Annotated in this window: 54 protein-coding genes, 1 pseudogene and 1 riboswitch (1 of these 56 cut by a window edge); of the genes and pseudogenes, 35 read left to right on the top strand and 20 right to left on the bottom strand. The window is 72.3% G+C overall.

Features of this window, described 5'->3' with window-relative positions; translation table 11 throughout:
* From VO99_RS21385 to VO99_RS29150, 4 genes are all read left to right on the top strand, one after another.
* A protein-coding gene (locus VO99_RS21385; protein ID WP_046114954.1) for a high-potential iron-sulfur protein crosses the window boundary here: on the top strand, positions 1-206 show its 3' portion. The gene continues 109 nt to the left of window position 1, outside the view; only the last 206 of its 315 coding nucleotides appear in the window; its start codon lies beyond the left edge, outside the window; it ends in the stop codon at positions 204-206.
* A gap of 10 nt (positions 207-216) precedes the next feature.
* Entirely contained in the window at positions 217-1,242 is a 1,026-nt protein-coding gene (gene bchI / locus VO99_RS21380; RefSeq protein WP_046114953.1) for a magnesium chelatase ATPase subunit I, read from the top strand.
* A gap of 39 nt (positions 1,243-1,281) precedes the next feature.
* Positions 1,282-3,147, top strand: coding sequence for a magnesium chelatase subunit D (locus tag VO99_RS21375; protein WP_046115008.1), 1,866 nt, complete (start codon positions 1,282-1,284; stop codon positions 3,145-3,147).
* 128 nt (positions 3,148-3,275) lie between these two features.
* Entirely contained in the window at positions 3,276-4,202 is a 927-nt protein-coding gene (locus VO99_RS29150; RefSeq protein ID WP_052736519.1) for a PRC-barrel domain-containing protein, read from the top strand.
* Positions 4,203-4,214: 12 nt separating this feature from the next.
* On the opposite strand, the gene VO99_RS21365 is transcribed toward VO99_RS29150, so the two are convergent.
* From VO99_RS21365 to VO99_RS21345, 6 genes are all read right to left on the bottom strand, one after another.
* Positions 4,215-5,129 carry an RNA polymerase sigma-70 factor gene (locus tag VO99_RS21365; protein ID WP_046114952.1) on the bottom strand — a complete coding sequence of 305 codons (915 nt, stop codon included), beginning with the start codon at positions 5,127-5,129 and terminating at the stop codon, positions 4,215-4,217.
* Positions 5,130-5,173: 44 nt separating this feature from the next.
* The gene (gene bchO, locus VO99_RS21360; protein ID WP_046114951.1) at positions 5,174-6,064 is read right to left on the bottom strand and encodes an alpha/beta fold hydrolase BchO; all 891 of its coding nucleotides are present in this window, start codon (positions 6,062-6,064) and stop codon (positions 5,174-5,176) included.
* A gap of 16 nt (positions 6,065-6,080) precedes the next feature.
* Entirely contained in the window at positions 6,081-8,297 is a 2,217-nt protein-coding gene (locus VO99_RS21355) for a GAF domain-containing protein (RefSeq protein WP_046114950.1), read from the bottom strand.
* Between the two features lie 25 nt (positions 8,298-8,322).
* Positions 8,323-9,678, bottom strand: a complete 1,356-nt coding sequence (locus tag VO99_RS29145) for a PAS domain-containing protein (RefSeq protein ID WP_052736518.1) — start codon at positions 9,676-9,678, stop codon at positions 8,323-8,325.
* A gap of 108 nt (positions 9,679-9,786) precedes the next feature.
* Entirely contained in the window at positions 9,787-9,924 is a 138-nt protein-coding gene (locus VO99_RS30435) for a hypothetical protein (RefSeq protein WP_157039689.1), read from the bottom strand.
* Entirely contained in the window at positions 9,924-10,670 is a 747-nt protein-coding gene (locus VO99_RS21345) for a hypothetical protein (protein ID WP_157039688.1), read from the bottom strand. Before VO99_RS21345 ends, VO99_RS30435 begins: the two co-directional genes overlap by 1 nt.
* Positions 10,671-10,750: 80 nt before the next feature.
* Between VO99_RS21345 and VO99_RS21340 the strand changes: the two genes are divergently transcribed.
* The 5 genes from VO99_RS21340 (at position 10,751) to VO99_RS21320 (ending at position 15,948) form a co-directional block, all read left to right on the top strand.
* Positions 10,751-12,316: a phytoene desaturase gene (locus VO99_RS21340; protein WP_083440807.1), complete on the top strand. Its 1,566-nt coding sequence runs from the start codon at positions 10,751-10,753 to the stop codon at positions 12,314-12,316.
* On the top strand, positions 12,285-13,322 hold the full coding sequence (locus tag VO99_RS21335; RefSeq protein WP_046114948.1) for a phytoene/squalene synthase family protein: 1,038 nt from the start codon (positions 12,285-12,287) through the stop codon (positions 13,320-13,322). Before VO99_RS21340 ends, VO99_RS21335 begins: the two co-directional genes overlap by 32 nt.
* A gap of 4 nt (positions 13,323-13,326) precedes the next feature.
* Entirely contained in the window at positions 13,327-14,583 is a 1,257-nt protein-coding gene (gene hemA / locus VO99_RS21330) for a glutamyl-tRNA reductase (protein WP_046114947.1), read from the top strand.
* A complete protein-coding gene (locus tag VO99_RS21325; RefSeq protein WP_046114946.1) occupies positions 14,580-14,780 on the top strand; it encodes a hypothetical protein in 201 nt (66 codons plus the stop codon). The genes hemA and VO99_RS21325 overlap by 4 nt, the downstream gene beginning before the upstream one ends.
* 70 nt (positions 14,781-14,850) lie before the next feature.
* Complete coding sequence (locus VO99_RS21320) at positions 14,851-15,948, top strand: acyltransferase family protein (RefSeq protein WP_046114945.1); 1,098 nt, start codon at positions 14,851-14,853, stop codon at positions 15,946-15,948.
* A gap of 21 nt (positions 15,949-15,969) precedes the next feature.
* Here the strand turns inward: VO99_RS21320 and VO99_RS29140 are convergent, their stop codons facing one another.
* The 5 genes from VO99_RS29140 to crtD all read right to left on the bottom strand — a co-directional run bounded on the left by VO99_RS29140 (position 15,970) and on the right by crtD (position 21,295).
* Positions 15,970-16,605 (bottom strand): exopolysaccharide biosynthesis protein, encoded by a 636-nt coding sequence (locus VO99_RS29140; protein ID WP_198157008.1) that lies wholly within the window; start codon positions 16,603-16,605, stop codon positions 15,970-15,972.
* Entirely contained in the window at positions 16,602-17,042 is a 441-nt protein-coding gene (locus tag VO99_RS21310) for a hypothetical protein (protein ID WP_046114944.1), read from the bottom strand. The genes VO99_RS29140 and VO99_RS21310 overlap by 4 nt, the downstream gene beginning before the upstream one ends.
* Before the next feature lie 115 nt (positions 17,043-17,157).
* The gene (locus VO99_RS31895) at positions 17,158-18,735 is read right to left on the bottom strand and encodes a methyl-accepting chemotaxis protein (RefSeq protein WP_046114943.1); all 1,578 of its coding nucleotides are present in this window, start codon (positions 18,733-18,735) and stop codon (positions 17,158-17,160) included.
* A 164-nt stretch (positions 18,736-18,899) separates the two neighbouring features.
* Positions 18,900-19,718 carry a carotenoid 1,2-hydratase family protein gene (locus tag VO99_RS21300; protein ID WP_198157007.1) on the bottom strand — a complete coding sequence of 273 codons (819 nt, stop codon included), beginning with the start codon at positions 19,716-19,718 and terminating at the stop codon, positions 18,900-18,902.
* A gap of 38 nt (positions 19,719-19,756) precedes the next feature.
* Positions 19,757-21,295: a 1-hydroxycarotenoid 3,4-desaturase CrtD gene (crtD, locus tag VO99_RS21295; RefSeq protein WP_046114942.1), complete on the bottom strand. Its 1,539-nt coding sequence runs from the start codon at positions 21,293-21,295 to the stop codon at positions 19,757-19,759.
* Positions 21,296-21,381: 86 nt separating this feature from the next.
* Here crtD and VO99_RS21290 point away from each other — a divergent pair, with 86 nt between their 5' ends.
* The 14 genes from VO99_RS21290 to VO99_RS21230 all read left to right on the top strand — a co-directional run bounded on the left by VO99_RS21290 (position 21,382) and on the right by VO99_RS21230 (position 35,773).
* Complete coding sequence (locus tag VO99_RS21290; protein WP_198157006.1) at positions 21,382-22,263, top strand: polyprenyl synthetase family protein; 882 nt, start codon at positions 21,382-21,384, stop codon at positions 22,261-22,263.
* Between the two features lie 178 nt (positions 22,264-22,441).
* Positions 22,442-23,602, top strand: coding sequence for a methyltransferase (locus tag VO99_RS21285; protein ID WP_157039686.1), 1,161 nt, complete (start codon positions 22,442-22,444; stop codon positions 23,600-23,602).
* Positions 23,603-23,637: 35 nt separating this feature from the next.
* A complete protein-coding gene (gene bchC, locus VO99_RS21280; RefSeq protein WP_198157005.1) occupies positions 23,638-24,627 on the top strand; it encodes a chlorophyll synthesis pathway protein BchC in 990 nt (329 codons plus the stop codon).
* On the top strand, positions 24,624-25,619 hold the full coding sequence (locus tag VO99_RS21275; protein ID WP_046114940.1) for a chlorophyllide a reductase iron protein subunit X: 996 nt from the start codon (positions 24,624-24,626) through the stop codon (positions 25,617-25,619). The genes bchC and VO99_RS21275 overlap by 4 nt, the downstream gene beginning before the upstream one ends.
* A gap of 4 nt (positions 25,620-25,623) precedes the next feature.
* On the top strand, positions 25,624-27,102 hold the full coding sequence (gene bchY / locus VO99_RS21270) for a chlorophyllide a reductase subunit Y (protein WP_232315447.1): 1,479 nt from the start codon (positions 25,624-25,626) through the stop codon (positions 27,100-27,102).
* Positions 27,099-28,577, top strand: a complete 1,479-nt coding sequence (bchZ, locus tag VO99_RS21265; RefSeq protein WP_046114939.1) for a chlorophyllide a reductase subunit Z — start codon at positions 27,099-27,101, stop codon at positions 28,575-28,577. The genes bchY and bchZ overlap by 4 nt, the downstream gene beginning before the upstream one ends.
* A 117-nt stretch (positions 28,578-28,694) precedes the next feature.
* The gene (gene pufB / locus VO99_RS21260) at positions 28,695-28,844 is read left to right on the top strand and encodes a light-harvesting antenna LH1, beta subunit (protein WP_046114938.1); all 150 of its coding nucleotides are present in this window, start codon (positions 28,695-28,697) and stop codon (positions 28,842-28,844) included.
* A 21-nt stretch (positions 28,845-28,865) separates the two neighbouring features.
* Positions 28,866-29,093, top strand: a complete 228-nt coding sequence (locus VO99_RS21255) for a hypothetical protein (protein WP_046114937.1) — start codon at positions 28,866-28,868, stop codon at positions 29,091-29,093.
* 12 nt (positions 29,094-29,105) lie between these two features.
* The gene (gene pufA, locus VO99_RS21250; RefSeq protein WP_046114936.1) at positions 29,106-29,291 is read left to right on the top strand and encodes a light-harvesting antenna LH1, alpha subunit; all 186 of its coding nucleotides are present in this window, start codon (positions 29,106-29,108) and stop codon (positions 29,289-29,291) included.
* Between the two features lie 90 nt (positions 29,292-29,381).
* Entirely contained in the window at positions 29,382-30,206 is an 825-nt protein-coding gene (pufL, locus tag VO99_RS21245) for a photosynthetic reaction center subunit L (RefSeq protein ID WP_046114935.1), read from the top strand.
* A 12-nt stretch (positions 30,207-30,218) separates the two neighbouring features.
* The gene (gene pufM / locus VO99_RS21240; RefSeq protein ID WP_046114934.1) at positions 30,219-31,196 is read left to right on the top strand and encodes a photosynthetic reaction center subunit M; all 978 of its coding nucleotides are present in this window, start codon (positions 30,219-30,221) and stop codon (positions 31,194-31,196) included.
* On the top strand, positions 31,193-32,305 hold the full coding sequence (gene pufC / locus VO99_RS21235; protein ID WP_083440805.1) for a photosynthetic reaction center cytochrome PufC: 1,113 nt from the start codon (positions 31,193-31,195) through the stop codon (positions 32,303-32,305). The genes pufM and pufC overlap by 4 nt, the downstream gene beginning before the upstream one ends.
* A 311-nt stretch (positions 32,306-32,616) precedes the next feature.
* On the top strand, positions 32,617-33,459 hold the full coding sequence (locus tag VO99_RS29715; protein ID WP_083440815.1) for a trypsin-like peptidase domain-containing protein: 843 nt from the start codon (positions 32,617-32,619) through the stop codon (positions 33,457-33,459).
* A 520-nt stretch (positions 33,460-33,979) separates the two neighbouring features.
* Positions 33,980-35,773 carry an ATP-dependent nuclease gene (locus tag VO99_RS21230; RefSeq protein ID WP_083440804.1) on the top strand — a complete coding sequence of 598 codons (1,794 nt, stop codon included), beginning with the start codon at positions 33,980-33,982 and terminating at the stop codon, positions 35,771-35,773.
* A gap of 332 nt (positions 35,774-36,105) precedes the next feature.
* Here VO99_RS21230 and VO99_RS30430 read toward each other — a convergent pair whose 3' ends face one another.
* Positions 36,106-36,252: a hypothetical protein gene (locus VO99_RS30430; RefSeq protein ID WP_157039685.1), complete on the bottom strand. Its 147-nt coding sequence runs from the start codon at positions 36,250-36,252 to the stop codon at positions 36,106-36,108.
* Between the two features lie 89 nt (positions 36,253-36,341).
* Here VO99_RS30430 and VO99_RS21225 point away from each other — a divergent pair, with 89 nt between their 5' ends.
* From VO99_RS21225 to VO99_RS21205, 5 genes are all read left to right on the top strand, one after another.
* The gene (locus tag VO99_RS21225; protein WP_046114932.1) at positions 36,342-37,118 is read left to right on the top strand and encodes an enoyl-CoA hydratase/isomerase family protein; all 777 of its coding nucleotides are present in this window, start codon (positions 36,342-36,344) and stop codon (positions 37,116-37,118) included.
* Positions 37,119-37,125: 7 nt separating this feature from the next.
* Complete coding sequence (locus VO99_RS21220) at positions 37,126-38,388, top strand: CaiB/BaiF CoA transferase family protein (RefSeq protein WP_046114931.1); 1,263 nt, start codon at positions 37,126-37,128, stop codon at positions 38,386-38,388.
* An 8-nt stretch (positions 38,389-38,396) separates the two neighbouring features.
* Complete coding sequence (locus VO99_RS21215; RefSeq protein WP_232315441.1) at positions 38,397-39,014, top strand: glutathione S-transferase family protein; 618 nt, start codon at positions 38,397-38,399, stop codon at positions 39,012-39,014.
* Positions 39,015-39,091: 77 nt separating this feature from the next.
* Positions 39,092-39,178, top strand: a riboswitch (cyclic di-GMP riboswitch).
* 68 nt (positions 39,179-39,246) lie between these two features.
* Positions 39,247-41,427 (top strand): S8 family peptidase, encoded by a 2,181-nt coding sequence (locus tag VO99_RS29135; protein ID WP_052736516.1) that lies wholly within the window; start codon positions 39,247-39,249, stop codon positions 41,425-41,427.
* Positions 41,428-41,520: 93 nt separating this feature from the next.
* Positions 41,521-42,501 (top strand): NAD(P)H-binding protein, encoded by a 981-nt coding sequence (locus VO99_RS21205; RefSeq protein WP_232315438.1) that lies wholly within the window; start codon positions 41,521-41,523, stop codon positions 42,499-42,501.
* On the opposite strand, the gene VO99_RS21200 is transcribed toward VO99_RS21205, so the two are convergent.
* From VO99_RS21200 to VO99_RS21180, 5 genes are all read right to left on the bottom strand, one after another.
* Complete coding sequence (locus tag VO99_RS21200; RefSeq protein WP_046114928.1) at positions 42,502-43,317, bottom strand: amidohydrolase family protein; 816 nt, start codon at positions 43,315-43,317, stop codon at positions 42,502-42,504.
* Positions 43,314-43,889, bottom strand: a complete 576-nt coding sequence (locus VO99_RS21195) for a carboxymuconolactone decarboxylase family protein (protein WP_046114927.1) — start codon at positions 43,887-43,889, stop codon at positions 43,314-43,316. The genes VO99_RS21200 and VO99_RS21195 overlap by 4 nt, the downstream gene beginning before the upstream one ends.
* 67 nt (positions 43,890-43,956) lie before the next feature.
* Complete coding sequence (locus VO99_RS21190) at positions 43,957-44,955, bottom strand: LysR substrate-binding domain-containing protein (RefSeq protein ID WP_052736515.1); 999 nt, start codon at positions 44,953-44,955, stop codon at positions 43,957-43,959.
* Positions 44,956-45,012: 57 nt separating this feature from the next.
* Positions 45,013-46,026 carry a Bug family tripartite tricarboxylate transporter substrate binding protein gene (locus tag VO99_RS21185; protein ID WP_052736514.1) on the bottom strand — a complete coding sequence of 338 codons (1,014 nt, stop codon included), beginning with the start codon at positions 46,024-46,026 and terminating at the stop codon, positions 45,013-45,015.
* Positions 46,016-47,128 carry a porin gene (locus VO99_RS21180; RefSeq protein WP_046114926.1) on the bottom strand — a complete coding sequence of 371 codons (1,113 nt, stop codon included), beginning with the start codon at positions 47,126-47,128 and terminating at the stop codon, positions 46,016-46,018. The genes VO99_RS21185 and VO99_RS21180 overlap by 11 nt, the downstream gene beginning before the upstream one ends.
* A 180-nt stretch (positions 47,129-47,308) precedes the next feature.
* On the opposite strand from VO99_RS21180, the gene VO99_RS21175 reads away from it, so the two are divergent.
* Both VO99_RS21175 and VO99_RS21170 read left to right on the top strand, forming a co-directional pair.
* Positions 47,309-48,289: a Bug family tripartite tricarboxylate transporter substrate binding protein gene (locus VO99_RS21175; protein WP_046114925.1), complete on the top strand. Its 981-nt coding sequence runs from the start codon at positions 47,309-47,311 to the stop codon at positions 48,287-48,289.
* 10 nt (positions 48,290-48,299) lie between these two features.
* Positions 48,300-49,370 carry a mandelate racemase/muconate lactonizing enzyme family protein gene (locus VO99_RS21170; protein WP_052736513.1) on the top strand — a complete coding sequence of 357 codons (1,071 nt, stop codon included), beginning with the start codon at positions 48,300-48,302 and terminating at the stop codon, positions 49,368-49,370.
* A gap of 13 nt (positions 49,371-49,383) precedes the next feature.
* Here VO99_RS21170 and VO99_RS21165 read toward each other — a convergent pair whose 3' ends face one another.
* Both VO99_RS21165 and VO99_RS21160 read right to left on the bottom strand, forming a co-directional pair.
* A complete protein-coding gene (locus VO99_RS21165) occupies positions 49,384-50,199 on the bottom strand; it encodes an alpha/beta fold hydrolase (protein WP_052736512.1) in 816 nt (271 codons plus the stop codon).
* Entirely contained in the window at positions 50,196-51,179 is a 984-nt protein-coding gene (locus tag VO99_RS21160) for a Bug family tripartite tricarboxylate transporter substrate binding protein (protein ID WP_046114924.1), read from the bottom strand. Before VO99_RS21160 ends, VO99_RS21165 begins: the two co-directional genes overlap by 4 nt.
* Positions 51,180-51,305: 126 nt before the next feature.
* Here VO99_RS21160 and VO99_RS21155 point away from each other — a divergent pair, with 126 nt between their 5' ends.
* Together VO99_RS21155 and VO99_RS21150 are read left to right on the top strand one after the other, a co-directional pair.
* Positions 51,306-52,145 (top strand): PPK2 family polyphosphate kinase, encoded by an 840-nt coding sequence (locus tag VO99_RS21155; protein WP_052736511.1) that lies wholly within the window; start codon positions 51,306-51,308, stop codon positions 52,143-52,145.
* Between the two features lie 21 nt (positions 52,146-52,166).
* Entirely contained in the window at positions 52,167-52,535 is a 369-nt protein-coding gene (locus tag VO99_RS21150; protein WP_052736528.1) for a DUF2845 domain-containing protein, read from the top strand.
* A 21-nt stretch (positions 52,536-52,556) separates the two neighbouring features.
* Here the strand turns inward: VO99_RS21150 and VO99_RS21145 are convergent, their stop codons facing one another.
* The gene (locus VO99_RS21145; protein WP_046114923.1) at positions 52,557-53,348 is read right to left on the bottom strand and encodes a transglutaminase domain-containing protein; all 792 of its coding nucleotides are present in this window, start codon (positions 53,346-53,348) and stop codon (positions 52,557-52,559) included.
* Between the two features lie 236 nt (positions 53,349-53,584).
* Here VO99_RS21145 and VO99_RS21140 point away from each other — a divergent pair, with 236 nt between their 5' ends.
* From VO99_RS21140 to VO99_RS31435, 3 genes and pseudogenes are all read left to right on the top strand, one after another.
* Positions 53,585-54,229: a PEP-CTERM sorting domain-containing protein gene (locus VO99_RS21140; RefSeq protein ID WP_046114922.1), complete on the top strand. Its 645-nt coding sequence runs from the start codon at positions 53,585-53,587 to the stop codon at positions 54,227-54,229.
* 108 nt (positions 54,230-54,337) lie between these two features.
* Positions 54,338-54,643 (top strand): annotated as a pseudogene (locus VO99_RS31440) (nucleotide pyrophosphohydrolase); the annotation flags it as partial.
* The coding region (locus tag VO99_RS31435) for a PIN domain-containing protein (RefSeq protein ID WP_232315459.1) at positions 54,620-55,111 on the top strand (492 nt) is incomplete at its 3' end. The pseudogene VO99_RS31440 and the gene VO99_RS31435, both read left to right, overlap by 24 nt.

The raw sequence follows: 55,111 nt of genomic DNA, 5'->3' as shown, positions 1-55,111 counted from the left end.
CGCAGGCCGCCGCGCTGGGTTATGTGGTCGACACCACCAAGGTCGACAAGGCCAAGTTCCCCAAGCACACCAACGACCAGCATTGCGGCAATTGCCAGCTGTACCAGGGCGCGGCCACCGCCGAGAAGGCGCCTTGCACCTTGTTCCAGGGCAAGCAGGTGCTGAACAAGGCCTGGTGCTCGGCCTGGGTCAAGAAGGCTGGCTGAGCCAAGCGCCATGGCATTCCCTTTTTCCGCCATCGTCGGCCAGGAGGAGATGAGGCTCGCCATCCTGGTCGCGGCGGTGGAACCCGCCATCGGCGGCGTGCTGGTGTTCGGCGACCGCGGCACCGGCAAGAGCACGGCCGTGCGGTCGCTGGCCGCGCTGCTGCCGCCGATGACGGTGGTGGCCGGTTGCCGCTACGGCTGCGATCCGGCCACGCTGGCGCTGCACGGCGGCTGCGACGACTGCCGCGCGTTGCGCACCGCGCCACGCACGCAGAAGGTGCCGGTGCCGGTCGTCGACCTGCCGCTGGGCGCCACCGAGGACCGCGTGGTGGGTGCGCTCGATCTGGAAAAGGCCCTGACCCTGGGCGTGCGTGCCTTCGAGCCCGGCCTGCTGGCCCGCGCCCACCGCGGCTTCCTGTACATCGACGAGGTGAACCTGCTGGAAGACCACCTGGTCGACCTGCTGATCGACGTTGCCGCCTCCGGCGAGAACGTGGTGGAGCGCGAGGGCCTGAGCGTGCGCCATCCCGCGCGCTTCGTGCTGGTGGGCAGCGGCAACCCGGAAGAGGGCGAGCTGCGGCCTCAGCTGCTCGACCGCTTCGGCCTGTCGGTGGAGGTGCGCACGCCGATGGACGTGGCTTCGCGGGTGGAGGTGGTCAAGCGCCGCGACGCCTATGAGCGCGACCCGATCGGCTTCGCCGAGCACTGGAAGAAGGAGGATGCCAAGGTGCGCCGCCGCGTCGCGGCGGCGCGCGAGCGCATCGCCACCACCGCCGTGCCCGACGCCACGCTGGAGGCCGCCGCCCGCCTGGCGATGGCCCTGGGCACCGACGGCCTGCGCGGTGAACTCACGCTCACCCGAGGCGCCCGCGCGCTGGCCGCGCTCGAAGGCGACGACGTCGCCGGCGTCAGCCACCTCCGCCGCGTGGCCCCGGCCGCGCTGCGCCACCGCCTGCGGCGCGACCCGCTGGACGAATCGGGCAGCACCGAGCGCGTGGAACGTGCGCTGGCGGAGCTGTTCGACGCGGTGGCCTGAGGCCGCTCAGTCCTCATGGCTGCCCCCATGGCCGCCCCCATGGCCGCCCCAGCCGCCACCCCCCTCGCCACCGACCGCGCCGCCGCCGATGCCCGGCTGGCCATCGCGCTGCTGGCGGTGGACCCGGCCGGCCTGGGCGGCGTGTGGCTGCGCGCCCCGGCCGGCCCGGTGCGCGATGCCTGGCTGGCCCTGCTGCGTGGCCTGCTGCCCGAGGGCACGCCGCTGCGCCGCATGCCGTCCCACATCGGCGACGACCGGCTGCTGGGCGGCCTGGACCTGGGCGCCACGCTGCAGGCCCGCCGCCCGGTGCGCCAGGCCGGCCTGCTGCAAGAAGCGGCCGGCGGCCTCGTGCTGCTGGCGCTGGCCGAACGCCTGCCGGCGGCCACCGCGGGCCGCATCGCGGCGGTGCTGGACGCATCGTCCGGCCGCGATGCGGCGGCAGCCGTCGGCGTGGTGGCGCTGGACGAAGGCGAGGCCGACGAGGCACCGCCGGCCGCGCTCACCGAACGGCTGGCGCTGCACCTGGTGCTGCGCACGGTGCAGGCGCAGCCGCTGGACCCGCAGCGCCTGCAGGCCGCCCGCGCCGCCTTGCCGCGGCTGCCGTTCGACGAGGACGTAGCCACCGCCCTGGGTGCGGCCGCCGTGGCGCTGGGCATCCGCTCGGCCCGGGTGGGCTGGCTGGCCTGGCGGGCCGCCTGCGCGGCCGCCGCCTGGGCCGGCCATGCCGAGGTGTCGACAGAGGACGCGGCGTTGGCGGCCCGGCTGGTGCTGGGACCGCGGGCCAGGCAGCAGCCCGCCGGCCCGCCGCCCGACGAGGCGGATGCGCCGCAGCACGACGGCGATGCCTTGCCCGCCGACGCCCCGCCACCCGCCGGCCGCGCAGATGCGCCCGAGCACGCGCCCGACGCCGCCGCCCGCCCGCCCTCCGGCAGCCCCGGCGCCCCGCCGCCGGCTGCGCCGGAAGGTGGCGATGCGTCTTCCGGCCCCGCGGCACCACCGTCCGCCGGCACGCCCTTGCACCAGCAGGTGCTGGCCGCCGCCGCCACCGCCTTGCCGCCCGGCCTGCTGATCGGCCTGGCCGCCCGCGCCGGCCAGCGACCGCCCGGCACGGCCGCCAGCGCCGGCCGCAGCGGCGCGGCGCAGCGCCATCGGCTGCAGGGCCGCCCGCTGGGCTTGGTGCGGGGCGAGGCACGCGGCGGCCGGCTCGACCTGATCGAGACGCTGCGTGCCGCCGCACCCTGGCAGCCGCTGCGCCGGGCCGAGGCCTTGCGCTGCGGCGGGCCGGTGGGCGCCCAGGTGCTGGTACGCGCGCAGGACTTCCGCCTGCGCCGCTACCAGCAGCGGCAGCAGACCACCACCGTCTTCACCGTGGATGCCAGCGGCTCCCTCGCGCTGCACCGGCTGGCCGAAGCCAAGGGCGCGGTGGAACTGCTGCTGGCCGACTGCTATGTGCGGCGGGACCAGGTGGCCTTGATCGCCTTCCGGGGCACGGGCGCCCAGCTGCTGCTGCCGCCCACCCGCTCGCTGGTGCGGGCCAAGCGCTGCCTGGCCGAGCTGCCCGGCGGCGGCGGCACGCCGCTGGCCGCCGGCATCGACGCCGCCCGCCGGCTGGCCGAAGGCCTGCAGCGCCAGGGCGGCAGCGTGCTGGTGGTGCTGATGACCGATGCCCGCGCCAACATCGCGCGCGATGGCGCGCCCGGCCGCGAGCGGGCCGCCGCCGACGCCCTGGCCTCCGCCCGCGCGCTGCAGGCCACCGGCCTGGCCAGCCTGATGATCGACACCGGCCGCGAGCCGCAGCCCGCCGCACGCGGCCTGGCCCGGGCCATGGGCGCACGCTACCTGGCGCTGCCGCAGGCCGATGCCGGTCGGCTGTGGCGGGCCGTGGCGCCGGGAACCGCCCGGTAGCGCTCCACCGGCGGCCGTCGGCCGCGGCCTACGTGCAGCCGCGCCGCCGTCCGGGTCGGGTGGCGGGAACCGGCCCCAGGGCGCTTTCTCCCACAGGGGACATGCCAACCACCTCTTGGAGGCCCCCGATGAACAAGACACGCTCCAGCCGACCCATCCACCGCCTGGCCGCCCTGCCGCTGCTGGCCACCGCGCTGGGCCTGCCGGCCCTCGCGCAGCAGCCGGCCGCGGGCGCCCGCCCTGCAGCAACCACGCAGGCGACCCCCCAGACCACGCCCGCGGCCAACTCGGTGGCCGCCACGCCGGCACCCGCCGCCCAGGCTGGCCCCTACCGCGCCTTGCGCGCCAGCAAGCTCATCGGCATGGAGGTGCAGAACCGGGAAGGCCGGCACATCGGCCAGATCGACGACCTGGTGGTGAACATGGGCAACGGCGACCTGCGTTATGCCGTGCTGTCCTTCGACCCCGGCGTGATGGGCGGCGAGCGGCTGTTCGCCCTGCCGCCCGACCGGCTGGCCTTCACGCCCGAAGGCGACCGGGTGGTGGTGGACGTGGACAAGCAGCAGTTCGAGAAGGCCGCCATCGAACGCACCCGCTATTCGCCGGCCTTCTTCCGCGACCATGCCCAGGTGGCCGTGCTGGACCGGGCCTGGTCCATCCCGCAGCCCGGCCGCGGCACCACCGCGCACCGGGTGACCGACCTGCTGGAAGCCGACGTGCTGGCCCGCAACGGCGACGAGATGGGCGACGTGGAGGAACTGGTGCTGGACCTGGGCTCGCGCAAGGTGCACTACGCGGTGGTCAGCTTCGACCCGGGCTGGACCTCGGCCGAGAAGCGCTACCTGTTCGCGCTGAGCGACTTCCGCCTGCCGCGCGACCCGGAGGACGTCCAGCTGGACCTGGACCGCGACGGCATGCGCCGGCTGCAGGGCTTCGACGGCGACCGCATGAAGGACCTGAACGCCGCGGGCTGGGTGGCCGACGTGCGCCGCAGCCTGGCCCAGGGCACCGGCGCACGGGCCGGCGCCGCACCCACGGACGCGGCGGCCCGCTGACCAGGGCGGCGCTCACCGCGGCGCGGTGGCCGCCGGCCGCGGCACCGGCGCTGCGCCCAGCGCCGCGGCCAGGCGCTGCAGCTTGTCCGGATTGCGCTGCACATGGATGCGCACGATGCGCTGCCCGTCCGTCTCGAAGGACTGCGCCGATTCCAGGTGCCCGTCGATGAAGCGCAGCAGCCCCCACTGGCCATTGATGACGGCCAGTTCGACGCGCACCGCCTCGCCGTGGCGCAGCCGGGCCGCCAGGTACAGCTGCGCGATGCGCCGCCCGCCGGCCAGCACCTTGCCGAAGCTGGGCACCTTGCCGCCGCCGTCGCTCACCAGCTCGGCCTCCTCGGCCAGCATGGACGCCATCGCGCCGAAGCTGCCCTGCGCCACCGCCTCGGCGAACTGGCGCATCACCTGCAGGTGCGCCTCGGGCGTCACGGCATAGCGCGGGCGGGCCTCGCGCAACTGGGCCTTGGCGCGGCTCACCAGCTGGCGGCAGGCGGCCTCGCTCCTGCCCAGCGTGCGCGCCACCTCGTCGTAGTCGGCGTCGAACACCTCCCGCAGCAGGAAGGCCGCCCGGGCCGGCGGCGCCAGCCGCTCCAGCAGCGTGAGGAAGGCCACCGACAGGTCGTCGGCCCGCTCCAGCAGCTGCTCGGGCGAGGCGGGCGCGTCGTCCAGCTGCGGCTCGGGCAGCCAGAAGCCGGTGTAGTGCGCCCGCTGCACCTTGGCCGCGCGCAGGCGGTCGATGGCGATGCGGGTGGCGCTGGTCACCAGCCAGGCCTCGGCGTTGTCGATGGCCGGGCGGTCGGCCGCATGCCAGCGCAGCCAGGTGTCCTGCACCACCTCCTCGGCCTCGGCCCGGGTGCCCAGCATGCGGTAGGCGATGCCCAGCAGCCGGGGCCGCAGGCGGTCGAAGAGGCGGGTGGCGTCGTCCATCAATGCAAGACGTTCGAGGCCCGCGGCTTGTGACGGCAGGTGGCTCAGCCGGCCCATGCGGCTTGGATGAGGGCCGCCACCTCGGCCGGCTTTTCCTCGTGCGCCAGGTGGCCGGTGCCGGCCAGCGGCAGCACCCGGGCCTGGCGCAGGCGGCGGGCCACGGCGCGGGCCTGCTCCGGCGGCACCATGCGGTCGCGGTCGGAGGCCAGCAGCCACAGCGGTACCGGCAGCCGCGGCAGGGCGTCGGCCAGCGGGCGCAGGTCCCAGTGCGCCATCATCGCCAGCGCACCGGCCACATGCGCCGGGCTGCGCACCAGCCGGGCATACAGCGCGGCGGAGGCGGCCGGCACCACCGAGCCGGTGCCGTCCAGCAGGCGCTGCACCGCACGGTCGTCGCGCGCCTGCCGGGCCACCAGCCGGGTGACCAGACCGGGCAGCAGCGGGCCGCCACCGATCAGCCGCGCCAGCGGCGCGAACAGCAGGCCGGCCACGCCGTCGAAGGGCAGCAGTGCGCCGTTCATCGACACCAGCGCCCGCGCCGGCGCATGGCCGTCCAGCATCAGCTGCGCGCCGATGGCCGCACCGGCCGAATGGCCGGCCACCAGCGCCGGCGGCGCCAGGTCCAGCACCGCCAGCAGCGCCGCCAGCGCACGGGCCATCGCCGGCAGGCCGGGCGCGGGCTGCAATGGGTCGGTGAAGGCATGGCCGGGCAGGTCGGGCACCACCACGGTGAAGCGCAGCGACAGCAGCGGCAGCAGCCCGGCCATGCTGTGGCTGGAAGCGCCGGTGCCGTGCAGCAGCAGCAGCACCGGGCCCTGGCCGGCCACCTGCACATGCCAGTGCAGCCCGCCGGCCTGCAGGAAGCGGCTGTGTGCGCGGTGCGGCCAGTCGGCGCCGTCGCGCTCCCAGGCCAGCCGCCGCCGCTGCGCTTCCATCCGCCCGCGGCTGCCGCTAGCCGGCGTCGCCGGCCACGCCGAACAGGCGGATGCGCCCGTACAGCGTGGCCGCGCGCTGGGTGGAGGCCTCCACTTCCTGCAGCAGCGGCGCCATGTCGGGGCCCACCGGTCCGTCGGCGATGTCCATCGCCACCAGGCTGGCATTGCTGAGGATGGCGCGCATCACCTCGTCGGCGCCCACCGGCTGCGCCGCGCCTTCGGCGGCGGTGCGCTGCAGCGAGGCTTCGAGCTGCCGCCGGGCCTCGGCCGCGCGCTGGCTGTCCACCAGGTCGGTGAGGGTGAGGATGAGGCCGAGCGCGCTGCCGTCGCGCGCCGGCACGATCTCGGCGCGCACGCCCACCGGCCGCGGCGGGCCGCCGGCGGTGCCCTGCAGCGCCAGCTCGCCGCGCCAGGGTTGGTGCGCCGCCTTCAGGCCGCGCAGCATGTCGTGCAGCGCCTGCGGCGGCCGGAAGCCGGCGGCCACGTCGCCCAGCGTGTGCAGGGTGCGGCCGTCGGGCGCCAGCAGGCGGCGGAAGGCCTCGTTGGCATGCAGCAGTCGGCCGTGCGCATCGGCGATGGCCACCGGCTCGCGCGAGTTCTGCACCGTGCCGCGGATCTGCACCAGCTGCCGCTCGGCGATCAGCAGCCGCACCGCATGCACCTGCACGATGATGTCCACCAGCGCGCTGCCGAAGGCCCGTGCCAGCGCGATCTCGGTGGCCGTCCAGGGCAGGGCGGTGCCGCGCACGATCTCCGACCAGGCCGCGAAGGAGCGCCGCGGCGACAGCTCCATCGGGTCGTCGCCCACCTTGGGCTTGTGCGGGTCGCCGGCCCAGGTGACGGTCAGCAGCTGCTCCTTGCGGAACCACATCAGGTAGTCGGGCTGGCTGGCCGACAGCCGCACCGCCAGCACGCCGGCGGCCACCGGCGTCAGCGAAGCCAGCGCGGGCTCGGCCTGGGCGATGGACGAGCAGGCCAGCGGCGGCGCATCGGTGGTGGCCTGCGGCGCGGCCGGCGCCGGGCGAGAGTCCACCCACCGCGCCAGCGCGCGCAGCTCGGGCGTGGAGGGCACCTCGCCGGAGGTGAGCACCTCGCCGTCGTGGAACAGCGCCGCTCCGGTCGCGCCCAGCGGCTGCAGCAGCGTGGCCGGGTTGCGCAGCAGGGCCAGCCGCCAGTCGCCTTCGGTGGAAGTGGCCTCGATCAGCCGCTGCTCCAGCCGGCGCACCACCAGCGCCACCTGGGCATGGGCATAGTTCTCGATGGCGGCGATGCGGGTGGCGATCACCTCGGCCAGCAGGTCGCAGGCGGTGCGCACCGCATAGCGCAGGTTGCGCGGCTGGTAGTGGTGGGCGGCGATCAGGCCCCAGAGCCGGCCCTCGTGCACCAGGGACACCACCAGCGTGGCGGTGACGCCCATGTTCTTCAGGTACTGCAGGTGCAGCGGCGACATGCTGCGCAGGTAGCACATCGACATGTCCAGCTCCTGCCCGGTGGGCGGCAGCCGCGCGGGCACCAGCGGCGCCGGCTGGTAGTGCACGTCCATCAGCACCCGCACGCGGTTGCGCAGGTAGAGCGCACGGGCGCGCTGGGGGATGTCGGTGGCCGGATAGTGGTGGCCCAGCAGCGATTCCAGCCGCGGGTCGCGCGCCTCCGCGATGATCTTGCCGTGGCCGTCGGGGTCGAACTGGTAGACCATCACCCGGTCGTAGCCGGTCAGCTCGTGGATGCCCTGCACCGCGGCGTCGGCCAGCGCGCCCAGGCTGGCCGCCGCCGACAGCCGCTGCACCGTGGCCGACACGCAGGCCAGCACCGCCTCCTGCCCGATGGTGGCCATGTGGCGGGCGCTGTCGGGCAGCTCCACCGCTTCCACCTCCACCACCAGCTGGCCGTCGGGCACCCGGTGCAGGCTGCCTTCCAGCACCCGCGGCATGCCGTCGGCAGCGCTGGTGCATTGCAGCGGCACGGGCTCGTCCTGCGGGCGGGCCACGCGCGGCGCCAGCGCGGCCACCTGCGCGGCCAGGTCGCCGCCCAGCACCTGCAGCGGCCGCTCCAGCAGCCGCTCCACCGGCAGGCCCAGCACCGCGGCGGTGTTGGCGCTGGCCTGCAGCACCTGCAGGTCCGACGGCCGCAGCACCAGCAGCGCGCCATGCGGCTGCACCGAGCCGGCAAGGTGGATCAGCTCACGCTCGCAGTTGCTGAGGTCGGCCTGGCCGAAGGGCGGGTGGTACGTCACGGCGGGCGGGAGCGCAGGCGGAATGTCAGCCGGCGTCGTCGGTGGCCAGGCCCAGCCGGCGCATGCGGCGCTGCAGCTCGGCGGTGTCGATGCCCAGCTGCAGCGCGGCCGCCGCCATGCGGCCGCCGGCCTGGGCCAGCGCGGTGTCGATGGCATGGCGCTCGGTGGCGTCGCTGGCCTCGCGCAGCAGCGCGGGCAGCGGCAACTGGCCCACCCGCGCGGCGATGCGCTGCAGCGTGGCCGCCAGGTCCAGCGGCGTGCCCGGCGGCGCGCCGGCCGGCGCCGGGGACGCCAGCGGCCGCAGCACGAAGGCCAGGCGCTCCTGCTCGCCATCGGCCAGCAGCGAGACCCACAGCGCCACCGCCACCGGCGCACCGGCGGCGCCGATGGTGGCCCGGGCCTGGGTGGCGAAGCCGGCGCGGCGGGCGTCGGACAACGCCGCCGCCAGCTGGCGGTGCGGATCGCCCAGCACCTCGGCCACCGGGCGGCCGGCCAGCTGGGCTTCGGTGTCCGCGCCGGCCAGGGCCAGCAGCTCGGCATTGGCCATCAGCACGCGGCCGTGGGCATCGGCCACCAGCACGGCGTCCTGCACCGCCTGGCCCGGCTGCGGCGTCTCGGCCGGCCGGGCGCGCACCAGCAGGGCCTGGGGCTGGGCCGCATCGTCGGGGCGGATGGGGACCACCGACACATCCAGCGCCAGCACGTCGGCCGCGCGCTGCAGCCGGGTGCGCACCTCGGTGGCGCGGCCGGCGCTCTGCGCCAGCGCCAGCAGGTCGCGGATGGGCGGCGGCAGCGGCTGGCCCGGCGCGCCGAACAGCGCCTGCGCCTGCGCATTGGCATCGGCCGCCAGCAGGGTGGGCAGCTGCACCAGCATCACCGCGTCGCTGGCCACCTGGGCCAGCAGCCGCTGGCGCGACTGCTCCTGGCGCAGGCGCCAGTAGTCGCGCTCCATCTCGCGCTGGGCCTCGACGAAGCGCTGCTGGATGGCGGCCACCGCGCGCAGGTCGCGGCCCACGGCCAGCAGCGGGCCGCCGGCGCCCAGGCGCAGCGCGGCATAGCTGATGGGGATGTCCTCGCCGCTGGCCGAGGGATGGTTCACCTCGCGCCGGCGGGAGACGCCGTGGCTGCCCACTTCCTGCAGCAGCTGCTCGATCTTGCGGCGGGTGCCGCCGGTCACGGTCTCGGCCCAGGGCCGGCCTACCCATTGGCCGGCGCCCAGGGCCAGCGCGGCGTCGGCGGCCGCCACGTTGGTGACGATGCCGTCCTCGCCGATCACCAGGGCGATGTCACTGGCCAGCGACACGAAGGCCGTGGCCAGCTCGGGAGCCAGGCCTGACAGCGCGCTCAGGTCGGTGGGGTCGGGGGTGCCAGGGGTGGCCACGACATGCTTTCAGGGTTCACCCGGACGGGGGGTGGAACAACTCGTCGGACCTTAACACACGGGTGCGGCCGCCCTCGCGGGCCGCTGCACCCCCCGGCAGCCCGGCCTTCAGGCCGGTTGTGCCTCGTCGCTGGCGTCCTCCGCCTCGCCTTCGTTGGCGCGCGCCAGCGCACGCCGGCGCAACCACAGCTGGAGGGCCTCGCCGCCCAGCACGGCCACGGTCAGCAGCAGGAGCAGGGTGTCCATCACAGTACCTCCAGCGCATGCAGCTGCCGCCGCGCACGCTCCACGATCTCCAGGCGGGTGCGCTGCAGCACCACCGCCGCCGCATGCGCGCCGCCAGCCAGCAGGCCGAGCGCCAGCGCGGCGGCCGGCGGCGGGGCCGCGTGCGGTGCCGGCATGGCGCCCAGGTGCAGCACCGCCAGCGGGAGCAGCCCGGCCAGCAGCAGCACCGCGGCGGCGCGGTCGGCGCGCGGCGGCTCGGCGATGGCGTGGCGCAGCAGCACCGCGCCCAGCGTGAAGGGCAGCAGCATCGCCTCCGGCGCCAGTTGCGCATTCCACCAGGCGTCGCCCGCGCTGGCCTGCACCGCCTGCGCGGCCATCGACAGCATCGCCATCAGGGCGGTGGTGGGCGCCGCAGCCGCCGCCACGATGGGGCAGAGCCGGGCCACGCCGAGCAGGCCCAGCCCGGCGGCCAGCGCCATCAACAAGTAGAGGCCGCCGGCCAGCGGGGCCGTCACCGCATGGAGCAGGGCGGCGATGGTGCCCTCCGCGCCTGCAGCGCGGGCGGCCCCCTCCGCGCCAGCGGCGCGGGCGGCCATCAAGGCCGCCAGGCCGCCCAGCACCGCCACCGCGGCCAGCCACCGCACCAGCCGGCCGGCCAGCGCATAGAAGAACCAGGGCGTGGCCAGCCGGCGCAGGTCCGCCGCCGACCGCCAGGCCCGCGCGCGGCGCGGCCGGCGCGGCAAGGAATGAGGGTGGAGCTGCGGCATGGGGCCTCCCGGATCAGGGCTTACGAGCAGTGGGGCGCGATCAGGTTGTAAATCAAAGTTGACACTCATACTATAGCCGCATGTTGACAGCCCATGCGCCCGTTTACACCGTCCCGGCCACGCGGCCGGCCACCGGCGGCGGGCCTGCCGCGGCACCGCATGCGGTCGTCATCGGCAGCGGCTTCGGTGGCCTGGCCGCGGCGGTGCGCCTGGGCGCACGCGGCTGGCGGGTGACGGTGCTGGAGGCACTGGACCAGCCCGGCGGCCGCGCCCGGGTGCACCGGCAGGACGGCTTCACCTTCGATGCCGGCCCCACCGTCATCACCGCGCCCTTCCTGCTGGAGGAGCTGTGGGCCCTGTGCGGCCGGCGGCTGGCCGACGACGTGGACCTGCGGCCGGTGAGCCCCTTCTACCGCGTGCGCTTCGACGACGGCACGCAGTTCGACTACAGCGGCGACGCCGCCGCGATGGAGGCCGAGGTGGCCCGCCTGTCGCCTGCCGACGTGGACGGCTACCGCCGCTTCCTGGCGGCCAGCCAGGCCATCTTCCAGGTGGGCTTCGAGCAGCTGGCGCATGTGCCCTTCAGCCGCTGGACCGACATGGCGCGGGTGCTGCCTAAGCTGCTGCAGCTGGAGGGCTGGCGCACCGTCCACGGCCTGGCTTGCAAGCATGTGCAGAGCCCGCGGCTGCGCATGGTGCTCACCTTCCAGTCGCTGCTGGTGGGTGGCAATCCGTTCGCCACCACCTCGGTGTACTGCCTCATCGCCTTCCTCGAGCGGCGCTGGGGCGTGCACTTTCCCATCGGCGGCACCGGCCGGCTGGTGCAGGGGCTCGTGAGCCTGGTGGAAGGGCAGGGCAACCGGGTGCGCTGCGGCGCGCCGGTGGCGCAGATCCTGGCCGAGCGCGGTGCGGCCACCGGCGTGCGGCTGGCCGATGGCGAGGTGCTCGAGGCCGACATCGTGGTGAGCAATGCCGACTCGGCCACCACCTACCGCCGGCTGCTGCCCGGCGTGCGGCGCCGGCGCTGGACCGACCGCCGCATCGACCGTGCGCGCTACTCGATGAGCCTGTTCGTCTGGTACTTCGGCACCCGCCGGCAGTACCCGGGCGTGGCCCACCACACCATTGCGCTGGGCCCGCGCTACCGCGGCCTGCTGGACGACATCTTCGAGCGCAAGCACCTGGCCGAGGACTTCAGCCTCTACCTGCACCGGCCCACCGCCACCGATCCCTCGCTGGCGCCGCCGGGCTGCGATGCCTTCTACGTGCTGTCGCCGGTGCCGCACCTGCAGTCGGGCACCGACTGGCAGGTGCAGGGCGAGTTGTATAGACAAGCCATCGAGGCCCGGCTGGAAGCCACGCTGCTGCCCGGCCTGGGCCAGGCGCTGTGCAGCTCGCGCATCACCACGCCGCAGGATTTCCAGGACACGCTGGGTGCCTTCCGCGGCGCCGCCTTCGGGCTGGAGCCGGTGCTCACGCAGAGCGCCTGGTTCCGCCCCCACAACCAGAGCGAGGAGCTGCGCGGCCTCTACCTGGTGGGCGCCGGCACCCACCCGGGTGCGGGCCTGCCCGGCGTGCTGTCCTCCGCGCGCATCCTCGACACGGTGGTACCCGATGCCCGAGCCTTCCAGCAGCAACCCGCCTGAGCTGTCGGCGGCCGACGTGGCGGCCTGCCGGCGCGTGCTGCGCCAGCATTCGCGCAGCTTCCATGCCGCATCGCTGATGCTGCCGCGCACGGTGCGCGATCCCGCCTCGGTGCTGTATGGCTTCTGCCGCCTGGCCGACGATGCGGTGGACGTGCATGGCGGCCAGGCCGAGGCCATCGCGCGGCTGCAGGAGCGGCTGGCCCGCGCCGCCGCCGGCCGGCCGCTGCCGCAGGCGGCCGACCGCGCGCTGGCCGCGGTGCTGCGCGCGCATGCCATTCCGCTGGAGCTGCCGGTGCGGCTGCTGGAAGGCCTGGCCTGGGACGCCGAGGGCCGGCGCTACGAGACGCTGGACGACCTGCTGCACTACGCCGCCCGCGTGGCCGGTACCGTGGGCGCGATGATGTGCCTGCTGATGGACGTGCGCAGCCACCGGGCCCTGGCCCGCGCCTGCGACCTGGGCGTGGCGATGCAGCTGTCCAACATCGCCCGCGACGTAGGCGAGGACGCCCGCATGGGCCGCCTGTACCTGCCGCTGCAGTGGCTGCATGTCGCCGGCATCGATGCCGATGCCTGGCTGGCCGCGCCGCGGCATTCCCCGGCGCTGGCCGGCGTGGTGGAGCGGCTGCTGCGGCAGGCCGACCTGCTGTACGCCCGCGCCGACGCCGGCATCGCGATGCTGCCGGTGGCCTGCCGGCCGGGCATCCGTGCCGCGCGCCGCCTGTATGCCGAGATCGGCCAGCAGGTGCGCCGCGCCGGCTGCGATGCGGTGGGCGGGCGGGCGGTGGTGCCGCCGCTGCGCAAGGCGGTGCTGCTGGCCGGTGCCGCCTGGCCGGGCGCGGGCCGCGGCCGCCGTGCCGCCGCGGGCCCGCTGCCGCCGCTGGCCGCCACCCGGGGGCTGGTGGAAGCCGCCGCCCGCCCGGTACCGCGCCGCCGCGGCCCGGTGGACACGGTGCTCGACCTCTTCGAGCGGCTGGAGCGGCGCGACCGCTTCGGCAGCGCCGGTTGATGCCATGGCAGTGCTGGCGCTGGGACTCAACCACGGCAGTGCGCCGCTGGACGTGCGCGGGCGCTTCGCCTTCCCGGCCGATGCGCTGGGCCAGGCGCTGCGCGGCCTGGGCGCGCGGCTGCAGCGCGCGCCGGCCGAGGCCGCCATCCTGTCCACCTGCAACCGCACCGAGCTGTACATCGCCACGCCCGACGGAGCGCCCGCGGTGCTGCCCACGCTGCTGGACTGGCTGGCTGAGCACGGCGGCATGCCGGCCGCCGCCCTGCAATCGCACACCTATGTGCGGCAGGACTGCGATGCCGCCCGCCATGCCTTCCGGGTGGCCGCGGGGCTGGACTCCATGGTGCTGGGCGAGCCGCAGATCCTGGGCCAGCTCAAGCTGGCGGTGAAGCAGGCCGAGGAGGCCGGCGCGCTGGGCAGCACGCTGCACCAGCTGTTCCAGCGCTCCTTCTCGGTGGCCAAGGAGGTGCGCAGCTGCACCGACATCGGCGTCCATTCGGTGAGCATGGCCGCGGCCGCGGTGCGGCTGGCCGAGCAGCTGTTCGAGCAGATGGCCGACACCCGCGTGCTGTGCGTGGGCGCGGGCGAGATGATCGGGCGCGTGGCCACGCATTTCGCGGCGCGCAAGCCGCGCGCGCTGATGCTGGCCAACCGCACGCCGGCACGCGGCGAAGCCCTGGCGCAGGCCCTGGGCGCGCAGTCCATGCCGCTGGCCGAGCTGCCGGCCCGGCTGGCCGAGTTCGACGTGGTGGTGAGCTGCACCGCCAGCACCCTGCCGCTGATCGGCCTGGGCGCGGTGGAGCGGGCGCTGAAGGCCCGGCGCCGCCGCCCGATGCTGCTGCTGGACCTGGCGGTGCCGCGGGACATCGAGGCCGAGGTGGCCCGCCTGCCGGAGGTGTACCTCTACACCGTCGACGACCTGGCCACGCGGGTGCGCGGCGCCGGCGAGCGCCGCCAGGCTGCGGTGGCGCAGGCCGAAGGCATCATCGACGCGGGCGTGGAGCGCTTCGGCCGCTGGCTGGCGCAGCGCGGCGCGGTGCCGCTGATCCGCTCGCTCAACGAGCAGGTGGACAGCTGGCGCGCTGCGGAGATCGCCCGGGCGCGCAAGCGGCTGGCCGCGGGCATGCCGATCGACGAGGTGTTCGAGGCGCTGTCCCAGGGGCTGGCGCACAAGCTGATGCACGGCACCCTGGCCGAGCTGCATGCCGCCGGCGGCGCCGCGCTGGCGCCCACGGTGCAGCGCCTGTTCCTGCGCCGATGAGCGGCAGCACGCTGGTGCTGGTGGAGCTGCTGCTGGTGCTGGGCGGCGTGATGGGCTGGGCGGTGTGGGAGCTGTGGTCGGTGCGGCGCCAGCTGCGCGAGGACCGCGATCGCCTGCGGCAGGCCGGGGCGGACCGGCAGGGCGGGCAGGGCGACCCGCCCGGGTCCGACGGCATACCGCCTTCGCGTTTCGACTGATTGCGCCGCCCGCCGGGGCCGGGGATGCTGCGCCCGCGGTGCAGTTCGCCGCGCCGCCGGCAGTGCGCCCGTGACCCCTTCGTTCTCGCTGTACCTCGAAGTCGTCCGCGTGGTGGCCACGGTGGTGGTGGTGCTGGGGCATGCCAAGGCCTTCCACCTGCCGGTGAGCCAGTTCTGCGACCGCTTCCATCCCGGCCGCGACGCGGTCATCGCCTTCTTCGTGCTCTCGGGCTTCGTCATCAGCTGGTGCGCCACCGAGCGCGACCGCGACTGGCGCCGTTATGCGCTGCAGCGGGCGACGCGCGTGTACTCGGTGGCGGTGCCGGCGGTGGCCTTCAGCCTGCTGGTGGCCGCCGTCATCCCGATGCTGGCCGGCGGCAGCCTGCCCTATCCGCTGCAAAAGCTGTGGCTGTACCTGCCGATCTACCTCGGCTTCCTGGGCAACGTGGGGCCGCTGACCGAGACGCCGCCGCACAACTTTCCCTGGTGGTCGCTCAATTTCGAGGTCTGGTACTACGTGGTGCTGGGCGTGGCCCTCTTCGGCCGCGGCCGATGGCGCTGGCCGGCGGTGGCGCTGCTGCTGGTGGCCATGGCGCCGGCCATGCTGGCGCTGCTGCCGGTATGGCTGGCCGGCGTGGTGCTGCAGCGCTGGGGCGGCCCGCGCTGGCGGCCGCCGGTGGCGCGGCTGGTGGCCGGCGGCACCGTGCTGGCCTACCTGGCCGTCAAGCTTGGCGGGGTGGATGCCGAGATGGACCAGCGGCTGCTGGGCCGGGTGGAAACCGCCGGCCATGAACGGCTGCTGGGCACCTACCTGGTGGCTGGGCTGATGGCGCTGCACCTGGCCGCGGTGCGCTGCCTGCACTTCGCGCCGCCGCCCGCGGTGGCCGGGCTGATCCGCCGCGCCGCCTCGCTCACCTTCGCCACCTACCTGTTCCACCTGCCGCTGTTCGACCTGGCGCAGGCGCTGTGGCCACGGCGCGAGGGCGGCCTGGCCCACTACGCGGCGGTGGTGGCCGGCACGCTGCTGCTGTGCGGCCTGGCCGGCGTGGTCACCGAGCAGCACAAGCAGCGCTACCGCAGCAGCCTGGTGCGCCTGGCGCGGCGGCTGCGCGGCTGGGGGCCGGAGGTCGCCCCGCTGCCGGCCGGCCGGCCGCCCGGCCCGGGATGAAGGCCGCTGCCCGGCGGGCGCTCAGCTGCCCGCGCCTGGCCAGGGCAGCCAGGCCGGCAGCAGCCCGCGCGCCAGCAGCCAGGCGCCAATGAACAGCGCCGTGGTGCCCAGCAGCGCCAGCGCCGACATCAGCCAGCCCAGCAGCACCGCCACCCCGTCGTGGAACACCAGGCCGATGCCCAGCAGCATCAGCGCCAGGGCCGGCAGCACGTTGCCGAAGGGAATGGGCAGCACGATGATCACCGCCATCACGCCCACCAGCGCCGCCAGCAGGCCATGCGGATGGCCGGTGGCCAGGTGGCTGAGCCGTGGCCGCGACAGCAGGCCGGCCAGCGCATAGGCCGCGGCCAGCAGCCGCAGCACCCGCGCCGCCCAGCGCTGCGAAAGCTGGAAGCCGCCCACCCGCTGCGGCAGTGCCATCGCGCCGCGGCCGCGCCACAGCGCGGCAGCCAGCGCGCAGATGCCCATGCCCACCACCGTGCCCGAGCCCGGCACTGGCAGCAGGCAGGGCACTGCCAGCAGCACCAGCAGGCTGCCCTGCGCGGCCGGCCCATGGGCCTGCGCCAGCCATTGCAGCGACACGCCCTCGCCGGGCAGCTCGGCGGCCGCATGGCGCAGCCGTTGGGCCAGCCCGGCTGGCGTGGCCTCGCCCGTCACCGGGGCAGGCCGGTGGCGGCTTGCGCCAGGCGGGCGGCGGGGTTCGCCGTGGCCGCCGCGGCGCGGGCGCGCCGGCGCCACAAGGCGATGCCGGCATGCAGGGCCACGCCCAGGGCCAGCAGCAGCAGCGCGCCGAAGGCCCACACCACCCACAGCAGCACCGTCAGGCCGCCGGCCAGGGCCGGCAGCAGGCCCAGCAGGCCATCGACCCAGGGCGCCAGCTCGGCCAGCGCCGCGGTGATGCTGGCAGCGATCTCCGGCGGCACCCACGGCGCCAGCCAGGCCGGCAGCTGCAGCGCGGGCACGCCGGCCGCACCCACCGAGACCTGCCCGGCCTGTGCCGCCGACCAGCCGGCCAGCGCATCCACCGCCCACAGGCCGCCGGTCCACAGCGCCAGCAGCCCCGCGATGGCGAACCACACGATGGCGTAGAACATGTCGATCTCCTTGTGCTTGAAAAGAAACGGGGCCGATTGTCTGAACCGGGCGTTTCGAAAAAAGCATAGGCGGATGGACGAATGTTCCTAGTTATTCGAAGTAAAAGCGGCAGGCTCAGGCCGCCTGCAGCGGCAGCTTGAACACCGCCACCGCCTGCACCAGCTGGGCGGCCTGGTGCTTCAGGCTCTCGGCGGCGGCGGCGCTTTCCTCCACCAGCGCGGCGTTCTGCTGGGTGGCCTGGTCCATGTGGCTCACGGCCTGGCCCACCTGGCGCACGCCGGCGCTCTGTTCCTCGCTGGCCGCGGTGATCTCGGCCACGATCTCGCTCACCCGCTGGATGGAGCGCACGATCTCGCCCATGGTGCTGCCGGCACGGTCCACCAGCTGGGTGCCCTGTTCCACCTGCTCCACGCTGCGGCCGATCAAGGTCTTGATCTCCTTGGCGGCCTCGGCGCTGCGCTGGGCCAGGCTGCGCACCTCGGCCGCCACCACGGCGAAGCCGCGGCCCTGCTCGCCGGCACGGGCGGCTTCCACCGCCGCGTTCAAGGCCAGGATGTTGGTCTGGAAGGCGATCCCGTCGATCACGCTGATGATGTCGCCGATCTTGCGGCTGCTGTCGTTGATGCCCTGCATCGTGGTGACCACCTGGCCCACCACCTCGCCGCCCTGCACCGCCACCGAGGAGGCGCTCTGCGCCAGCCGGTTGGCCTGGCCCGCGCTGTCGGCGTTGTTGCGCACGGTGCTGCCCAGCTGGTCCATCGTGGCCGCGGTCTGCTGCAGGCTGCTGGCCTGCGTCTCGGTGCGCTGCGACAGGTCCAGGTTGCCGGTGGCGATCTGCACCGAGCCAGTGGCGATGCTGTCCGATGCCTGGCGCACCTGGCCCACCACCCGGGCCAGGGCCTGCTGCATCGCGCCCAGCGAGGCCAGCACGCTGCCGGCCTGTGCCTGCGCGGCGCCGGGCACCGGGCTCAGGTCGCCGGCAGCCACCCGCTCGGCCACCTGGCCCAGTGCGGCCGGCTCGGCCCCCAGCTGGCGGACGATGTGGCGCGAGATGGCGGCCGCCAGGGCGATGCCGGCCACCAGGGCCAGCCCCAGTGCGCCCAGCATCACCGCGCGGAAGCCGGAGGCCTGCTCCATCGCCACCGCATTCAGGGCCTGCACCCGTGCTTCCTCGAATTCGATCAGCCGGTTGATGGCCGCCAGCCACTGCACGTACTGGGGCTTGGCGCGCGACCACAGCAGCGCCTGCGCCTCGGTGGCGTCGCCCCGGTCCACCGCCGCGATCACGGCCCGGGTGCTGGCCACGGCCTCGGCCTCGATCTGCTGGATGGCGGCATACAGCCGCTGCAGCTCGGCCCGGTCGTCGGAGCCGTTGATCAGCGCCTGCAGCGGCGCATCGGAGGCTGCATAGAAGCGGGCCAGCTCGTCGATGGCGGCCACTTCCTTCTGGCGGCTCTCGGCGTTGCTGGCCAGCACATGGTCGCGGATGGCGATGGCGCGGTCGTGCGCCGAGCCGCGGAAGTTGATGGCAAAGCGCTGGATGCGGGTGTGCTCCTGCCCGTTGGCCGACAGTGCGCGCTCGATGGTGCGCACCTTGACCATGGCCACGCCCGCGACGATGGACAGGATGACGAGGATGACGGCAAAAGCCAGCTGCAGGCGCTGGCTGACGCTCAGTGTGGACAGGCGCATGAGAACCTCAACGAATGGAGCGGAAGGTGCTGCGCAGCAGGACGGTCCTGCAGGCGCTGCGGGATGGCCCGGGAGGGCCGGTGCATCGATGGGCTCGGCGATCATGCAAGCCGGAGCATGAGGGCTTTTCGGCCCCGGCCGGCGCGGCTTGAGCCGCGCCCCGCTCAACCGCGCCGCGGCATGCGGAAGGGCAGCAGCGCCTGCACCCAGCGGCGGCCGAAGCGCCGCAGCGAGAGGCTTTCATGCACCGCCGTCACGGGCTGGCCCAGCAGCGTGGTGTGCACCAGGGAGCGGGTGTAGAAGGGCCCGTCCTCCAGCGTGGCCAGCAGCCGGGCATCGGGCCCGCGCACCGGCCGCGCCACGCCCCAGCGGGCCCGCGGCAGCAGGCCCATGGACGGCGGCTCGAAGGCCTGGGCGCTGCCGTCGGCCGCGATCTGCAGCGCCAGCGACAGCGGCGGCCCGCACAGCGGCTGCACGTCGTAGGTGAGGGCACTGCGGCCGCCGGCCAGCGCGGCGCGGGCCCAGGTCCAGTCGGCAAAGCGCTGCTCCAGCGGCTCGTCGCCGCGGTTGGCATCCAGGTAGCCGGTGCCGCGCCAGCACAGGCCGGGCTGCGGCAGCCGCACCTCCACCTGCGCACGCGGCGCCAGCGGCGTCCAGCGGTGGCCGCCTTCGGCCGCCAATGGAATGTCCAGCCCCGTGCGGGCCTGCGGATGCAGCGTGATGCGCCCGCGCAGCCGCTGCGGCCATGGCGCGGTGATCTCGTCGACGTCGATCACCAGCGCGTCGCCCTGCCAGTGCAGCGCGCTGGGGCCGATGGCCAGGTGGTCGTGCCGCTGGTGCAGGTGGCGGCTGCCGCGCTCGGTCATCGCCCAGCGGTGGCCGCCGTCGCCGTACAGCGCCAGGTTGATGGCGCAGTGCTCGGCGGGCGGCGCCGCGCCGCGCCGGCGGGCCGCGGCGTAGTAGGGCGAGAACACGCTGCCCACGAAGGCGATCAGCGCCAGCCCGTGGCGGCCGTCGTCGCTCAGGGCATCGAGGTACCACCAGGCATAACCACCGGATGGTGGCGCCGCATCGAAGCCAGGTCGGCCAGCAGCCGCTGCGCCGCCAGCCGGCCCGACAGCGCCGCCATCGGCACGCCCGGGCCCGGATGGGTGCTGCCACCGGCCAGGTACAGCCCCGGCAGCCGGCTGCGGGAGCCCGCCCGCCGGAACGACGCCTGCCACCCGTGGCTGGCCGGGCCATACAGCGCCCCGCCCGTGCCCGGAAACATCCGCTCGAAGTGTGCCGGCGTGGTGGTCACCATCGCCGATTCGGGCCGGATCAGCAGCCCGCAGCGGGCCAGCCGGTCGAAGGTGCTGTGCTGGCATGCGGCCATCTCCTCGGGGGTGGGCGGGCGGCTGTCGCCGGTGGGTGGGGCATTGACCAGCATCAGCAGCCGCTCGGGGCCGCCGTGCACCGTGCGGGGCTGGTCGCGCCGGTCCTGCGCGCACAGGTACACCGTGGGCGCGCGCGGCAGCCGCCCGGCGCGCAGGTCGTCGAATTCGGCGCGGTAGTCGTCGCTGAAGCACACGTTGTGGCGCAGCAGCGGCTGCCCGCGGCAGTGGGCCAGCAGGTTCCAGGTGACGGCAGACAGCGAGCGCTGCGCCGGCAGGGGCGCCCCGGGCCCGGCCGCGGCCCGCACCGCGTCGCCCAGGTGGCCGGCCGCCAGCGCGCCCACGTCGCCGTTGAACACCACGGCATCGGCATGCAGCACCTCGCCGCCGGCCAGCCGCACGCCGGCGGCGTGGCCGTCGGCCAGCAGGATCTCCGCCACCCGCGCGCCATGGCGCAGCCGGGCGCCGCACCGCGCGGCCTGCGCCGCCAGCACCTGCGCCAGCCGGTGCATGCCGCCGTCCACGTACCACACGCCGCTGTGCTCCACATGGGCCACCAGCATCAGCGTGGCCGGCGCCTGGTAGGGCGACGAGCCGCAGTAGGTGGCATAGCGGCCGAACAGCTGCCGCAGCCGCGCATCGCGGAAGTGGCCGGCCAGGGCCGCGGCCAGCGTGCCGAAGGGCGAGATGCGCGCCAGGCCGGGCAGGCCCTGCCAGGCCACCCGGCCCACCAGCTGCAGCAGGCCGGGCCGCTGGCTGCGGATGAAGGGCTGCTCCAGCGTGCGGTAGATGCGCCGCGCCCGCTGGCAGAACTGGCGGTAGCCGCGTGCATCGGCCGCGCCGGCGAAGCGGCCGATGGCATCCACGCTGGCTTCGAGGTCGGCATGCAGGTCCAGGTGCGCATCGCCCGACCAGGCATGGCGCGCCAGCACCGCGGCCGGCTTCAGGTGCAGATGGTCGTCCAGCCGCTGGCCCAGCAGGCTGAACAGCTCGTCGAACACCCAGCGCATGGTGAAGACGGTGGGGCCGGCATCCATCGGCTGGCCGCCGGCCAGCACTTCGCGCAGCTTGCCGCCGGGCTGGTCGGCGGCTTCGAGCAGCGTCACGCGCACGCCCTGCGCGGCCAGGCAGGCCGCTGCCACCAGCCCGCCGACGCCAGCACCGATCACCACCACGGAGATTGCCAATTGACGCTCCTGCTGTCGGTGTCTATTCTGAATGACAATCAATGTGTCATGCAAACATTACACACGCCGCAAGGCAGGAGGCCTGCTTGAGCACAAGCGAACGGATCGAGGAGCTGTTGGCCGGGGCCTTGGCGGCCGTGGAGTCACCCGTGCAGCCACCGCGGCTGGCGGCGGCGGTGCGGCATGCGGTATTTCCCGGCGGCGCCCGGGTGCGGCCGCGGCTGGTGCTGGCGGTGCATGCGGCCTGCGGCGAAGGCGAGGCATCGCTGGCCGGGGCTGCCGCGGCGGCGGTGGAGCTGCTGCACTGCGCCTCGCTGGTGCACGACGACCTGCCGTGCTTCGACGACGCGCCGCTGCGCCGCGGCCTGCCCAGCGTGCACCGCGCCTTCGGCGAGCGGCTGGCGGTGCTGGCGGGTGATGCGCTGATCGTGCTGGCCTTCCAGGTGCTGGCGCAGGCGTCGTGCCGCGATGCCGGCCGGCTGGCGCAGGTGCTGGCCACGGTGGCGGGCGGCGTGGGGCTGCCGGGCGGCATCTGTGCCGGCCAGGCCTGGGAATGCGAGCCGCAGGTGTGCCTGGCCGACTACCAGCGGGCCAAGACCGGCGCGCTGTTCGCGGCCGCGGCCGCGGCCGGCGCGCAGGCGGCCGGCGCGGCGCCGACGCCCTGGCGCGCCTTCGGCGATGCGCTCGGCGAGGCCTACCAGGTGGCCGACGACATCCGCGACGTGGCGGCCGACCCGGGCCTGCTGGGCAAGCCCATCGGCCGCGACCTGGCGCTGGGCCGCCCCAGCGTGGCCCGCCGCGACGGCGTGGCCGGCGCCATCCGCCGCTTCGACCGCCTGGTGGCGCAGGCCGTGGCCGCGGTGCCTGATTGCCCCGGCGCCGAGCCACTGCGCATGCTGGTGCGGCTGGAGAGCGAACGCCTGGTGCCCAAGGCACTGAGCACGGAGTGGCTGGCCTCGGCCGCTTGAGAACCTGTGGACGAACCACTCATGCCCGCTCGACGCGCCCTGACGACCCGGCTCGTCGTTGCAAATGCTCGCCATAGCTCGAGCTATCGCTGCGCTTTGCGCCTGGATCCAGGCCGCCCTATCGCGCCGCTCGGTCGCGACCGGTTCATTCACAGGTTCTGAGCCGGCTGCCCCCGCCATGCCACGCTCCCCCCACCTGGCCTGGCCGCCGACCGCCGCCGTGGCCGGCCACCTGAAGGGCCCCGCCCGCTGGCTGGCGCAGGCCGCGGTGTGGCGCGATCGGCTGATCGCCCGCCCGGGCTTCCAGCGCTGGGCGCGCCGCTTCGCGCCCACCCGGCCCATCGCCCGCCGCCGCGCCGGCGCGCTGTTCGACCTGATGGCCGGCTTCGTCTATTCGCAGGTGCTGCTGGCCTGCGTGCGGCTGGAGGTGTTCGACCTGCTGGCCGACGGCCCCCAGCCCTTGCCGGTGCTGGCCGCCGTGTGGCGCCTGCCCGAGCCCGCCGCGCGCCGGCTGGTGGATGCTGCGGTGGCCCTGCGCCTGCTGGCCTGGCGCGGCGCGGGATGCGTCGGCCTGGGGCCGCTGGGCGCGCCCCTGGTGGGCAATGCCGGCCTGGCGGCCATGGTGCTGCACCACGGGGCGCTGTATGAGGACCTGCAGGACCCGGTGGCGCTGCTGCGCCGCGACGGCGGCGGCGCGTTGGCGGGCTACTGGCCCTATGCCGGCGACGGCGACGCACGTGGCTTGGCCAGCGAGCAGGTGGCGGACTACACGGCGCTGATGGCCGCCTCCCAGCCCCTGGTGGCCGGCGAGATCCTGGACGCCTACGACTTCCGCCGCCACCGTTGCGTGCTGGACGTGGCCGGCGGCGACGGCAGCTTCCTCGCCGCCGTGGCCGAGCGCCATCCGGCGCTGCAACTGCAGCTGTTCGACCTGCCCGCGGTGGTGGCGCGGCCAGCGTCCGGCCTGCCGCAGCGGGCCGCGCGCTTCGGCGGCGACTTCCGGCTCGACCCGCTGCCCACCGGCGCCGACCTGCTCACCCTGGTGCGCGTGGTGCACGACCACGACGACGACACCGTGCGCCGCCTGCTGCGCGCGGCCTGGCAGGCGCTGCCGCCAGGCGGCGTGCTGCTGTTGGCCGAGCCGATGGCCGGCACGCCGGGCGCGCAAGCCATGGGCGATGCGTATTTCGGCTTCTACCTGCTGGCCATGGGCCGCGGGCGGCCGCGCACGGCTGCAGCGCTGACGGCCATGCTGGCCGAGGCCGGCTTCGAACGCATCCGTCAGCTGCGCACCGGCATCCCGCTGCAGTGCAGCATCCTGCGTGGGTGTAAATCGTAGTTGACACTCAGTACGCTAAGCGTATTCTGACACTCATGGACTCCACCTCGATCCGCACCGCCACCGGCCCGCTGCACAGCCTGGCCGTCGTGCTGGAAGAGCCTGGCCAGCTTCGCCTGAGCGACCTGCCGCTGGTGGATCCCACCGAATCCGACGTGGTGGTGGACGTGGAATGGAGCGGCATCAGCACCGGCACCGAGCGCCTGCTGTGGACCGGCCGCATGCCGGCCTTCCCCGGCATGGGTTATCCGCTGGTGCCTGGGTACGAATCGGTGGGCCGCGTGGTGCGGGCCGGTCCGGCGGCCGGCCATGCGGTGGGCGAGCGGGTGTTCGTGCCCGGCGCGCGCTGCTTCGGCGACGTGCGCGGCCTGTTCGGCGGTGCCGCCGCCTGCCTGGTGGTGCCGGGCGCGCGTGCGCTGCCAGTGGCCGAGCACCTGGGCGAGGAAGCGGTGCTGATGGCGCTGGCTGCCACCGCCTACCACTCGGTGGCCGGCGGCGGCAAGCGCGACCCCATCGTGGCGCCCGACCTGATCGTCGGCCACGGCGTGCTCGGCCGGCTGCTGGCCCGCATGACGGTGGCCGCCGGCCTGCCGCCGCCCACCGTGTGGGAGCGCGAACTCGGCCGCTGCGGCGGCGCCGAGGGCTACCCGGTGATGCACCCCGACGACGACACCCGCCGCGACTACCGCGCCATCTACGACGTCAGCGGCGACGCCGGGATCATCGACACGCTGGTGATGCGCCTGGCGCCCGGCGGCGAGATCGTGCTGGCCGGCTTCTACAGCCAGCCGCTGCAGTTCGCCTTCGCACCCGCCTTCATGCGCGAGGTGCAGATCCGCTGCGCCGCCGAATGGCAGCGCCCCGACCTGCTGGCGGTGAAGGAACTGGTGGAGACCGGCCGCGTCTCGCTGGCCGGCCTCATCACCCACCACGAGGCTGCCGTTCATGCCGCGGGCGCCTACGCCACGGCCTTTGGCGACAGCGCCTGCCTGAAGATGGTTTTGGACTGGAGACACCACGCATGAACGCCGCCCCCGTCATCTTCATGAAGGAGCAGCTTCGCGCGGAGGCTGCCATCGAGCCCGATGCGCCGAGCACCTCGCCGGCCACCAAGACCACGCAGATCATCGCCATCTACGGCAAGGGCGGCATCGGCAAGAGCTTCACGCTGGCCAACCTCAGCTACATGATGGCCCAGCAGGGCAAGAAGGTGCTGCTGATCGGCTGCGACCCCAAGAGCGACACCACCAGCCTGCTGTTCGGCGGCAAGGCCTGCCCCACCATCATCGAGACCAGCAGCAAGAAGAAGCTGGCCGGCGAGGCGGTGTCCATCGGCGACGTGTGCTTCAAGCGCGACGGCGTGTTTGCCATGGAACTCGGCGGGCCCGAGGTGGGCCGCGGCTGCGGCGGCCGCGGGATCATCCACGGCTTCGAGACGCTGGAGAAGCTCGGCTTCCACGACTGGGGCTTCGACTACGTGCTGCTGGACTTCCTGGGCGACGTGGTGTGCGGCGGCTTCGGCCTGCCCATCGCCCGCGACATGTGCCAGAAGGTCATCGTGGTGGCCAGCAACGACCTGCAGAGCCTGTACGTGGCCAACAACGTGTGCTCGGCGGTGGAGTACTTCCGCAAGCTGGGCGGCAACGTGGGCGTGGCCGGCATGGTGATCAACAAGGACGACGGCACCGGCGAGGCCAGTGCCTTTGCCGAGCGGGCGGGCATCCCGGTGCTGGCGGCCATCCCGGCGCATGACGACATCCGCCGCAAGAGTGCCAGCTACGAGATCATCGGCCGGCCCGGCACGGTCTGGGCGCCGCTGTTCGAGACGCTGGCGCAGAACGTGGCCGAAGCGCCGCCGATGCGACCCAAGCCGCAGACGCAGGACGAGCTGCTGTCGCTGTTCTCGGCCGACAGCGTGGGCCGCGACGTGGTGCTGCAGCCGGCCACCGATGCCGACATGACCGGCCAGGCGCTGGTGGCACGCCCCTCGCTCGAAGTGATCTACGACGCGGCCTGATGCCATGGCCTGCCATTCCACCGCGGACCTGATGCGCTCGGCAGCCGAAGCCGCCGGCAAGGGCGAGACGCTGCAGCGTTATGCCGCCGACTATCCGGTGGACCGAGGCACCGGCCCGCACGAGCAGCCGCAGAGCATGTGCCCGGCCTTCGGCTCGCTGCGCGTGGGCTTGCGCATGCGGCGCACCGCCACCATCCTCAGCGGCTCGGCCTGCTGCGTCTACGGCCTGACCTTCACCTCGCACTTCTACGGCGCGCGCCGCAGCGTGGGCTACGTGCCCTTCAACAGCGAGAGCCTGGTCACCGGCAAGCTGTTCGAGGACATCCGCGAGGCGGTGCACCAGCAGGCCGACCCGGCCAAGCTGGACGCCATCGTCGTCATCAACCTGTGCGTGCCCACCGCCAGCGGCGTACCGCTGCAGCTGCTGCCCAGGCAGATCAACGGCGTGCGCATCATCGGCATCGACGTGCCCGGCTTCGGCGTGCCCACGCATGCCGAGGCCAAGGACGTGCTGGCCGGCGCGATGCTCAGGTTCGCCCGCACCGAGGCCGAGGCCGGCCCGGTGGCCGCGCTGCGCGGCGGCGTGGAGCAGCGGCCCACCGTCAGCCTGGTGGGCGAGATGTTCCCGGCCGACCCGGTGGGCATCGGCATGATGCTGGCGCCGATGGGCCTGGCCGCCGGCCCGGTGGTGCCCACCCGCGAATGGCGCGAGCTGTATGCCGCGCTGGATTGCAGCGTGGCGGCCGCGATCCATCCGTTCTACACCGCCAGCCTGCGCGAGTTCAGTGCGGCGGGTCGGCCCATCGTGGGCTCGGCGCCGGTGGGCGTGGAGGGCACCGACGCCTGGCTGCAGGCCATCGGCAGCGCGGCCAACGTCGCGCAAGCGCTGATCGACGAGGCCCGGCAGCGGGTGCTGCCGGCCATCCGCGGCGCCTTGTCGAAGTTGCCTATACAAGGCCGCATCACCGTCAGCGGCTACGAAGGCAGCGAGCTGCTGGTGGCGCGGCTGCTGATCGAAAGCGGCGCCGAGGTGCCCTACGTCGGCACCGCCTGCCCGCGCACGCCCTGGAGCGAGCCCGACCGCCAGTGGCTGGAGGCCCGCGGCGTGTACGTGCAGTACCGCGCCAGCCTGGAGCAGGACCTGTATGCGATGCAGCATGCCAAGCCCGACTTGGCCATTGGCACCACGCCGGTGGTGCAGGCCGCCAAGGAGCTGTGCACGCCGGCGCTGTACTTCACCAACCTCATCTCCGCCCGGCCGCTGATGGGCCCGGCCGGCGCCGGCTCGCTGGCGCAGGTGGTCAACGCGGCCATCGCCAACAAGCACCGCTTCAGCGCGATGAAGGACTTCTTCGGCGCCACCGGCCAGGGCGACAACGCCGGCGTGTGGGAGGGCGTGCCTCCAGCGCACCCCGCCTTCCGCGCCGACACCCGCCGCCGCGTGATCAAGCTGCAGAAGGCGGCGCAGGAGCACATGGCATGAGCTTCACGATTGACCATGACCGTGCCGGCGGCTACTGGGGCGCCGTGTATGTGTTCACCGCCATCAAGGGCCTGCAGGTGGTGATCGACGGCCCGGTGGGCTGCGAGAACCTGCCGGTGACCAGCGTGCTGCACTACACCGATGCGCTGCCGCCGCATGAGCTGCCCATCGTGGTCACCGGCCTGGCCGAGGAACAGCTGGGCCGCGAAGGCACCGAAGGCGCGATGAAGCGCGCCCATGCCACGCTGGACCCCGACCTGCCCAGTGTGGTGGTCACCGGCAGCATCGCCGAGATGATCGGCGGCGGCGTGACGCCCGAGGGCACCACCATCCAGCGCTTCCTGCCGCGCACCATCGACGAAGACCAGTGGCAGTGCGCCAACCGCGCCATCTACTGGCTGTGGCAGCAATACGGCCTGCGCAAGGTGCCCGAGCGGGTGCGCCAGCCCGGCGACAAGCCGCGCGTGAACATCATCGGCCCCAGCTACGGCATGTTCAACGGCCCCAGCGACCTGGCCGAGATCCGCCGGCTGGTGCAGGGCATCGGCTGCGAGGTGAACCTGGTGTTCCCGCTGGGCAGCCATCTGGCGGAGGTGTCGCGGCTGGTGGAGGCCGACGTCAACATCTGCCTGTACCGCGAGTTCGGCCGCCTGCTGTGCGAGAACCTGGAGCGGCCCTACCTGCAGGCGCCCATCGGCCTGCACTCCACCACCGCCTTCCTGCGCGAGCTGGGCCGGCTGACGGGCCTCGACCCCGAGCCCTTCATCGAGCGCGAGAAGCACACCACGCTCAAGCCGATCTGGGACCTGTGGCGCTCCGTCACGCAGGACTTCTTCGCCACCGCCAGCTTCGCGGTGGTGGCCGGCGAGACCTATGCCCGCGGCATCCGCCACTACCTGGAAGACGAGCTGGGCCTGCCCTGCCAGTTCGCCGTGTCGCGCAAGCCGGGCAGCAAGACCGACAACGCCGAGGTGCGCCGGCTGGTGCACGAGAAGCCGCCGCTGGTGATGTTCGGCTCCTACAACGAACGCATGTACCTGGCCGAGGCCGGCGGTGCAGGCGGCCGGCCCGGGCCCAAGCCCGCGTACATCGCCGCATCCTTCCCCGGTGCCGCGATTCGCCGCGCCACCGGCACGCCGTTCATGGGTTATGCCGGTGCCACCTGGCTGCTGCAGGAGTACTGCAACGCGCTGTTCGACGCGCTGTTCCACGTGCTGCCGCTGGCCGTCGACATGGATGCGGTGGCACCCACGCCCGCGCGCGGCAGCGCCGAGCTGGCCTGGGACGAAGCTGCCCGCCAGCGCCTGGAAGCGCTGGTGGAAGCGCTGCCGGTGCTGGTGCGCATCTCGGCCGCCAAGGCCTGGCGCGATGCGGCCGAGCGTGCCGCCCGCGCCGCCGGCCGCGCCAGCGTCGGCCTGGCCGACCTGCCGGCCGAGCCGGCGCGCGCAGAGCCCAGCGAGGCGGTGTCGCCATGAACAGCAAACCTGCATCGGACCGTCCGGCCCGGGCAGCCCTTGCCGCGCGGGCTTTCGCGCGGTGCCGGTCGCAAGACCATCGGCCGCAAGGCCACTGCACCTGAAGGAACCATCCCTATGCTTGATCCCAGAAGCGGCTCGCTTTCCGGCCTGACCGAACAGGAAGCGAAGGAATTCCACGGCGTGTTCATGACGAGCTTCGTCGGGTTCACGGCCGTGGCCATCGTGGCCCACATCCTCGTGTGGATGTGGCGTCCCTGGCTCTAGTGCCTTGACGGGAGGGTTGCCATGACCGATCTCACCCACCACCACACGCCCGCGGCGGCGCCGGCCAGGGACTCGCTGGCCACGGCCGGCGTCTTCCTCGCGGGCTTCGTCGTGCTGCTGGTCTTCGCCCTGCTGGCGCAGCTGCTCATGCTGCCCTGGCGCGGCTGGCTGCCGGGGGCCGAGGGCGAGGCATCGCTGTTCGGTGCGGTGAGGGCGGCCGTGTACACCTTCATGTCCCATCTCGATTGAAGGAGGCCCACCATGTGGCGTATCTGGCTCTTGTTCGATCCGCGCCGCGCGCTGGTAGCACTGTTCGTGTTCCTGTTCGTGCTGGCGCTGCTGATCCATTTCATCCTGCTGTCCACCAACAAGTTCAACTGGCTGGACGGGCCCACCAAGGCGGTGGCCACGCAGAACTCCGCCATGCCCGCGCCCACGCCGCGTTAGCGGCGCCGCACAGCGCACGACCGCAGGCGCCGCCTCCCGGCGCGCCTGCACCCCGGCTTCCCGCCGTCGAACGAGAAAGAGGGTGCCCCCATGGCCATGCTGAGCTTCGAAAGAAAGTACCGCGTGCGCGGTGGCACGCTGATCGGCGGCGACCTGTTCGACTTCTGGGTCGGCCCGTTCTGGGTCGGCTTCTTCGGCGTCACCACCGCGTTCTTCTCGCTGGTGGGCACGCTGCTCATCATCTGGGGCGCCTCGCAGGGGCCGACCTGGAACCTCTGGCAGATCAGCATCGCGCCGCCCGACCTGCGCTACGGCCTGGGCATGGCCCCGCTGATGGAGGGCGGCCTGTGGCAGCTCATCACCGTGTGTGCCATCGGTGCCTTCGTGTCCTGGGCGCTGCGCGAGGTGGAAATCTGCCGCAAGCTGGGCATCGGCTACCACGTGCCGGTGGCCTTCGGCTTCGCCATCCTGGCCTACCTGTCGCTGGTGGTGGTGCGGCCGGTGCTGCTGGGCGCCTGGGGCCACGGCTTCCCGTACGGGATCATCAGCCACCTGGACTGGGTGTCCAACACCGGCTACCAGTACCTGCACTTCCACTACAACCCGGCGCACATGCTGGCGGTGAGCTTCTTCTTCGCCACCACCTTCGCACTGTCGCTGCACGGGGCGCTCATCCTGTCGTCCACCTGCCCTGCCAAGGGCGAGAAGGTGAAGACGGCCGAGCACGAGAACACCTTCTTCCGCGATGCCATCGGCTACTCCATCGGCACGCTGGGCATCCACCGGCTGGGCCTGTTCCTGGCGCTGTCGGCGGGCTTCTGGAGCGCGGTGTGCATCGTCATCAGCGGGCCCTTCTGGACCCGCGGCTGGCCCGAGTGGTGGACCTGGTGGCTCAACCTGCCGGTGTGGCGTTGAAGGAGACCCGTGATGGCCGAGTACCAGAACCTCTTCACCCGCGTGCAGGTGGCCGGCGCCGCCTATCCCGGCATCTCGCTGGGCCGCGACGACCATGAACGCGACAGCGGCGCCACCCATTCGCACTGGCTGGGCAAGCTGGGCGATGCGCAGGTCGGGCCCATCTACCTGGGCTGGCTGGGCATCGCCTCGCTGATCTTCGGCTTCGCGGCCTTCGAGATCATCGGGCTGAACATGTGGGCCAGCGTCGGCTGGGACCCGATCCAGTTCGTGCGCCAGCTGCCCTGGCTGGCGCTGGAGCCGCCGCCACCGGCCTACGGCCTGACGCTGCCGCCGCTCAACGAAGGCGGCTGGTGGCTGCTGGCCGGCCTGTGCATGACCACCTCGGTGCTGCTGTGGTGGGCCCGCATGTACCGCAGGGCGCGCGCGCTGGGGATGGGCACGCACGTGGCCTGGGCCTTTGCGGCGGCCATCTGGCTGATGCTGGTGCTGGGCATCATCCGGCCGGTGCTGATGGGCTCGTTCGGCGAGGCGGTGCCCTTCGGGCTGTTTCCGCACCTGGACTGGACGGCGGCCTTCTCGCTGCGCTACGGCAACCTGTTCTACAACCCGTTCCACATGCTGTCCATCGTGTTCCTGTACGGGGCCACGCTGCTGTTCGCGATGCACGGCGCCACCATCCTGGCGGTCAGCCGCTTCGGGGGCGAGCGCGAGATCGAGCAGATCACCGACCGCGGCACCGCCACCGAACGTGCGGCGCTGTTCTGGCGCTGGACCATGGGCTTCAACGCGACGATGGAATCCATCCACCGCTGGGCCTGGTGGTTCGCGGTGCTGTGCCCGCTCACGGGCGGCATCGGCATCCTGCTCACCGGCACGGTGGTGGACAACTGGTTCCTGTGGGCGGTCAAGCACGGCGTGGCGCCGGTGTATCCGCAAGTCTTCGCACCGGTGACCGATCCGGCGCTGCTGCAAGGGGTCAAGCCATGAAGCGCACCACATACCCCTTGTTGGCGGCCGCCGCGGCGCTGCTGCTGGCCGGCTGCGAGCGCCCGCCGGTGGAGACGGTGCAGACCGGCTACCGCGGCGCCGGCATGGAGCAGGTCTACAACCCGCGGCTGCTGGCCAAGCAGGCCGCGGTGAACACCGCGCCGGAGGCCTTGCCGCCGGCTTCGCCCGACGGCCCGAAGGCCTCGCAGGTGTTCCAGAACGTGAAGGTGCTGGGCGACCTGAGCGTGGGCGAGTTCACCCGCACCATGACGGCGATGACGCAGTGGGTGTCCCCCGACCAGGGCTGCGTGTACTGCCACAACCCGGCCAACCTGGCCGACGACTCGGTCTACACCAAGGTGGTGGCGCGGCGCATGCTGCAGATGACGCAGCACATCAACACCGACTGGAAGAACCACGTGGCCGGCACCGGCGTCACCTGCTACACCTGCCACCGGGGCAACCCGGTGCCCACCAACAGCTGGTTCGAGCCGCTGGGCTCGCCCGCCACCCGCAGCCTGGTGGGCAACAAGGCGGGGCAGAACGCGCCGGCGCAGACGGCGGCCTATGCCTCGCTGCCCAACGATCCGTTCTCGCCCTTCCTGCAGCATGCGGAGAACATCCGCGTCATCGGCACCGAGGCGCTGCCGCATGGCAACCGCCAAAGCACCAAGCAGGCCGAGTGGACCTACGGCCTGATGATGCACATGAGCCAGTCGCTGGGCGTCAACTGCACCTTCTGCCACAACTCGCGCTCCTTCGCACAGTGGGACCAGAGCTCGCCGCAGCGGGTCACCTCGTACTACGGCATCCGCCTGGTGCGCGACCTCAACGTCTCGTACCTGGAGCCGCTGACCGACGTGTTTCCGCTGGAGCGCCTGGGCCCCAACCGCGACGTGGCCAAGGTCAACTGCGCCACCTGCCACCAGGGCGCCTACAAGCCGCTGTACGGCGCGCAGATGATGAAGGACTACCCCGCGCTGATGGCGCCGCCGGCCGCGGCGTCGGCCGCGCTGTCGTCGGCCATGCCGGACGACGGGCAGGGCAGCCTGCGTCGCCTGGCGGCGCTGATGGGGGGCGCCGCGCCGGTGCCGGAGGCTGCGCGCTGACGCCCAACGCAGCAAACTCAGCGGCGGTGGCTGCGTCGGTGTGATGCTGCGCACCCGGTGCGCACACGTGCGGCAGCGCGAGCGGGGCAGGTGAGACTGGCAGGGCGCCATCCGCGCCGCTGCTGCTGCCGTGCCTGTCTTGCGGGCGAGTGAGGCGGCGGATCAACCCGATTTGGCGGCGGCATCGTCCGCTGCGGCGTCTGCCATGCAACAGACGTCGCCTACAGGCGTAGCCGGATACGCCTGACGGAATGTGGGGCGTATACGATTGCGCGGAGCACTTTGCGCTCCAGATCAAGTTAGGCACCACGATGAAAGTCGACTCGCTCGCAGAGAACCTGTTTTTCACGACCGTTCGCATAGACACCGTCGCCTCTAATGGTGCCCAGGGATCCGGCACTGGCTTTCTTTTCGTCTACAAGCTTGGAGATGACAAGCACGCCCCATTCGTGGTCACTAATAAGCATGTCGTCAATGGAATGCAACGTGGGTCGCTCACTTTTCATCAACGAAAGGGTGACGAGCCGAACTTGGGGACGGGCTTTCGGTTGGATGTGGAAAACTGGGCGAACTTCTGGTTTGGCCACCCATCGCCGAATGTGGACATCGCGATCACACCGTTCTTGCCGCTTGAATCCCACATTAAGCTGAACAATAGCGTCGATCTCTTCTACAGATTTATTGACTCGGGTATGCTGCCAACAAAGGAGCAAGAAGAGCAGTTTGACGCCATTGAATCAGTGACTTTCATTGGCTATCCAAATGGCATTTGGGACAGCAGGAACCTTCTCCCGGTTGCTCGCCGAGGGACTACCGCTTCTCCGATGTCCATCGACTTCGAAGGAACCCCACGATTCGTGATCGACGCATCAGTCTTTGGCGGGTCGAGTGGTAGTCCAGTCTTTGTGCTTAACCAAGGCATGATCACCGACAAAAGAGGCAACTCCATAATCGGATCGCGCGTGCTCTTCGTGGGAGTTGTCACGGCAGTGTTCTTTCGTACGCAGCTCAACCAAATCATTGCCGTGCCAGTGCCTACACAAACACGGCCAATGACCGAACAACAAGAAATGATCGATCTTGGACTTGTCTTTAAGGCAAGAACGGTCGTCGAAACCGTTGAAGCCTTCATCAAGGCGAGCGGTGGTGCCTAACGCTTCTGCAGGGACTCCCCACTCGGACAACGGTGTGAATTGATTTCGAACCGGTTTCGAATCGAAGGCGCAGCGCGGATGACAACCTTGACAAGGAGCAGACTGCACATCTACAGGTGGGCTTTTTCCGGCGCTTTGGCCGAGGTTCCAGACACGAACCGCTCGGCAGGGCTACATTCGCTCAACGTGCCTTAGGAACTTGCGAGTTATCGAGCTTGCCTGCCGCCGGTCTGACCTACGGTGCCATCTTTGCTTCGCTCGACCGCCGCATCGAGTCCTGAAGCCCTTTGTCGATCGGCACCGCCATGATGATGGAATGTCCTCGCTGAGTTGCTCGGTCTCACACATCAGAATGGATCGCGTGAGCGGCGACATTCCGGGACAATTCAGCGGAGCAATCGGCCCTTCGCGGGCAGTCCCTTCGGAGTTGCTCCGCGTAGCGGCTTCGTCCAACCGGTCATTGCAGAGGCCGCCTTCGGCGCCCGCTGAACTTCGACGATAGACGGCACAAACACGACTCATGCTCGCGCAGATCCGCCTCCAAAACTTTCGCTGCTTCGACGACCACGTTTTGCCGATTCGGGACTGCACTGTAGTCGTCGGAAAGAACAACGCTGGAAAGTCGACACTCGTGGACGCTCTCCGGCTAGTGTCAATCGCGTCCGCTCGCTTCTTTACTCTCGCGATTAAGCCGCCGGTGAACTGGGGCAATGTCAAAGTGCCGCTTCGAGAGCTGGGAATCGCTCCATCCATTGAAGGGATGGAGTTCAACACCGAGAACCTCTTCCACCGGGACCAAGACCCTCCGGCAATCATCGAAGCAACGTTCGTCTCTGGCGCGATGCTCCGCATCTACCTGGGGCCAGCCGGAAAGCTGCACGCCGCCCTGCTTGATCGAAACGGAGCGGTGGTTAAGGACCGAGCCCGCGCCCGCGAGGTTGGGCTACCCCGCGTGGAGATCATGCCGCAGGTAGCGCCTGTCGAACGCAAAGAAGAGATTCTTGGTGCGGAGTACGTCCGACGCAATCTGTCTTCTGCGCTCGCTCCACGGCACTTCCGGAACCAAATCAATCTGGTGCAGGATCGCGCGGACGCGTTTCGCCGCTTAGCAGCCGACACGTGGCATGGGCTCCAAGTCTTGGAGCTGATCGGCGAAGGGGGCAAGCAGGGAGAAGACCTCGCGCTTCTTGTTCGCAACGACGACTACGTGGCCGAACTGTCAGCGATGGGCCATGGGCTCCAGATGTGGCTGCAAACGATGTGGTTCCTCGCGCGAATCGAGTCGGACGCGACCGTCATCCTCGATGAGCCAGATGTCTACATGCACCCCGACTTGCAGCGGCGCCTGATTCGCTACCTCCGGCAACATCGACCACAAGTGATCCTGACAACGCACTCAGTTGAGATCATGTCTGAGGTCAATCCTGAACAAATCCTCGTGCTCGACCGGCAGCACCCCACGTCAACCTTCGCGGCCTCGTTTCCTGCGGCTCAACAGGTTCTAGACAGAATCGGCAGTGCCCACAACCTTCAGCTTGCAAGGCTTTGGCACACCCGGAGAAGCCTTTTCGTTGAGGGGAACGACTTCCGGCTGCTTGCCGACATCTTCGACGTGCTATTTTCAAACGATCAAGATGGGCTCACAGCGGTCCCATACATGGCAATCGGCGGATGGAACGGCTGGCAGAAGGCAGTTGGCTCTTCCATGCTTCTACGGAACTCGGGCGGGCAGAACATTGCCGTGTACTGTGTACTCGACTCAGATTTTCACACCCCAGCACAGAAATCGAGGCGCTACGATCAAGCGAGCGAAATCGGGATCAAGCTACATATCTGGAATCGCAAGGAGATCGAGAACTACATACTGGTTCCGTCTGCTTTGCAGCGCGTCATCTCCGCGCGCATCCCGAAGGGGTCAGCTGCACCAACACTGGAAGAGGTTGAAGCGAAACTCGCGGCTCTGCTTGAAGGTCAGAAAGACTCGGTGATTGACAACTTCGCTAACGAGTTCTTCCTGGATGACAGAGCATCGGGTATTGCGGCCGCCAATCAGGCTGCTCGGAACCTTGTGCTGCCGCTTTGGGCCAGGCCTGATGGAAAGCTAGCTCTCGCACCCGGCAAGATCGTCTTTACGCAGGTAGCGCGCTGGTCTCAGGAGACTTTTGGCGTCTCTCTGAACGTAGCGTTGGTTGCTCGCTCACTGCGCGCGAACGAGGTGGCCAGCGAACTGTTTGCATTCCTAAGTGCTGTTGCAAGTGGCCAAGACGTACCGGCAGCGCCGAACGCCGTCTCTCAAGAATCCCACCATAAGTGATTGACACGCAACGGATTCTTAAAGCCGCCTGCGCCGCAGGCGCGGTTGGCAACAGCGTCATGCCCAACTGCTGCGCGCGCTTGTTGAGGTTGTTGAGCTCGCGCTGCCGGTAGCGTTTTTCGTCGTAGGCCTGGCCTTGATCGGCATCTTCCTCGCCCTTGGTCAGCATGCTGCAGATCAGCCGCGCCAGCTTGTGCGCAGCCGCTGTCACGGCCTTGGTTTTGTCCATGTGCGCGTACCGGCGGCGGAAGTACGTACCCAGCGCCGACTGGCTGGTGAGTAGTGCCGCAGCGCCTGCGCCGCCCGGTTCGCGCAGCGCTCGGTCTCGCCGCTCACCCAAAGTCGGACGCATAGAGCCCCTTGCGCGACGGGAACAGGTGCTCGGGGCGCCAGATGCCCTGCAGGCTGCGGGCCATCTCCTCGTCGCTGGCATGTTCCCGGCGGGCAGCCCAGTAGATCAGCGCTGCCGCAAAGCGCATAACAGCTCTGCCGCGGCGGGGATGGGCCGCGGCGGCCCGCCTGTCTAAGCTGCCCGCATGGCTCGCCCGAGCCGCGGAGACAGCCCCCGATGAACGACCTGACCCAGCTGCATGTGCACATCGAGGCACACGTGGCCACCCTCACGATGGATGCGCCGCCGGTCAATGCCCTGACCCGCACGCTCAACGACGAACTCACGCTGGCGCTGGACCGCATCAGCGAGCTGGACGAAGTGCGCGCCGTGGTGCTCACCGGCGCCGGCAAGGTGTTCTGCGCCGGTGCCGACCTGAAGGGCCGCGCCGAGGTCATCAAGGGCCCGGGCGACCTGCCGGCCCATTCGCGCCGCACCCGCGAATGCTTCCATGCCATCCGCGAATGCGCCAAGCCGGTGGTGTGCGCCCTCAACGGCGCGGCGCTGGGCTCGGGCCTGGCGATGGCGGCTTCCAGCGACATCCTGCTTTGCAGCGAGACGGCCAGCCTGGGCCTGCCCGAGGTGGACGTGGGCCTGCTGGGCGGCGCCCGGCATGCGATGCGCCTGTTCAGCCATTCGCGGCTGCGGCGCATGGCGCTCACCGGCCTGCGGGTGGGCGGCCCCGAGCTGTACCGACTGGGCATCGTGGAAGCCTGCGTGCCGCCGGCCGAGCTGATGGCCGCGGCGATGGAGATCGCCTCGGCCATCGCCAGCAAGAGCCCGGTGAGCACCCGCATGGGCAAGCACACGCTGAACGTGATCGAGGACATGAGCCTGCGCGACGGCTACCGCTACGAGCAGGACATGACCGCGGCCATCGGCAAGACCGACGATGCCCGGGAGGCGCAGGCCGCCTTCCGCGAGAAGCGCGCGCCGGTGTTCACGGGCCGTTGAACGGGGCATGAACTTGTCTAGTCAAGCTGAAGCCACCCTGTCCGCCGCCGGCGGCCCGCTGTCGCACGTCAAGGTGCTCGACCTGAGCCGCATCCTGGCCGCGCCCTGGGCCGGCCAGATCCTGGCCGACCTGGGCGCCGAGGTCATCAAGGTCGAGCGCCCCGGCGCGGGCGACGACACCCGCAGCTGGGGCCCGCCCTTCCTGAAGGACGCCGAAGGCCGCGACACGAAGGAGGCCGGCTACTACCTGGCCGTCAACCGCGGCAAGCGCTCCATCACCGTCAGCCTGGACACGCCGGAAGGCCAGCGCATCGTGCGCGAGCTGGCGCTGGAATGCGACATCGTGCTGGAGAACTACAAGGCCGGCACGCTGGCCCGCTACGGGCTGGACGAAGCCTCGCTGCGGGCCATCAACCCGCGCCTGGTGTACTGCTCGGTCACCGGCTTCGGCCAGACCGGCCCGCGGCGCGACCAGCCGGCCTACGACTTCCTGATCCAGGCCATGGGCGGCCTGATGAGCGTGACCGGCGAGCGCGACGGCCGCCCGGGCGGCGGGCCGCAGAAGGTGGGCGTGCCCATCGTCGACCTGATGACCGGCATGTATGCGGCGGTGGCGGTGCTGGCGGCGCTGTCGCGGCGCGACCTCACCGGCCGCGGCGATGCCATCGACATCGGCATGCTGGACGTGCAGGTGGCCGCGCTGGCCAACCAGGCGATGAACTACCTGGTGTCCGGCAAGGTGCCGCAGCGCAACGGCAATGCGCATCCCAACATCCAGCCGCAGGACGTGTTCGGCTGCGCCGATGGCGACGTGATCCTGGTGGTGGGCAACGACGGCCAGTTCAACAAGCTGTGCCAGGTGCTGGGCCGCGCAGAATGGGCGACCGACGAGCGCTTTGCCACCAATGCGCAGCGGGTGCGGCACATCGGCGTGCTGGCGCCGATGTTGAGCGAGCTGTTCGGCGCCTGGCAGCGCAGCGCGCTGATCGCGGCGCTGGATGCGGCCGGCGTGCCCTGCGGCGCCATCAACTCGGTGGCCGACGTGTTCCGTGATCCGCAGGTGGTGGCGCGCGGCCTGCTGCGCCATGTGCCGCACCCGGCCGGCGTGGACGTGCCGCAGGTGGGCAGCCCGATGCGTTTTGCCGAAGCCACGCTGAAGGTGCCCGCCGCGCCGCCGCTGCTGGGCCAGCACAGCGACGACATCCTGTCCGAACTGGGCTACGAGGCCGAGGACATCGCCGCGCTGCGCGCGCAGGGTGTCATCGGATGATGGCGGCCATGACGACGATGAAACTGCATTGGTCGCCCAAGTCGCCCTACGTGCGCAAGGTGATGGTCTGCGCCCATGAACTGGGCCTGCTGCCGCGCGTCGAGCGGGTGCGCTCGGTGGCGGCGATGCTGCAGCCCAATGCGGCGCTGATGGCCGACAACCCGCTGAGCAAGATCCCGACGCTGGTGCTGGAGGACGGCCGCACGCTGTTCGATTCGCCGGTGATCTGCGAATACCTCGATGCCGTGGCCGGCGGCGGCCGCCTGTTCCCGCCGGAAGGCCAGCACCGCTGGCAGGCGCTGCGCTGGCAGGCCCTGGGCGACGGCCTGCTCGACGTGCTGATCCTGTGGCGCAACGAGCGCGAGCGGACCCAGCCGCTGCCGGCGCTGGTCGAGGCCTTCGCGCTCAAGACCCGGGCCACGCTGGCGCTGCTGGACGAGGAAGCGGGCGCGCTGGAGGCAGCACCCTTCGGCATCGGCCACATCGCCATCGGTTGCGCATTGGGCTACCTCGACTATCGCTTCGATGCCTTCGGCTGGCGTGCGCTGGCGCCGCGGCTGGCGGCTTGGGAACAGGGCATCGCTTCCCGCGCTTCCTTCCTGCAGACGGCGCCCACCGAGGGTTGACCCGGGCGCCGGCCCGGCCGGCGCCGTGGCGTCGATCACGCGCGCCGGCTTGCCTTCATGTCACAGGTGGATACAGTTCCGGCCGAGGGCAAACCGGCGCGAAAGGCCGGGACGCAAAGCCTCCGGCCTAAGGCACTGCGGTGCACGGTAGCGGGGTTGCCAGTGGGCAGTTGCCGTGCGGCGCCGCCACTGTTCCAGCGTCGGTCCTCGCCCTGCAACTCCGGAGCGCGCGATGGCCACCTCTGCTTCTTCCCCCCACCGATCGATCCGCGGCCGCCGCGCTGCCTGGTGGCCCGCCTGCGCCGCCGCCGTGCTGCTGGCGGCCTGCGGCAGCGGCGAGCCCGACGGTGCCGCCTCCGCCGCCGCGCCCTCGCCGGACACGCCGCTGCCGTCGGCGGCCGTGGCGGACCGCCGCTTCGTGCTGTGGCAGCCGGGCACCGAGGCGGCCGTGCAGGCCGAGCAGGCCGCCCTGGCCGGCCAGGCCACCGACGAAGCCCGCCTGGTCGTGCGCATGAATCCAGCCGCGGTGCCGCCAGTCCCCGGCCGCGCGGTGATGGCCGGCGCCACGGGCCATGGCGAATCGGGCGACGCGAGTGCACTGCGCGCCCGTGAGCTCTCGGCCAAGGCCAGTGCGGTGGCCACCGCCGCCGATGAAGTCACCGCGCTGTCCATCCGCCGGCTGGCGCCCGATGCGGCGGTGCGCCAGCATTTCGCGCATGCCATCGAAGGCTTCGTCGTGAGCGTGCCGTGGCGGCAGGCCCAGGCCGTGGCCGACGAACTGGCGCGCAATCCGGCCGTGGATGCGGTGGAGCTGGACCGGCCGCTGACGCTCGAACAGACGGCGCCCACGGTGCGCACGCTGGACGCCCGGGCCTGGGGCGTGGACCGCATCGACCAGCGCGCCCGTGCCTTCGACGGCGCCTTCCGCAATGCCTACACGGGGCAGGGCGTGACGGTGCATGTGGTGGATTCCGGCGTCAGCCCGCATGCCCAGTTCGGCAGCCGGCTGCGCAGCGGCTTCAGCGCCATCAACGACGGCAACGGCACCCGCGACTGCCACGGCCACGGCACCCATGTGGCCGGTACCGCCGCTGGTGCCACGGTGGGCGTGGCCCCGGGCGCCAGCGTGGTGCCGGTGCGGGTGATGGACTGCAGCGGCAGCGGCTCCAGCAGCGCGGTGATCGCCGGGCTGGACTGGATCGCCGCTCATGGCTCGCGGCCCGGCGTGGTGAACATGAGCATCGGCGGGCCGGCCTTTTCATCGTTGGACGCGGCCGCACAGCGGCTGGTGGCCGCCGGCTTCAGCGTGGTGGCCGCGGCCGGCAACAGCAACGTGGATGCGTGCACCCAGTCGCCCGGCCGCGCCTCCGGTTTGGTGACCGTGGCCGCCACCGACAACGCCGATGCCAAGGCGGCCTATTCCAACTGGGGTTCGTGCGTGGCGCTGTTCGCGCCCGGTTCGTCCATCGCCTCGGCCGGCATCGCGTCCACCTCGGCGCTGGCGGTCATGAGCGGCACCTCGATGGCATCGCCGCACGTGGCCGGGGCGGCGGCCCTGTGGCTGCAGGCGCAGCCGACGGCCACGGCCGCCCAGGTGCGGCAGCTGCTGCTGCAGGACGCCACGCCCAACACCGTGCTGGGCCTGACCAGCGCCCAACCCGGCACACCGCGCAGCCTGCTGCATGCCGGCACCGCGGCCGCGCCTTCGGCGGCGCCTGCCGCGCCAGCGGTGCCGGCGGCGCCCTCGGTGGCACTGCGCACCGGCAGCATCACGTTGGCCACGGCGGTGCCGTTCATCGGTGCCTGGACGGCCCATGCCACGGTGCAGGTGCAGGACGCACAAGGCAAGCCGGTGCCCGGCGTGAAGGTGGCCGCGCGTTTTTCCAGCATGCCGGCGGAGCTGAGCTGCACCACCGCGGCCAGCGGCAGCTGCCGGGTCACCAGCGCCGCGGTGCCCTGGGGCGCCGTCAGCCGGATCGGCTTCGCCGTCACCGGGCTCAGCGGCGCCCAGATGATGGACAGCCTGGCCGGCTCCCGGCAGGCGCAGGTGGCCCAGCCGGCGGCACCGGTGGCCAGCGTGGCGGCCATCACCGGCACCGCGGTGCGGCCATCGGCCGGCTCGGTGCAGTGGGCGCCGCAGTTCACCGTGGCACTGGCCGACGACAAGCGCGCGGCAGTGCCCGGCGCGGTGGTGTACGGCGTGCTGCGCATCCACAGCGGTGCGCGCGTGGTGGGCCTGCAGACCCTGCTGTGCCAGACCGCGGCCAACGGCCAGTGCATGCTGCGCTGGACCGGCCCGGCGCTGGGCAGTGCCCACACCGGCGCGGTGCTGGAGGTGCTGTCGGTGGACCGGCCGTTCCTGGTCTACCAGCCCGGCAGCCTGAAGACCGGCGTGGTGGGCCGGGTGAACTGACCCGCACCTGGGGCCGGGCCGGGCTGCGCAGCAGGGCACGGCGGCCTAGACTCGGCCGGCCACCCTCCGGTGGCGCCACTGCCTTGTCCCACGGTGCAGCCCCTGCGTGTATTCCTGCTCGGCGCCACCGGCACCATCGGCCGGGCCACGCTGCGTGCGCTGCAGGCCGATGGCCATGCGGTGGTGTGCTTCGTGCGCCCACGGGCCGGGCGCGATGCAGCTGGAGTCCCGGCGCTGCTGGCCGGCTCCGAAGTACGCTTCGGCGACGTGACCGATGCCGGCTCGCTGTGGCGCGACGGTTTCCGCGGCGAGCGCTTCGACGTGCTGGTCTCCTGCCTGGCCTCGCGCACCGGTGCGCCGGCCGATGCCTGGGCCATCGACCACCGCGCCCATGTGCTGGCGCTGGCCGCGGCACGGCAGGCCGGCGTGCGGCAGATGGTGCTGCTGTCGGCGATCTGCGTGCAGAAGCCGCTGCTGGCCTTCCAGCAGGCCAAGCTGGCCTTCGAGCGTGCACTGCGCGACTCGGGCCTGGTGTGGTCCATCGTGCGGCCCACGGCCTTCTTCAAGTCGCTGTGCGGCCAGGTGGAGCGGGTGCGCAGCGGCCGGCCGTTCCTGGTCTTCGGCGACGGCACGCTCACGGCCTGCAAGCCCATCGGCGACGACGACCTCGGCCGCTACATCGCCGGCTGCCTGACCGACCCGGCGCGGCAGCACAAGGTGCTGCCCATCGGCGGGCCGGGCGAGGCCATCACGCCGCGGCAGCAGGGCGAGTGGCTGTTCGAGCTGTTCGGCCGCACGCCGCGCTTCCGGCAGGTGCCGGTGGCGCTGCTGGACGGCATCGTGGGCGCGCTGGCGGTGGGCGGGCGGCTCTCGCCCACGCTGGCAGCCAAGGCCGAGCTGGCCCGCATCGGCCGCTACTACGCCACCGAATCGATGCTGGTGCTGGATGAAGCCACCGGCCGCTACAGCGCGGCCGCCACGCCGTCCACCGGCAGCCAGACGCTGCTGGACTGCTACCGCGCGCTGGCCGCGGGCGCGCCCGCACCGCAGCGCGGCGACCATGCGGTGTTCTGATCACTCATAGAGCCGCTGCGGGTTGTCCTGCAGGATGCGGCGCACCAGCGCATCGTCCCCGGCGCCGGCCTTCATCCAGGCCAGCAGTTGCGCTGCATCGGGCACCGGCTGCACCCGCAGGTGGGGCCAGTCGCTGCCCCACACCAGCGCGTCGGGGTTGGCCTGCAGCATCGCCGCCAGGAAGGGCAGGGCGGCTTCGCCGGCCTCGGCCGTCAAGGCCAGGCCCGGCAGGTTGCGGTAGACGCACAGCTTCACATGCACATGGCCTTCGGCCAGCAGCGCGAGCAAGGTCTGGAAGCCGGGCTGCGACACGCCCGCGGCCAGGTCGAAGCCGCCCATGTGGTCGATCACCACCGGCAGCGGCAGTGCGCGCAGCCGGTCGGCGAGGGCGGGCAGGGCGGCGCAGTCGGTCCACAGCTCGGCATGCAGGCCGGCATCGGCCAGGGCCGGGGCCAGCGCCAGCAGGTCGTCGAAGGAGGCACTGCCGGCGAAGTTGCCGCCCGCGCCGCTGCGCTGGCTGAAGCGCGCGGCCCGCACGCCGCGGGCATGCAGGCCGGCCAGCGTGGGCAGCTCGCCCGGCCGGGTGACGATCACGCCGCGCCAGGCCGGCCGCTCGGCCAGCGTGTCCAGCAGCAGCGAGAAGTCGTTGCCGTAGGCACTGGGATGCACCAGCACCCCGCGGCCCAGCCCCAGCCGCTTGAGCAGCGCCGCGTAACCTTCCTGCACCGCCTCGGGCGGCGTATAGCTGCGGTCCGCGGCCAGCGGATAGCGGCCGTAGGGGCCGAACAGGTGGGCATGGCAGTCCCAGCCGGTCATCGTTGGGCCTCGTCATGCTGCGGCAGTGCGAAGGCCGGGGCCACGCCTTCGGGCAGCGGGATCTCGTGGGCGTTCAGCGTCATCGCCACCATGGTGTAGTAGCCCACCAGGGCCACCAGCTCCACCAGCGTGCGCTCGCCCAGCAGCGACAGGGCGCGGGCATAGGTGGCGTCGGTGATGGAGTGCAGGCGCTTGAGTTCCATTGCCGCCTGCACGATGGCCGTTTCGGTCTCGTCCAGGCCCTCGGGCAGGCGCTGCTGCAGCAGCGCCTCGATCACCGCGGGATCGATGCCGGCCTTCAGGGCCTCCTGCTCATGCGCATACCACTCGAAAGGCGACCGGCTGGCCCGGCCGGTCACCAGGATGGCCAGCTCGGCCTGCCGCCGGCTCAGGCCGGTGCCGTAGCGCAGTTGCGCGCCCAGGGCCGACCAGCGCTCGGCCAGCTCGGGGCTGTGCAGCGCCGCGCGCAGCGGCCCCTGGATGCGGCCCCGCGGCCCGTTGACGATGCCGTCGTGCACCCGCCGCTGCTCGGGCGTCATGGTGTCGGGATGGGGCAGGGTGATGCGGGGCATGGCGGGGCGGGGTCCTGTCTAGACAACTGGCGGTGCCGGCCAGCTTATCGCCCGCCGCCGCGGGCGGCTACCGGGCGGGCGGCAAGCCAGCTATGCCGGCGTCGGCATCGCTGGTGCGCCACATCCCGCTGCGCGCCATGTCGCCCACGATGCGCACGATCTGCGCGGCCACGGCGGTCACCGCCTTGGCCGGGCCCTTCTGGCGGGCCATGGCCATGGACACGCTGCGCTGCAGCGGCGGATCGACGATGCGGGCGGCCTGCAGCCGGCCTTCCTGCAGCTCCTGCCACACCGCATGCAGCGGCAGCACGGTGTACAGGCGCTCCTGCGCCACCAGCAGCTTCTGCAGCGGCAGGCTGTCGGCCTCGATGGCCGGGGCCAGCGTGATGCGGGCCTGCCGCGCCATTGCATCCAGCGCGGTGCGCAGGCCGTTGGGCGCGCTGGGCAGGATGAAGGGCAGCTCGTGCAGGGCGGCCAGCGGCAGCTCGGGCGCGGCGGTCAGGCGGTCGCCGCGCGGGCCGATCAGGTAGCTGTCGACCGTGGCCAGCGCTTCCTCGTGCTCGGGCAGCGTGGCGCCGTAGCGGTAGAGGATGGCGATGTCCACCCGCGCGTCGGCCAGCCACTCTTCTACCTGTCCGCTCGAGCCTTCGAGGATCTTCAGGTGCAGCCGCGGATGCAGCGCGCGCATTTCGGTGAACAGCCGGCCCACCAGCGGCGAGCCGATGGAAGGCAGCGAGCCCACCGTCACCCGGCCGGCCAGCTCATGCGCATCGCCGCGGATCTCGCGCTCCAGCTGCTCGGCATCGGCCAGCAGCGCCTTGACCTGCGGAAAGATGCGCCGCCCCACCTCCGACAGCTCCACGCCGCGGCCGGTGCGGGTGAACAGCCGGGTGCCGCATTCCCGCTCCAGCGCATTGAGCTGCCGGCTCAGCAGCGACTGGTTGCTGTCGAGGAACAGCGCGGCACGGGTCAGGCTGCCCAGCTCGCCGATGGCCAGGAAGGTGCGCCACTTGTGCAGGTCGGCGGCGATGTCGAGCTGGATGCCGGTGGGCTTGGGGGTCTGCATCGGCAGGCAACGGGGGTACGGCTTCGGGCCGGCGATTTTGCGCCGGCCCTGGCGGCCTCACTCCCAGCGGATGCCCAGGGCTTTCACCAGTGCGGCCGAACGGGCGCTCTCGGCCCGCAGGAAGGCGCCGAACTGCGCCGGCGTGCTGGCCACGGCCTGCGCGCCCTCCTGGTCGATGCGGGCTGCCACCTCGGGCGCGCGCAGTGCCTCGGCCACCGCCTGCTGCAGCCGGGCCAGCCGCTCCGGCGGCGTGCCGGCCGGCGCCACCATGCCGTGCCAGTTGCTGATGACGAAGCCCGGCAGCCCGGCCTGCGCCGCGGTGGGCACGTCGGGCAGCTCGGCCACGCGCTCGGGCCCGGCCACTGCCAGCGCCACCAGGCGGCCGGCCGCGATGTGCGGCCGCACCAGCGTGATGTCGGACACCATCAGTTCCACCTGGCCGGCCAGCAGGTCGTTGAGCGCCGGGCCCGAACCCTTGTAGGGCACGTGCACGATGTCGATGCCGGCTTCGCGCTTGAGCAGCTCGCCGCCGAGGTGCGGCACGGTGGCATTGCCGGCCGAGCCGAAGTTGAGCCGGCCGGGCGCGACCTTGGCCTGGGCCACCAGCGCGGCCAGCGTGCGCACGCCGGTCTTGGGATGCACCACCAGCACCTCGGGCACGGCCACCACCTGCGTCAGCGGCGCCAGGTCCTGCAGCGGGTCGAAGGGCATGTTGCGCGCGATGTGCGGCGCCACCGTGAGCGCGCCGGCCAGCGAGTAGCCCAGCGTGCTGCCGTCGGGCCGGGCCTTGACCACCTCGGCCAGGCCGGTCACGCCGCCGGCGCCGGGCCGGTTCTCCACCACCACGGTGGTGCCCAGCACGCGGCCCAGTGCGTTGCCCACCAGCCGGCACATGGCATCGGCGGAACCGCCGGGTGCCAGCGGCACGACGATGCGCAAGGTCTTGCCCGGCCACACATCGGCGGCGTGGGTGCCGGTGGTGCCCAGCAGCGCGATGGCCGCCGAGGCCTGCAGCAGCCGGCGGCGCGGCAGGCCGGCCGCGGCCGTGGCCCTCGTCTCGTCAGAACACATGCTTGACCCCCGCGGCCAGCAGCGAGGTCGTGGCACCGGCCTCCACGCCGGCATAGGCGCCGGTGGCATCGGACACCGCATAGCTGGTGCGCGCGCCGTTGCCCAGGCGGCTGTAGCCGGCATACAGGTCGGTGCGCTTGCTCAGCGAATGCACGTAGTTCACGCTGACCTGCGTGAAGTCGAAGTTGCGCGCGGTGCGGTCGTCGTAGCGCTTGACCGACAGGCTGGCCCTGCCCACGCCGCTGGTGCGCACCGAGCCGCCCACCAGCCAGCTGCGGTACGTGCGGCTGAACACGCTGCTGGTGCTGGACGGGGCGGCCGCGGTGCGCGAGGCCTCCCATGCGCCCTGCTGCACGATGGCCGCCACCGACCAGGCGCCGAACTCGTGCCTGACTGCCGCGGTGGTGGCGCTGTCGTGGTCGGTGTCTGCCGCATTGGCCACCCGGGCGTACGAGACACCGGCCAGCGTGCCGTCCTGGCGCCATAGCAGGTTCATGCCGGTGCTCTTGCGCGCACCGCCGCTGCCGCCTTCACCGGCCGTGGCCTGCAGCCGCAGCGACATGCCGGCCCAGGTGGGCGAGAGGTAGTTCACCACGTTGTCGTTGCGCGCCGCGGTGGTGCTGGCCGCGCCGGTCCAGATGCTGCTGCTGGCGGTGCCGATGCCCAGCGCCATCGGGTCCACGGGCTGGACCAGGTAGAACGCCGGGCCGTAGTCCCGACCCGCCTCCAGCGTGCCCCAGGGGCCCGACAGCGACACCAGCGCCTTGCGGCCGAAGATGCGGCCGCCCTGTGCCAGCTGGCCGTTGTCGATGGTGATGCCGCTTTCCAGCGTGAAGCCGGCGCGGTGGCCACCACCCAGCTCCTCGGTGCCGCGAAAGCCCAGCCGGCTGCCGTACAGGCAGCCGCTGTTGACGGCGTTGAGCCGCTCGCTGCCCAGGTCGGCGCGGGCCAGGCAGCCGTCGATCAGGCCGTACACGATGACGCCCGGAGCGGGTCCGGCCTGCGCGGCGGCGATGGCGGGCAGCAGCAGGCAGGCACCGGCCGACAGCGCAAGGGCGGTGGCGGTGGCGCTGAACGGGGCGGGGCGGAAGGCTGAGGTCAAGGCTTGTCTCCAGGGTGGTGTCGTTGTGCGACGCACTCTAGGAACGGCCTGCCCGCCGAGCCAGCCGGGCCGGCGGCATAGCTGCATTGCGGAGGCCGCATAGCTGAATTGCGCCTGCGGCGACTTACCCGGGCGGCAGGCGGTGCGCACACTGCGGCCATCCCAAGAAGGAGACGAGCGATGTTGAAGACCCGACGTGCCACCTGCCTGGCTGCCGCCGCTGCCGCCACCTGCCTGCTGCTGGGCACGCCCGCCGCGCAGGCCCAGGCCTGGCCGGCCAAGACCATCCGCCTGGTGGTGCCCTATTCGGCCGGCGGCCCCACCGATGCCGTGGCCCGGCTGGTGGCGCGCCAGGTGGGCACGGCGCTGGGGCAGACGGTGGTGGTGGACAACAAGGCCGGTGCCGGCGGCACCATCGGCGTGGCCGACGTGCTGCGCTCGCCGGCCGACGGCTACACCTTCGCGCTGGTGGCGCCGGGCCCGCTGGCCGGCATGCCCAACCTGATGAAGGTGCCGTATTCGCTGGGCGACGTGCAGTACCTGACGCTGGTGGCGCGCATTCCGGCGGTGATCATCGCCGGCAAGGACGTGGGCCCGGCCACGCTGCCCGAGCTGGTCAAGGCCGCCAAGGCCGCGCCGGGCAAGCTGAACTACAGCTCCGCCGGCCCCGGCACCACGCCGCACATCGGCTTCGAGCTGCTCAAGCAGCAGGCCGGCATCGACGTGCAGCATGTGCCCTACAAGGGCGCGGCACCGGCCGTGACCGCGGTGCTGGGCGGCGAGGTGCAGTTCGCGATGGTCGACCTGCTGCCGGTGCTGCCGCATGTGAAGGCCGGCACGCTCAAGCTGCTGGCGGTGGCCGGCAGCCAGCGCGCGCCGCAGGCGCCGCAGGTGCCCACCACGCAGGAGCTGGGCCTGCCCGGCGTGAAGATGGACACCCTGTACGGCGTCATCGGGCCCAAGGGCCTGCCGGCCGAGGTGCAGAAAAAGTTCCGCGACGCGGTGGTGGCCGCGGTGAACTCGCCCGAGTTCAAGTCGCAGCTGCTGGAACAGGGCGCGGTGGCGCTCAGTTCCACGCCCGAGGAGTTCCGCGCGCAGATGCAGGCCGAATCGGACAAGTGGCGCGAGGTGGTCGCCAAGGGCCACATCACGCTGGAGTGAGGTCGCGGCCATGCTGATCGCCGATGCCCGCATCACGCCCTGCACCCAGCGCCTACAGGACCCGAGCTGGAAGTTCGCGCGGGCGCAGGTGCCGCAGCTCGAGGGATGGCTGCTCACGCTGACCGACGACGACGGCCACGCCGGCCTGGGCTATGCGCATGCCATCCCGGCCATCACCACGCAGGGCAGCGGCGCACGCGCTTCGCTGGAGTTCCTGGCGCCGCGGCTGGTGGGCCGGCGGGTGGACGACATCGGCGCGCTGGTGGAGGAAATCGACGCCACGCTCAACTACAACGCCAGCGTCAAGGCCGCCATCGACATGGCGCTGCACGACCTGTTGGCGCGGCGGCTGGGCGTGCCCGTGCACGTGCTGCTGGGCGGCGCGCAGCGCAGCCGGGTGGCGCAGTCGCGCATCCTGGCCATCAAGCCACCGGCCGAGATGGCGGCCCGGGCCGCGGCGCTGGCGGCCGAGGGTTACCTGCAGCTCAAGCTCAAGCTGAGCGGCGACACCGCGCTGGATGCGCAGCGCGTGGCCGAGGTGCGCAGCGCGGTGGGACCGGGGGTGGCGCTCACGCTGGACCCCAACCAGTCCTACGGCGCCAAGCAGATGATCTCGGCCTTCGCCCGCCTGGAGCGGCACGACATCGCGCTGATCGAGCAACCGGTGCCGGCGGCCGACTGGGCCGGCCTGGCGCTGGTCACCCGCAGCCTGCCGGTGGCGGTGGAGGCCGACGAGAGCGCGCAGACGGTGCACGACGTGTTCCGCCTGGTGGCCGACCGGATGGTTGACGTGATCAACCTCAAGGTCACCAAGCTGGGCGGGCTGCGGCGCTTTCTGCAGGCGGTGCAGGTGTGCGAAGCCGGCGGCGTGGCCGTGCGGGTGGGCGCAGCCTTCGGCCCGGCGCTGCTGCAGGCCATGAGCCTGCAGGCCGCCAGCGTGGTGCGGCAGCTGCCGCATGCCTGCGAGCTGGGCGAGCACCTGCACCTGCTGGACGATCCGTTCGAGCCGCTGCCGGTGGTGCAGGGGGCCCTCACGCTGCCCGGTGGCGCGGGCTGCGGCATCGGCCTGCGCGGCGGCTGAAGCGGCGCTGCCGTCAGGCCGGCAGGCAGCGCGCCCAGCGGTGCACCGCCTCGGCCACGGCCTGCGGCTGCTCGGGCAGCAGCGCATGGCTGGCATCGTCGATCAAGGCCGTGGTCACCAGCGCTTCGCCCAGCGCCGCGCGCAGCTCGTCGCGCGTGGCGGGCGGCCGCCAGGGATCCTGTGCGGCCTGCAGGTCCAGCAGCGGCACCGGGCTCACCGGCCACCAGGTCGGCTTGGGGGGCTGGCTGCCAGCGGCGCGGTAGTGCGCGCGCCATTGCGGATACCAGCCCTGCAGCCAGGCATCGGCTGCATGCCCGGGTGCGAAGAAGGCCTGCCGCAGGGCCTGCAGGCGCAGCGCGCGGGGCTGCAGTGCATCGGCGGCGGTGTCCAGCGCGGCGGCGAGGCCGGGCGGAAATTCCCGCGCGGCCGCCGCCAGCAGGGCCACGCCGCGCACGCGCTGCGGCTGCGCCTGCGCCGCCACCCGCGCCACGAAGTGGCCGAAGGCATGGCCCGCCAGCACCAGCCGCTGCGCACCCACCGCATCGGCCGCCTCCAGCACGTCCCGCGCCAGCCGATGCAGGCTCAGGCCCGCCATCGGCCCGTGGCTGCCCGCCATGCCCCGCGGCTGCGGCCGCAGCACGCGCCAGCCGTGGCCGGCCAGCGCGGTGGCCACGTCGTCGCAGTCCAGCGAATCGCGCAGCGACGAGGGCAGCAGCACCAGCGCGGGCGCGTGGTCGTCGCCGTCGATGGCCATGTCGATCACCACCGGCGCTCCGTCCTGCGCGGGCAGCGCCAGCAGCCGCCGTCGCGGCGCGGCCGGGCGGTTCATTCGCTGGTGGCGCCGGAGCGCTTGACGATCTCCGCCCAGCGCGGCATCTCGGCCTGGATCAGCGCGGTGAACTCGGCCGGCGTGCCGAAGGTGGGCTCGATGCCCAGCGCCTGCAGCTGCCGGCGCAGCGCCGGCGTGGCCATCGCGCGGCCCACCGCGGCATGCAGCGTGCGCAGCACGTCCGGCGGCGTGCCGGCCGGCGCCAGCAGGCCCAGCCAGTTGGACACGTCATAGCCCTTCAGCCCCGCCTCGGCCAGCGTGGGCACCTGCGGCAGCGCCTCCATGCGCCGCTGCGAGGTGACGCCCAGCGCCTTGACCCGGCCGCTGCGGATGTGGTCCTCGTACACGGTGTACGAGTCGAAGGCCATGTCCACCCGGCCGGCCAGCACGTCGGTGAGCAGCGGGGCGCTGCCCTTGTAGGGCACGTGCAGCATGTCCACGCCGGCCAGGCTCTCGAAGAGCGCGCCCGACAGGTGGCTGGAGCTGCCGTTGCCCGCCGAGCCGTAGCTCAGGCCGCCCGGCCTTGCCTTGGCCAGCGCGATCAGCCCGGCCACGTCGTGCGCCGCCACCGACGGGCCCACCACCAGCACCCGCGGCGTGATGTGCGTCAGGCTGATGGGCGCGAAGTCCTTCAGCGGGTGGTAGCGCAGCCGCGGATACAGCGCCGGGTTGATCGCATGGGTGCCCATGGTGCCGAAGAACAGGGTGCTGCCGTCGGGCGCCGCCTTGGCCGCCGCCTCGGCCGCCGGCGCGCCGCCGGCGCCACCGCGGTTGTCGATGATGACTTGCTGCCCCAGTTCCTCGCCCAGCCGCTGCGCCAGCCCGCGCGCCATCACGTCGGCCGCGCCGCCGGCCGGAAAGGGCACGATCAGGCGCAGCGGCCTGTCGGGAAAGGCGGCCCGCACGGGCGATGGCGCCAGCGCCATGGCCAGCGGTGCGGCGGCCAGCCAGGCGGTGGCGCGGCGGCGGTTCGGATGCATGGGCGAGTCTCCGGCTTCTTGTGCGGACGATTCTGGGGCGCCACCGCCGCGCGGCCCAGGCAGCCAGGCGCATAGCTGCTATGCCCCGCCGATGCAGGCGGCCGGGCGGCTGGGCATACTCGGCCGATGGCCAAGAAACCCAACGGCACGCTGTCGCTGTTCCAGGACCTCACCCACGCGCTGCCCGGCGTGCCCTTCGACCTGTCGGCCATCGACCCCGCGGACCGCCGCCTGGCCAGCAGCGACAAGGACCATGACAAGCAGCGGGTGGACGCGCTGGCCATCCAGCTCGACGACCTGCAGAACCTGTTCTTCGCCGACAAGCGCTACGCCATGCTGGTGGTGCTGCAGGGCATGGACACCAGCGGCAAGGACGGCACGCTGCGCGCGGTGTTCGGCCGCATGAGCCCGCTGGGCGTGCGCACCGTGGCCTGGCGCGCGCCCAACACCGAGGAGCGCGCCCACGATCCGCTGTGGCGCATCCACAAGGCGCTGCCGGCCAAGGGCGAGCTGGTGGTCTTCAACCGCAGCCACTATGAGGACGTGCTGGTGCCGGTGGTGGGCAAGACCATCTCCGCGCGCGAGACGGCGCTGCGCTATGCCCGCATCAACGACTTCGAGCGGTCGCTGGCCGAGACGGGCACCGTCATCGTCAAGTTCATGCTGCACATCTCCAAGGGCGAGCAGCGCCAGCGCCTGCAGGCGCGGCTGGACGATCCCACCAAGCGCTGGAAGTTCGACCCGGCCGACCTGGAGGCGCGCAAGCAGTGGGGCGCCTACCAGCGGGCCTATGCCGATGCCATCAGCGCCACCGGCACGCCCTGGGCGCCCTGGATGGTGGTGCCGGCGGACTCCAAGACCCACCGCAATTTGGTCGTGGCCACCGCGCTGGAAGCCCGCCTGCGTGCGATGGACCTGCGCTTTCCGCCGCCCGCGCCCGAGCTCCAGGGCATCGTGGTGCGTTGAAAGCGGTTGCCGAGCATCGCCATGCCCCGCCTGCCCCCTGCCCGCCTGGCCCGTGCCGCGCTGCTTGCCCTGGCCGGACTGTGGGCCGCCGGTGCCGGCGCGCAGTCCTTGCGCTGCAACGGCCAGCTGGTGAACCCGGGCGATACCAAGTACTCGGTGGTGCGCAAGTGCGGCGAGCCCGCTTTCCGCGAGGCGGTGTGCGTCAGCCGCGAGCTCTTCGTGTGGACGCTGCCGGCCGTGCCCGGCCAGGTGCTGCAGCCGCTGATCACGCCGCAGTGCGTGCCGATGGAGGAGTGGACCTACGACCGCGGCCCCGGCCAGTTCCTGGGCATCGTGCGCTTCCGCAATGCCACGGTGGAGTCGATGCGCGACGGCGAGCGGGTGCATTGAGCCGCGCTGGCCGCGGGCCGCTCAGCCCCCTTCGGGCACCTGTTCCACCCACACCTTCATCTCCACCGTCTCCAGCTCGCCGTAGTTGGAGATGAAGGCCACGTCGGCGGCGTCGCGGCCATAGGCCAGCACGATGCGCCCGCCGCGCGGGCCGGCCTGCGTGGCATCGAAGGTGTACCAGCGCCCGCCCACGAAGGCCTCGAACCAGGCATGCAGGTCCATCGGGTCCAGCTGGTGCAGGTAGCCCACCACCATGCGCGCGGGGATCTGCAGCGCCCGGCACAGCGTGATGCCGATGTGCGCGAAGTCGCGGCACACGCCGGCGCCGTCGGCCATCGTGCCCTCGGCATCGGTGCTGGCGTCGCTGACGCCGTAGCGGTATTCGATGTGGCTGCGGATCCAGTCGACGATGGCCATCACCTGCGGATAGCCCGGCACCGCGCCGGCCGCGATCTCCTGCGCCTTGTCGGCCAGCTTGTCCGAAGGGCAGTAGCGGCTCTGCAGCAGGAACTGCAGCACGTCGTGCGGCAGGTCGGCCACCGGCGTGGCGCCGGCGCCTTCGTCCACCGCGATGTCGCCCTGCGTGTACACGACCGACTCCACCCGGATGCGCAGCCGCCCGGCGGGCACCACGAAGCGCTGGCACAGGTTGCCGAAGCTGTCGGCATATTCCACCGACTGCAGGTGCGGCTCGAACAGGTAGCTCTCCTGCGCCAGCCACTGCGCGTCGCCGCTGCGCGGGCGCAGCATGCCGATGCTGGGGCAGGGCGCTGGCGCCTCCACGGTGATATCGCAACCGGCTCGCAACTTCATGGAACGCTCCTGCAACCGCAAAGGCCGAGTATCCCGCGGCGGTGCGTCGCGGCCTTTCGTGGTGCTGCCGCGACTTGTCTAGGCAAGCTGGGCGGCACTAGTTCACAGCCTGCAGACCGCGGCCTGCGCACTAGTTCGCGGCTGGCGGCAGGGCGCGGCCGCGGGCCTTCGTTCAGGGGGAACCGGCTCCGAAGGGGGTTTCCCATACTGCGGCCCTTCGCGTAACGGACTGCCCCATGAACCACGTCTCCGCCCTCGTCGCCGCCATCGCCTTCACCTTCGCCGGCACCGCCGCGCAGGCCGCCACCAACCTCGTTGCCAATGGCAGCTTCGAGGCCACCACCCAGGCCAGCGGCACCTGGGACACCTACGGCCACGTGGCCGGCTGGGCCGCCGGCCCGCGTGGCGTCGAAGTGCGCAACAACGTGGTGGGCAGCGCCTTCGACGGCAACAACTTCATCGAGCTGGACACCACCGGCAACAGCTTCATCGCGCAGACCATCGCCACCAACTTCGGCGAGCACTACACGCTGAGCTTCGCCTACTCCGGCCGCCCCAACACCGCCGGCCTGCGCGGCAACAGCAACGACATCCTGGTGATGTGGGGCCTGAAGCCCGTGACCCTGGTGGGCAGCAACAACGCCACCGGCACCCACCAGTGGACGACCTACAGCTTCGACGTGGTGGGCTCGCTGGGCCACTCCACCACGCTGTCGTTCTGGGCGGTGGGCAAGAGCGACAGCCTGGGCGGCTCGCTGGACAACGTCTCGCTGATCAGCAACGTCACCGCGCCGGTGCCCGAGCCCGAGACCTATGCGCTGATGCTGGCCGGCCTGGCTGCAGTCGCCACCATCGCGCGCCGCCGCAGCCGCGCCGGCTGAGTCAGCCTCGCTCCGCATCCCAGGCCCGCCCCGTGCGGGCCTTTTTCGTGGGCGGCTTTTCGTGGCGATACTCGGCGGCACAGACCAAGCACCCCGAGGAGCCTTCGATTGGACCTGACCGCGCTGCAACACACCTTGCGCGAGTTCGCTGCCGAGCGTGACTGGCAGCCGTTCCACACGCCCAAGAACCTGGCCATGGCGCTGATGATCGAGGCCGCCGAGCTGGCCGAGATCTTCCAGTGGATGACGCCCGAGCAGTCGCAGGCGGCGCACCACGACCATGTGACGCAGGAGCGCATCTCCGACGAAGTGGCGGACGTGCTGCTGTACCTGCTGCAGGTGGCCGACCACACCGCGGTGGACCTCAAGCGCGCGGTCGGCCGCAAGCTGGTGAAGAACGCCCGCAAGCATCCGCCGGTCAAGCCCGGCGTGCCGGTGGGCCCCAAGGACACCGCGCTGCCGCAGACGCATGTGCTGGTGGACTGGGAGAACGTGCAGCCCAGGGACGTGGACATCCGCGCGCTGGTGTCCGACGTGACCGACGTGTGGCTGTTCCACGGGCCCAGCCAGCGCAACGTGGACCGCGACCAGACCGCCTTCGGCGACCGCGTGACCTGCGTGCCCATCTCGCGCGCGGGCAAGAACGCGCTGGACTTCCACCTGTCCTTCTACATGGGCTACATCGCCTCGCGCAATCCGGCGGCGCGCTTCGTGGTGCTGTCCAACGACAAGGGCTACGGGCCGATGCTCGAGCATGCGGTGGACCTCGGCTTCTCGGCCACGCTGGTGGGCTTCGACAAGACCGGCCGCCGGCGCGCGCCGGCCCGCGGCCCGGCCCGCCCGGCGCCGCGCCCGGCCGACGGCCGCAAGCCCGCCTCGCAG

It is taken from the genome of Aquincola tertiaricarbonis (assembly GCF_000969605.1).
Taxonomy (GTDB): Bacteria; Pseudomonadota; Gammaproteobacteria; order Burkholderiales; family Burkholderiaceae_C; genus Aquincola; species Aquincola tertiaricarbonis.
This window is presented reverse-complemented; position numbering and strand designations above follow the sequence as displayed.

Excerpts from the sequence above, each read along its gene's own strand:
- VO99_RS21340 (WP_083440807.1), top strand. The coding sequence starts at position 10,751 with ATGTTGACAGCCCATGCGCCCGTTTACACCGTCCCGGCCACGCGGCCG.
- VO99_RS30430 (WP_157039685.1), bottom strand. The coding sequence starts at position 36,252 with ATGCGCTTTGCGGCAGCGCTGATCTACTGGGCTGCCCGCCGGGAACAT.
- VO99_RS21365 (WP_046114952.1), bottom strand. The coding sequence starts at position 5,129 with ATGGACGACGCCACCCGCCTCTTCGACCGCCTGCGGCCCCGGCTGCTG.
- bchO (WP_046114951.1), bottom strand. The coding sequence starts at position 6,064 with ATGGAAGCGCAGCGGCGGCGGCTGGCCTGGGAGCGCGACGGCGCCGAC.
- VO99_RS21255 (WP_046114937.1), top strand. The coding sequence starts at position 28,866 with ATGACCGATCTCACCCACCACCACACGCCCGCGGCGGCGCCGGCCAGG.
- VO99_RS21220 (WP_046114931.1), top strand. The coding sequence starts at position 37,126 with ATGAACTTGTCTAGTCAAGCTGAAGCCACCCTGTCCGCCGCCGGCGGC.
- VO99_RS31895 (WP_046114943.1), bottom strand. The coding sequence starts at position 18,735 with ATGCGCCTGTCCACACTGAGCGTCAGCCAGCGCCTGCAGCTGGCTTTT.
- VO99_RS21375 (WP_046115008.1), top strand. The coding sequence starts at position 1,282 with ATGGCCGCCCCAGCCGCCACCCCCCTCGCCACCGACCGCGCCGCCGCC.
- VO99_RS30435 (WP_157039689.1), bottom strand. The coding sequence starts at position 9,924 with ATGGACACCCTGCTCCTGCTGCTGACCGTGGCCGTGCTGGGCGGCGAG.
- VO99_RS21335 (WP_046114948.1), top strand. The coding sequence starts at position 12,285 with ATGCCCGAGCCTTCCAGCAGCAACCCGCCTGAGCTGTCGGCGGCCGAC.
- hemA (WP_046114947.1), top strand. The coding sequence starts at position 13,327 with ATGGCAGTGCTGGCGCTGGGACTCAACCACGGCAGTGCGCCGCTGGAC.
- pufL (WP_046114935.1), top strand. The coding sequence starts at position 29,382 with ATGGCCATGCTGAGCTTCGAAAGAAAGTACCGCGTGCGCGGTGGCACG.
- pufB (WP_046114938.1), top strand. The coding sequence starts at position 28,695 with ATGCTTGATCCCAGAAGCGGCTCGCTTTCCGGCCTGACCGAACAGGAA.
- VO99_RS21200 (WP_046114928.1), bottom strand. The coding sequence starts at position 43,317 with ATGACCGGCTGGGACTGCCATGCCCACCTGTTCGGCCCCTACGGCCGC.
- VO99_RS29135 (WP_052736516.1), top strand. The coding sequence starts at position 39,247 with ATGGCCACCTCTGCTTCTTCCCCCCACCGATCGATCCGCGGCCGCCGC.
- VO99_RS21175 (WP_046114925.1), top strand. The coding sequence starts at position 47,309 with ATGTTGAAGACCCGACGTGCCACCTGCCTGGCTGCCGCCGCTGCCGCC.
- VO99_RS21230 (WP_083440804.1), top strand. The coding sequence starts at position 33,980 with ATGCTCGCGCAGATCCGCCTCCAAAACTTTCGCTGCTTCGACGACCAC.
- VO99_RS21285 (WP_157039686.1), top strand. The coding sequence starts at position 22,442 with ATGCCACGCTCCCCCCACCTGGCCTGGCCGCCGACCGCCGCCGTGGCC.
- VO99_RS21150 (WP_052736528.1), top strand. The coding sequence starts at position 52,167 with ATGCCCCGCCTGCCCCCTGCCCGCCTGGCCCGTGCCGCGCTGCTTGCC.
- bchY (WP_232315447.1), top strand. The coding sequence starts at position 25,624 with ATGGCCTGCCATTCCACCGCGGACCTGATGCGCTCGGCAGCCGAAGCC.
- VO99_RS21170 (WP_052736513.1), top strand. The coding sequence starts at position 48,300 with ATGCTGATCGCCGATGCCCGCATCACGCCCTGCACCCAGCGCCTACAG.
- VO99_RS21145 (WP_046114923.1), bottom strand. The coding sequence starts at position 53,348 with ATGAAGTTGCGAGCCGGTTGCGATATCACCGTGGAGGCGCCAGCGCCC.
- bchI (WP_046114953.1), top strand. The coding sequence starts at position 217 with ATGGCATTCCCTTTTTCCGCCATCGTCGGCCAGGAGGAGATGAGGCTC.
- VO99_RS21185 (WP_052736514.1), bottom strand. The coding sequence starts at position 46,026 with ATGTGTTCTGACGAGACGAGGGCCACGGCCGCGGCCGGCCTGCCGCGC.
- VO99_RS21310 (WP_046114944.1), bottom strand. The coding sequence starts at position 17,042 with ATGTTCTACGCCATCGTGTGGTTCGCCATCGCGGGGCTGCTGGCGCTG.
- VO99_RS29715 (WP_083440815.1), top strand. The coding sequence starts at position 32,617 with ATGAAAGTCGACTCGCTCGCAGAGAACCTGTTTTTCACGACCGTTCGC.
- VO99_RS29150 (WP_052736519.1), top strand. The coding sequence starts at position 3,276 with ATGAACAAGACACGCTCCAGCCGACCCATCCACCGCCTGGCCGCCCTG.
- VO99_RS21225 (WP_046114932.1), top strand. The coding sequence starts at position 36,342 with ATGAACGACCTGACCCAGCTGCATGTGCACATCGAGGCACACGTGGCC.
- pufC (WP_083440805.1), top strand. The coding sequence starts at position 31,193 with ATGAAGCGCACCACATACCCCTTGTTGGCGGCCGCCGCGGCGCTGCTG.
- VO99_RS21165 (WP_052736512.1), bottom strand. The coding sequence starts at position 50,199 with ATGAACCGCCCGGCCGCGCCGCGACGGCGGCTGCTGGCGCTGCCCGCG.
- bchC (WP_198157005.1), top strand. The coding sequence starts at position 23,638 with ATGGACTCCACCTCGATCCGCACCGCCACCGGCCCGCTGCACAGCCTG.
- pufM (WP_046114934.1), top strand. The coding sequence starts at position 30,219 with ATGGCCGAGTACCAGAACCTCTTCACCCGCGTGCAGGTGGCCGGCGCC.
- VO99_RS21325 (WP_046114946.1), top strand. The coding sequence starts at position 14,580 with ATGAGCGGCAGCACGCTGGTGCTGGTGGAGCTGCTGCTGGTGCTGGGC.
- VO99_RS21215 (WP_232315441.1), top strand. The coding sequence starts at position 38,397 with ATGACGACGATGAAACTGCATTGGTCGCCCAAGTCGCCCTACGTGCGC.
- VO99_RS21140 (WP_046114922.1), top strand. The coding sequence starts at position 53,585 with ATGAACCACGTCTCCGCCCTCGTCGCCGCCATCGCCTTCACCTTCGCC.
- VO99_RS21195 (WP_046114927.1), bottom strand. The coding sequence starts at position 43,889 with ATGCCCCGCATCACCCTGCCCCATCCCGACACCATGACGCCCGAGCAG.
- bchZ (WP_046114939.1), top strand. The coding sequence starts at position 27,099 with ATGAGCTTCACGATTGACCATGACCGTGCCGGCGGCTACTGGGGCGCC.
- VO99_RS21275 (WP_046114940.1), top strand. The coding sequence starts at position 24,624 with ATGAACGCCGCCCCCGTCATCTTCATGAAGGAGCAGCTTCGCGCGGAG.
- VO99_RS21160 (WP_046114924.1), bottom strand. The coding sequence starts at position 51,179 with ATGCATCCGAACCGCCGCCGCGCCACCGCCTGGCTGGCCGCCGCACCG.
- VO99_RS21190 (WP_052736515.1), bottom strand. The coding sequence starts at position 44,955 with ATGCAGACCCCCAAGCCCACCGGCATCCAGCTCGACATCGCCGCCGAC.
- VO99_RS21345 (WP_157039688.1), bottom strand. The coding sequence starts at position 10,670 with ATGCCGCAGCTCCACCCTCATTCCTTGCCGCGCCGGCCGCGCCGCGCG.
- VO99_RS21155 (WP_052736511.1), top strand. The coding sequence starts at position 51,306 with ATGGCCAAGAAACCCAACGGCACGCTGTCGCTGTTCCAGGACCTCACC.
- pufA (WP_046114936.1), top strand. The coding sequence starts at position 29,106 with ATGTGGCGTATCTGGCTCTTGTTCGATCCGCGCCGCGCGCTGGTAGCA.